Below are 57,220 nucleotides of genomic sequence, written 5' to 3' on the forward strand. Positions count from 1 at the left end.
CACCTCTCACCTCTCACCTCTCACCTCTCACCTCTCACCTCTCACCTCTCACCTCTCACCTCTCACCTCTCACCTCTCACCTCTCACCTCTCACCTCTCACCTCTCACCTCTCACCTCTCACCTCTCACCTCTCACCTCTCACCTCTCACCTCTCACCTCTCACCTCTCACCTCTCACCTCTCACCTCTCACCAACAAAAAAAGGACCTAGCCCGAAGGCTAGGTCCTCTCACTCCTAGTTGTGTCTCATATGCGGGAACAGCAGCACGTCACGAATCGACGGCTGATTGGTCAAAAGCATCACCAGACGGTCCACGCCGATCCCCAGTCCTCCGGTCGGCGGCATGCCGTATTCGAGCGCTTGAATGTAGTCTTCATCCATCTCATGCGCCTCGTCGTTTCCTTGCTCCTTCTCCACCAACTGCGCTTCAAAACGCTCGCGCTGGTCGATCGGATCGTTCAATTCGGTAAACGCGTTCGCATGTTCACGCCCCACAATAAACAGCTCGAAGCGATCCGTATAGCGCGGATCTTCCGGATTTTTCTTCGCCAAAGGAGAGATCTCCACCGGCTGCCCGGTAATAAATGTCGGCTGGATCAGCTTCGCCTCCACAAACTCCTCAAAGAATGCGTTCAGGATATGTCCGACTTTCCACGCCTTCTCCACGGGGACCTTGTGCTGCTTCGCCAACGCATGCGCCTCTTCGTCCGAATGCACTTGCGAGAAGTCAACTCCGCTTTCTTCTTTGACCGCATCGACCATCGAAATACGCTTCCACTGCGGCGTCAAATCCACTTCCACGCCTTGGTACTCGATCTTCGTCGTTCCGAGCACTTGCTCGGCACAATACGCCACGCAGTTCTCCGTCAGCGTCATAATATCGGTGTAATCCCCATACGCCATATACAGTTCCATCATCGTAAACTCTGGGTTGTGACGAGTGGACACCCCTTCGTTACGGAACACGCGGCCAATTTCATACACGCGCTCCAAACCGCCTACGATCAAACGCTTCAGATGGAGCTCCAAGGCGATCCGCATATAGAGTTCCATATCGAGTGCATTGTGGTGCGTAATGAACGGTCGCGCCGCCGCACCGCCCGCAATCGCATGCATCGTCGGCGTTTCTACTTCCAAGAAACCCTGTCCGTCAAAGAAATGGCGCATTGCCTGAATGATCTTCGAACGCATCACAAACGTTTCACGCACATCCGGATTGACGATCAGATCGACATAGCGCTGACGATAGCGCTGTTCGACATCTTTCAGACCGGCATGCTTGTCAGGCAACGGGCGCAGTGCTTTCGACATCAGTTCCAGCGCCGATACATTGACCGACACTTCCCCTTTGTTCGTTTTGAAAATCGTACCTTCCACCGCCACGAAATCGCCAATGTCCATTTTATCAAACAGATCGTAAGACTCTTCGCCAACCGTGTCTTTTTTCACGTAGATCTGCACACGACCTGCTGCGTCCTGAATATGCGAAAAAGCAGCCTTCCCTTGGCCGCGCTTGAGCATGATCCGCCCAGCGATCTTCACCGGTTGGCCGATTTCCGCCAATTCTTCCTTCGTCTTCTCTTCACCAAAGGCCAAGATCTCCGAAGAAGTATGGGTCGCATCAAAGCGCTTGCCCCACGGTTCGATCCCTTTGTCGTACAGGGCCTGCAATTTCTCGCGGCGCACCTGCATCTGCTCGCTCATTTCGAGCGTGGACGTGGACTGCTGTTGTTCTGCTGACATGTGCTCTCAACTCCGATAAATTCTATTTTTTGATTTCGAGTATCTCATATTCGATCATACCTGCGGGTACATTAACTTCAATCTTATCGCCAATCACCCGTCCAAGTAAAGCCCGACCGACCGGAGATTCATTTGAAATCTTGTTCTCTGTCGGATCTGCCTCCGCACTTCCGACGATCATGTAGTCCATCACATCGCCAAATTCGAGATCCTTGATCACCACGCGCGAGCCGACGCCGACCGCACCGACCACCACGTCCTCATCCCTGATGATCTGAGCATTGCGCAACATTTTCTCCAGCGTCATGATCCTGCCTTCAATAAAAGCCTGCTCGTTTTTCGCATCTTCATACTCCGAGTTTTCACTGATATCCCCATAACTGATCGCCACTTGAATGCGCTCTGCGACTACGCGCCGTTTCACCGACTTCAGATGGTCCAGCTCTTCTTCTAATTTCAAAAGCCCACCTTGGGTGAGCAGCGTTTGTTTCTCCAACATCAGATACCAGCTCCCTTTTTTCAAAAAATGACATAATTTTCGGTGAACAAAAGATTATAAGAAAAACACTGTCAACCGTCCTCGTCGACAGTGCTCTTTTTTATTTCATAAAACATATCTTTCAAAAGATTATAGTTGCTTCACACTCGACTTGTCAACGTTTCAATTCGCGGTACAAACCCAGTCTTGTCGAGCAGGGCCAGATACTGCACCGGAGCCAACTCCTGACGGCTTTCCTGAATCGCAATGAGCAGCGCCTCGATCACATTCGTACCGAAACTCCGTCCCTCCAAATCGGGCGTCGTCGTCACCAAATGCTTGACACCGCGCGCTCGCAACAGCTCGACATCGTCCTGCGTCACCGTGTTCGTCAACACGATCTTCCCATCGAGCCGCTTCGGCAGATGACGCCGAATAAAATGAAAATCCCCAGCGATCACGTCGGCCTCGCGATAGTGTTTGGCAAATTTCTCTTGAATCTCCTGTTGCTTGTCCCCCGTCGGATACAGAAAACGAATCGGCAAGCGGGTGATCAGCGGGGCGATCATCCGTGCCGCACGATCCAGACCCTTGAGCGAGCGGATCGAAAGCGGCAAACCAAGTCCGAACATCAAATCGCCAAACAGCACGACACAATCGATCGCCACCAAAGCCTCGGCCATGCCAAATCGGTCAACACCTGAGACGAGCAACACCTTTTTGCCGCGCAGCCGGATCAAAGGGTGATCAGCAAGCAGATGCACCACATGACGCTCCAGCGAATTTTTCAAACCGGAACCGTCCACGATCGGCGAGCGCTTGGCATAACTTGCAATCTCTTCCGCTTCTCGAAACGTGTATCTGCGATTGTTCACATATATGTAGCGGTCGATGCCGCCCATTCCGAACGCATCAACCTGTCCGTCCAAGCTTTGAATCGCCGCGATCACTTTCTGACGATCGCCATCGGTACCAAGCCGTTCGATGAGCACTTCTTGCCCGAACAAACGGATGATCACCTTATGATTGCGCGACGAAGAACCGAGGGAGACGCTGACCACGTGTTTCACGTTTCGAACCCCCTGCTGGAAAAGTCTCGAAAATCTTCCCTGGCAATGCGGAACTCGCTCCCTCCGTTGGCAAGCGCCTCCCAAGATCACCTCGAAATCCTCTCTTTCATCCTCTCCAGCAAGCGTTCGATTTAGACAGCCCCTCGGCATTTTATCCGTCTTACATGTAGATCAACAATTCTAGATCAACACTTCCTGCGCTTCGTGCCGCACCAGATACTCATAATAGTCGTTCAACGCCTCTTTTAACGATTGCGAAGTTTCGATCAGATTGATCTTATCGCGGAACTGGTTCGAATCGCGCAGACCTTTCGTGTACCACGCGATGTGTTTGCGCATTTCCCGCGTCCCTACATACTCGCCCTTTTCATCGACCAGCAAGTCGGTGTGACGCAACGCAACGCGGATGCGTTCTTCAGCGGTCGGCATCGGCAGTTCTTCTCCCGTCGCCATGTAGTGCGTGACCGCTCGGAAAATCCACGGGTTACCAAGCGAACCGCGGCCGATCATCACACCGTCGCAGCCCGTCTCTTTCAAAAGTTGAACCGCTTTCTGCGGCGAGGTCACATCCCCATTGCCGATCACCGGAATGCTGACCGCAGCTTTCACCGCCGAGATGATGCTCCAGTCCGCATGTCCTTGATACATCTGTTTCGCCGTGCGTCCGTGCACCGCTACAGCGCGCGCCCCGGCCTGCTCGACCGCTTTAGCCACTTCGACCGCATTGATGTTGTCATCATCCCACCCTTTGCGGAACTTGACCGTCACCGGCTTGTTCGGCACCGCCTTGACCACCGCTTCCACGATGCGCGCCGCATTTTCCGGGTCGCGGGCAAGAGCCGCCCCAGAGCCTGCCTTGTGCACTTTGTTCGCCGGGCAGCCCATGTTGATATCGACAATCGCCGCATCGGTCTCTGCGACAAGCTCAGCTGCGATGCGCATCGATTCTGCGTCACAGCCCATCAACTGCATCGACACCGGTTTTTCCTCAGGCAGAATCGTCAGCATGGAGCGGGTTTTCGCGTTGCCATGCTGCAAAGCTTTCGTTGCCACCATCTCCGCACAGACCATACCTGCACCCATCTCTTTAGCCAAAACGCGAAAAGACGGGTTACAGACCCCAGCCATCGGCGCCAAGATCACATTGTTCTCCAGCTCTACATTTCCGATCTTCAACATGAAACACCACTCCAATCTATAGACAGCGAAAAACACAGACCGACAGACGGTCTGTGCCTCGCACCGAATTCTTAATGCATTCATCTTACCATCTGTCAACTGCTTTTCTCAACCACCAATTGTTAGCGTCTCGCCTCGCAGCTCTTGTTCCGTCACACCCAACACAGCATGAATGGAGCGCAACAGCTCGTGCGAAGGCATGCGGGTGCCTCGCTCGACCGCCCCGACAATCGCGATGGAGACGTGTAATTTGTCAGCCAGTTCCTGCTGGGTGAGGTTCTTCAGCTTTCGGAAGGCTCGCAAACGCTTGCCAATCGTATCTGACATAGAAAGACCCCTTCCTTCCCATCCACCTGATTGGCCATGTCTGACACGGTTTGCTGCGTCACAGGGTGAACCTTGGCGCCTGCAATTTCAGCGAGCGGTAGTAGGACAAATGCGCGTTCCCCCATGCGGGGATGTGGTAAGATGAGCTCCGCCGTGTCCATGACCTGCTTGTCCATGAGCAGGATGTCTATATCTAATGTACGAGGTCCCCATTTCATATCCCTTTGACGACCCATGTCTAATTCTGTAGAACTGGTGATTTCCAGCAATTTTTTTGCATCGAGTGACGTTTTGATTTCCAAAGCCAAGTTCAGAAAATCGGGTTGGGCGATCATCCCGACCGGAGCGGTCTCATACACCGAAGATATTTGAGTCACTCGAATATCGGGATGTCGATCCAGACGCAAGATGGCTTCGCGCAGAGTCTGCTCGCGGTCACCCAGATTTGAACCGAGCGACAGGTAGGCGGTATGGAGCGGATTATCGTTCACGGATGACCTCCACCGCGACGCCCGACAGCAGTCCTGCGATCGGCGGCATCGGCTTGGTAACTTTTACCTGCACCTTTTGCACGCGCAAAAACGAGGTGAGCATCTGCTTGGCGATTCGCTCGGCCAGCGTTTCGATCAACTGCACCGGCTCCCCGTCCATGATCTGTCTGATCTCCTCATACGCTTCCGCATAATTGACCGTCTTGGTCAGATCGTCCGATTCCCCCGCTTCCTGTAGCGAGGTGTACAAAACCAAATCGGCATAAAAGCGCTGCCCCAGCCGATTTTCCTCTTCCAAAACGCCGTGGTAGCCGTAAAACTCCATGCCGGAAATATAGATCGCGTCCATTGTCGGTCTTCTCCTTCGCCTAGCGCACCATCGCGTCGGTCATGCGGGCGACGCGCGCCATTTCTTTTACATCATGCACACGGACGATGTCCACACCTTTGGCGATGCCAAGCGCCACCGTGGCCGCAGTGCCTTCTACGCGTTCTGTGACTGGCAGGTCGAGTGCATTCCCGATCATCGATTTGCGGGAAGTGCCGAGCAAAACGGGATAGCCCAGTCCCTTAAAATCGTCCATCCGCTTCATCAGATAGAGATTTTGCTCATGCGTCTTGCCAAATCCGATGCCCGGATCGAGGATGATGTTTTCCTCGCGCACCCCGGCCTCCCGGGCCAGCGCGATCGACTCACGGATGTCGCGGACGACGCCTGTGATCACATCATGCTCATAGGGTGTCTCGCGGTTGTGCATCAAGATCACCGGACAGTCCAGCTCTGCGCAGACTCGGGCCATCTCCGGGTCTTTTTTGAAACCCCAAACATCATTGACGATGTGCGCACCCGCTTCGATCGCAGCTTTGGCCACATCAGATTTATAAGTATCGATCGAAATCGGGATCGCAAGCTCTTTCGACAGACGCTCGATGATCGGAATCACCCTCTGCATCTCTTCCTCCGCTGCGACCGGAGCATGGCCCGGGCGGGTCGATTCGCCGCCGATGTCGAGGATGTCAGCACCTGCTGCGATCATCTCTTGCGCATGTTGGACCGCCCTGTCCAGATCGGTCCAGCTCCCACCATCGGAAAACGAATCGGGAGTGACATTTAGTATCCCCATGATCAACGTGCGGGTTCCGAATTCCCAGGTGAATCTATCATTGGCAAAGGTCAGCCGCTGTGGCCGTTTGGCTTCAAATCGGTTCAGAACCTCGGCCAGTTCAACGCTGAGCTGTTTGAGGCCGAAGGGCTGGATTCGCAATTTGTCGATCACTTCGAGAAACTGCCGCTTGGTGCCCATCAGCACGATGGAGGAGTCGCCAGCCGTCAGTCCGGCCACATCGCGATGCACAGCCGCATCGCCGCCGCGAGCCAGCATTTCTTGCTTCAACACGTTGGCCGCCTTCAGACTGACCTGATCGATGCGAATCACAAAACCTCGTCCTTTGTTCAGCATGATCCGATTCCCGGCCTCTGTGGAGCCGACCAAGCGAAACTCGGAGTACAGGTGCGCTTCGTTTTCAATATGTATCACATACGGATTGTATCTCACGTTTCCCATTCCCCCTTGCCAAACTTTATTTATTATAGCAAATGACACAAAAAAAGATTGCCCGCCGGCAATCTTTTCGGACTGCAAACAAAGCCCTTCTGTTGCCAAAGCAACAAAGGGCATTTGTCTGCTCTATAAAACGCTCTTCATGGCGCTTGTTGGAACGATCGATTACTCGAACTGGAACAGTGCGGTAGACAGGTAGCGCTCACCGGTAGACGGAGCTACGGTCAGGACTTTCTTGCCCTTGCCGAGCTTCTTCGCGATTTGCAGTGCAGCGTACACGTTGCCGCCCGTCGAGATGCCGACGAGAATGCCTTCGTCTTTCGCCAGACGACGCGCATACTCGAATGCGATCTCGTTGTCCACTTGGACGATCTCATCGACTTGCTCGGTGTTCATGATCGACGGAACGAAACCTGCACCGATCCCTTGGATCTTGTGCGGGCCCGGCGCACCACCGGAAAGCACCGGAGATGCGGACGGCTCGACCGCGACGATCTTGATGTTGGCATTCTTGCCTTTCAGCACTTCACCGACGCCTGTGATCGTACCGCCCGTGCCAACGCCTGCTACAAAAGCATCCAGCTCGCCATCGAACGCTTCGAGAATCTCAACTGCGGTCGTTTCGCGGTGGATCTTCGGGTTGTTCGGGTTATCAAACTGTTGCGGAATGAACCAAGAGGGATTTTCTTCTTTCAGCGCTTTAGCCTTGGCAATCGCACCTTTCATGCCTTCCGATCCTGGCGTGAGCACGAGTTCTGCACCATAAGCGCGCAACAGGTTACGACGCTCGATCGACATGGTGTCCGGCATGACCAGCACGGCACGGTAGCCTTTCGCTGCAGCAATCATCGCCAGACCGATCCCAGTGTTGCCCGAAGTCGGCTCGACGATTGTGTCGCCCGGCTTGATTTCGCCAGCCTTTTCCGCTTCCACGATCATCGAGTAGGCGATGCGGTCTTTTACAGAACCGCCTGGGTTGAACGATTCAAGCTTTACATAGATCTCCGCATCATCCGGGCCTGCGATGGTGTTCAGTTTCACGATCGGCGTCTGGCCGATCAGCTCTGCAATGTTGTTGGCAATACGCATGAAAAAAACCTCCCCTGTTTATATAAAACCAAGTATTGTAGTTGGAATTATACTGTATGTTGGTTCCAGTTTATCGCGGAACGGCTTTTTCTGTCAATCCCTCTTCGCATCTGTGACCAACCCGAGCAGTTCGGCCTCATTAAAATGGTAGACTTCGCCGCAGAAATGGCAGGACAGTTCGGCCTGCTTGTCCTCTTCGACAATCTTGACCAGTTCCGCTTCACCGAGCGAGATCAGACCGCGGGCAAAACGATCGCGTGAGCAGTCGCACTGGAAACGGATCTCGACTTTATCATTGAAATTGACCTCGCCTGGAATCAAGCGCTGCAAAATCTGCTCTGGCGTATGGCCTTTTTCGAGCAATGTCGTGACGTGTGGGAACTGCTTGATCTGATCTTCGATATAATCGATGTCTTCGTCAGAGACACCGGGCAGCAATTGCAACAGGAAGCCGCCCGCTTGCGTCACCGTTTGATCTTTGCCGACCAACACGCCCAGACCGAGCGCAGACGGCGTCTGTTCGGACTGCGCGAAGTAATAGAGAAAATCGTCGCCGATCTCTCCGGTCGCCAGCGGTACCGAGCCGATATACGGTTCTTTCAAGCCCAGGTCTTTGATGACAAAAAGGAACCCCTCACCAACTGCACTGCCGACGTCGAGCTTTTCCACATCGCCAAAGACGATGCCGTCGTTCGGAGGCAGTTCGACCTGCGGGTTCTCGACATAGCCGCGCACATGCCCTTCGCTGTCTGCCGTCGCTACGATCCGACCGAGCGGCCCATCCCCGCGAATCTGCAAGGTTACGGTCTCTTTGCCTTTTAACATCACACCCATGATCGCAGCCATCGTCGCCGTCCGGCCCAGTGCGGCACTGGCCAGCGCCAGCGCATTGTTGCGGTCCGAAAGCTCACGGACAAGTTCTGTCGTTATACATGCAAACGCGCGCAGTTTCCCATCGAGTGCAGTTGCGCGTACCAAATAATCGTTCATCTTGTTTATTCCTCCCCAAAACTAACCGGTTCAACAACCTGTTGTGTGGTTGGAAAATCTTGCCCACCCCAACCGCTTTCTCTATGTTAGCATGTTCCTTCTGCTGTTGTAAGTATACGATGTCGCTTGAAAATGGTGAGTCACTGTGCCGCTTTCTTTCATAAGATAGGTGAGCAACCCCGCACAGGAGGGTGAGCCGATTGAACCAACCTCTGCTCGGCCTGATGACGACCGACCTCCCGAAATTCCATGCCAAAAGCAAGCTGTCACCGACCTGGCAACTGCTCGCAGCGGCAGGACGCGCGGCCGATTGGCAGGTGCTTTTTTTCCATCCGCACGCCATCTCCCCTCATAAGCGCACGATGCGCGGCTTCTGGCTGCGTACAGATGGGACGTGGCACATCGGGACGGCTCCGCTGCCCACGGTGGTCGTCGATCAAGTGTATGTTCATCTCGCCCGCACCGACCCTCGCTATGTGCTGGCCAAACGAGCCTTAAAGCAACATCATATCCCAGTGGTCAACCCACGACTGCCCGACAAGCGCGGCGTTTGGCGCGCTCTCACAGCGTTTGCACCGCTTCAGCCTTACCTGCCGGAGACGGCGGTGCTGGGCCGATCGGACGATGTGGAAAACTGGCTCGCCCGTCATTCCACCGTGTTCATCAAACCTGCCCGCGGCTCTAAAGGGCGCGGCGTGACGCGCATCGGTCGCACAGCGGACGGACGTTATGACGTGACAGAACAGCACAGGCAGACCCTTGGCGCTCCAGCGCTCCGCAAACTGATCGCCAAACGGTTGCAGCAGGAACGGCACCTGATCCAGCAAGGACTCGACCTTGTCGAAGCGGAGGGGAGCAAAATCGACCTGCGCGTCGTGCTCTTTCGCGATGGCGAGAAAGTCTGGCGCCCGGTGGCGACCGTGCCACGCGTAGGCAAATCGGGTCAGGCGGTGACCAACTTGGCTCAAGGTGGCCGCACCGAGACGCTTCGGTGGTTGGCGGCGGAGATGCGCCAACAACACATCGCGATGCCCAGCCGCGAGCAGATCGAAGCGGTCGCCGTCCGGACCGCCCAAGCGCTCACCCCGCTGCGCCCGACGCTGGCCTTTCTCGGCATCGACATCGGGCTGACCGAAGCGGGCCGCCTCTATCCGCTCGACATCAACCCGCGACCGGGAAGGCAAGTGCTGTCGCTGGATGATCGCCACACGGCCTACACCTATCTGGCCGAGTTCTGTAAGACGCTGCTCTGATCACTGTCCCGCCTGTGTCGATCGATCGTCTGGCCATGACTTGGCATGTCGAGTCTCGCGCTGTAAACATTTGGAGGAAAACCGTTTCCGACTAGAGTCGGAGCGGTTTTTTTGTTATGCTGGAAGAAAGGAAACACTTGTTCGGATCAAATCGGATCAATAAGGAAAAGAGGGGGCATGGCGCATGGAACGAACGATTCTACACCTAGACATGGACGCATTTTTCGCATCGGTCGAGCAGCGCGATGCGCCCGAACTGCGCGGGCGTCCGGTGATCATCGGCGGGTCGGCCGAAGGGCGTGGCGTCGTTTCCACCTGCTCCTATGAAGCGCGAACGTTTGGCGTCCGCTCCGCCATGCCCACTGCACAGGCCAAGCGGCTCTGTCCGGACGGCATTTTCCTCTTTCCCAATATGAAAAAATACAGCCTCGTCTCGCGCCAGATGTTTGCGATCCTCGAACGCTACACCCCGCTGATCGAAAAGCTGTCGGTCGATGAAGCGTTTCTCGATGTGACCGGAAGCCGCAAGCTGTTTGGCGACGGGGTGATGATCGCCGAGCGCCTCAAGCGCGAAATCAGCGCAGAGTTGGGCCTGACTGCATCGGTCGGCGTCGCCCCCAACAAATTCCTCGCCAAGCTCGGCTCCGATCTCGACAAGCCGAATGGGCTGGTCGTGCTCACCCCGGACGATCTGGTCGCCCGCATCCACCATCTGCCGGTCAACCGCCTGTGGGGCGTCGGGGCCAAAAGTGCGGAACAACTGCTTCGGCTCGGTTTGAAAACGATCGGCGATGTCGCACAGATGGATCTCAAGCGGATGCGCATGCACCTCGGCGATTTTGCCGATCACCTTTATCTGCTCGCCAACGGCATCGACGATCGCCCCGTCGAAACACAGCGCGAAGCCAAATCGATCGGACACGAAACGACATTTGCCGAAGATGTGCGCGATCTGTCTTTTCTCGAAACCACCCTGCTCGGCCAAGCGGAAAAGGTCGCCCGCAGGTTGCGACAAGCCGGTTTGGAAGGGCGAACCATCACCTTAAAACTGCGCTACGCCCCCTTTCGCACGATCACGCGCAGCCACACGCTGGAGATTCCTACCTGTTTGGAACTGATCCTCTATGAACCGGTCAAAACGCTGCTCGCCAAATGCGCCCTCACCCCAAGCGATGCGATCCGACTGATCGGGGTCTCGATCGGCGGACTGGTCCCGGCGGGCGAAACACACACGAAACAGCTCAGCCTGTTCGATGATGCGCCGATCTCCACCCCTGATCCGCGCCAACAGGAACTGTCCAAAACGGTCGATAAACTGAAGGACAAATTTGGCGAAAATATTCTCACTCGTGCCAGATTGATCAAGCGCAATGACTCGTAATCCTGTATAATATAATAGATATAAAATTCTGATAATACAGGAGGATCGACATGGCAACCCATACCTTTTCGACGATGATCCAATTCATGCTGATCGCAGCCATCTTGCTTAACCTTTACACCGTCTTGGTGCGCTCCAAACAGAAAAAGTTTGCCCAAGCGGACAAGTACCTGTACCTGATCGGGCTTGGCGCTCTGTTACTCGCACTGCTCTGCAAATGGGTTGGCTTCGGTCCTGCGTTTTTGTTCGGCACCATCGGTGTCCTCTCCTCACTGCTCGTCCTGATCCGCAACTCGCAGAAGATTGAAGAGGTGCGCAACTCCCTGCCGCCCAAAGAGCGGGCGCAACTGCTTCGGCTGTATCTAGGCGCCATCTGCATCGCGGGCATCCTCGGCGGACTGTTCGGATATAACACGTTTGGCGCGTAAACACTTGGCATGACGCACTTTTTTTGCGTCATGTCCTTTTTTGTGTCACAAAAACCGTTCCGGCGGTTTCATACAGATAGAAGCAAGCGATGAAAGGAGGCGCAGAATGGAGGGTTATGCACGCATGGCAGAACACCCAAGTCCACAGACGGCCCCGCCGTTTCAGGACGTGTTTACCAACTACTACGCGCAGGTCGTCCGCCAGATCACTCGCATCACCCGCGATCAGGCGACTGCAGAAGACCTCGCCCAGGACGTGTTCCTCAAGTTGTATGACCAAGATCTCCGCGAGATCGAAAACCTCGGCGGCTGGCTGACCCAAGCGGGCATCTACGCCGCGTACAACCATTTGCGCAGTGAACGCAGGCGCGCCTCGCGCGACGGACAACAAGAACTGCCTGGCGGAACGCTCGAGCCATCGACCGAAGAACGCTGGCTGAAACAGGAGGAGATCGAAGCGGTACGCGAGGCTCTGACAGCGCTTGGCGAACGCGACCGCGTCTTGCTCCTGATGAAATACTCCGGCTACAACTACCAAGAGTTGGCGCAGGCCACCTCAATCGACTCCGGTTCGGTCGGCACGCTGCTCGCCCGCGCCCGCCGGAAATTCCGAGATCTCTATCAACGTAAAAGGGAGGGAGACAGATGATCCAATGTCCACAAGAAGCGCGCATTCAGAGCTATCTCGACGGCGAGCTGACGCGTGATGAACGCAAAGAACTCGCCCGTCACCTCGATCACTGCACCCTCTGCACGCAGGTTCTTCACGAATTGAAGCGCCTCACCGCTTGGAGCGATGAAGCGTTGTCCGAAAGCTTTTCTCCGCTTCCCGATGAAGCAAAGATCGACGTCGCACAAGCTTGGGACACCTTTCAAGCCCGTCTGCACCAGCGTAATCAGACGGTGGAACCGCCTGTCGAGACTTCCGAAATGATTCAACCCACATCCTCAACCAAAATGAAACGGAGCTGGTTTACTATGGCGAAAACGTATCAAAAATGGATCGCGGGCACCGCTGCAGCAGCTGTCGTGATCTCTGTGCTGACCATCCCGCAAGTACAGGCCGCAGCAGGTGATCTGCTCTCGATCTTCCGCGTGAACAAAATCGAGTCGGTCAAAATCACCCAAGAAGAGCTGCGAAGCATCGAGCAACTCTTCAACGGCAACGAGATCGGCGAAAAAACGATCGCAGGCCTCGGGACGTTTTCTGTCGATCATCCCAGCGAATACCAGTCTTTCGATTCTGAAGCCAGCCTGAAAGAAGCTGGCCATCCGTTGGTGCCGATGCCAAGCGGTTACAAGTTCTCGTCGGCCAGTACCAATCCCGAGTATACGGTGCACATTCAACTCGACACGGTGAAAGCGAACAAAATGCTCACTCAGCTGGGCGCTGGCGTGCAATTTGACGAAAAGCTGAACAACAAGCGATTCTCCCTGACCGTGCCGAAAACCACCCACTACTATTTCTCGGACGATGCCAATCCGAATACGAACCTGTCCTATCAGCTGATCGGAGCACCGAAACTCGACGTGCCAGCCGATGTGGATGTTGAAGAACTGCGCCGCACCATTCTCGCTTCCCCGCTGATTCCAAGCGGCGTCAGCAAACAGTTGGCTTCGATCAAAGACTGGCAAAGCACGCTGCCCATTCCGTTCGTCGAAGGCAACGACCAAGTAGAGGAAGTAAAAGTGAACGGTCACAAAGGCTTGTTTATCAAGAACCGCCATGGATACGGCGGTTCCCTGATGTGGGAACAAGACGGACTGATCCGCCAGTTGGAGTACAACAACTACGCTGACCCATCGACGCAAGACGCGAAGTCGATTTTGCTCGACACGGCGAAACTGTACAACTAACTTTCCACATTGACAAGAGCAACCGCATCGCGGATGCTCTTGTCGTATTCTTTGTATCGAAAGGAGCCTTGCCATGAACGAGATGGTGATCGAAACCTGGAACCTCACCAAACAATATGACGGCAAAGCGGGCTGCAAAGACATCTCCTTGCAGGTGCCACGCGGAGTGGTCTACGGCTTTCTCGGCCCGAACGGAGCCGGAAAAAGCACATTTGTCCGCACGATGCTGGGCCTGATTCATCCGACGGGCGGGCGCGCGGAAATGCTAGGTCGCCCGATTGGCGATATTGAAGCACGCCAATCTGTCGGCTATCTGCCCGAACTGTTTCGCTATCAGGAGTGGTTGACGGGTCGCCAACTGCTGGATACGCACGCAGAGCTGGCCAAGGTGCCTCGCCCAGAGCGGAAAAAGCGCGTCGATGACCTGATCGAGCGCGTGGGGCTGAACGGACGGGAAAATGAAAAGATTCGCGGCTATTCCAAAGGCATGCAACAGCGCATCGGACTGGCCGCCGCTTTGATCAGCAACCCAGATCTGATTTTTCTCGACGAGCCAACTTCGGCCCTCGACCCAATCGGACGTCGCGAAGTGCGCGATCTGATGGCCGAGCTGCGGCGAGAAGGCAAGACTGTCTTCTTGAACTCACATCTGCTGTCCGAAGTGGAGACTGTCTGTGACCATGTGGCGATCATCCACAAAAGCGAACTGATCGTGCAGGGCGAATGGCGGAAACTGACAGACGTGCAAGCGAAAGTGTCGATCCGGGCAGGTGGGATGACGCCCGCCGTCTGGGGAAGCTTGGAGGGGCTGGTCACAAGCTGGGAGCCGCTCGAGCATCATGCCCTTGACGGGACGGGGCGCTTTTTGCTGCATCTGACCGCTGAGGAGCAGATTCCCGAACTGGTCAATCGCTTGAGCCAGCGCGGTGTGATGCTGTATGAGCTGTTGCCGACGCAACCGCACTTGGAAGATGTCTTCCTGTACTGGGTCAACCGAAAGGAGCAAGAGCATGTTCTCAATCGCCAAGCTATCGTTTAAAGAAACGCTCTACAAGCGCATCTTTCTGATCGCCGTGCTGATGACCCTCGCCTTCTTAGCTTTCTTTGGCATCGCCAATCATTATGCGTCCAAAGATATGACGGAGAACTTTGACTTTGCGGGGATGGAGATCGGGCAAGCGCTGTTGCAAAATACGTTTTTTGCTGTGCAAGTGCTGTCGATCGGACTGTTTTTTGCGAACTTTATCACTATATTACTGACGATTTTGTCCACTGTCGGCACCGTGTCCGGCGAAATTGAAAGTCATCAGATCGATACGCTGCTGGCCCGCCCTTTGAAACGGCGTGATCTGATCTTGGGGAAATTTATCGGGCTCGGGGGCTTGATGATGCTCTACTCGGTGTTTATCTTCGGCGGTGTGATCTTGATGAACCAACTGTTTGGCGGCGTGTTAGCGATCCATTTGAGCGCCGGGCAGATTGTGAAAGCTGGCTTGATGTTCGCCTTGCTGCCACTGCTCGTCACGGCCATCGGGCTCTGGCTCTCCACACGGCTGACCACGATCAATGGCGGCATCATCATGATCGTGATGTACGGCATCGGTTTCATCGGCGGCTTTATGGAACAGTTTGGTGTGCTGATGAATAATCGGTCGTTGGAAAACATCGGCATTCTCTCCTCAATCGTCTTCCCGCTCGATTCGCTGTTTCGTCGGATGAGCGTCTATCTGTTCGATGTGGCCGACAACCCGCTGTCGTTTGCCTCGCAAGGTATATTTGCCAGTGCCTCGACCCCTAGCAATCTGATGCTGGTCTATTCGGCGCTGTACGGTGTGCTGATTCTGTTTTTTGCGATTCGCAAATTTACGAAGCGCGACGTGTAGTGATCTTGATTTCCATGCGAATGAAAAAGGCACTTTCCGCTCTGGGAAAGTGCCTTTTGTGATGCGTCTTATGCTTCGGTCGGTGCCAAGTGCGACTGGGACAGACGCTTCTCGTTGATTTCGGCGAGAATGTCGGTGATGAACTGATCGACCGACTTGCTGCCGAGGTCGCCCGCTTCGCGGCTGCGAACCGAAACCGAATTCGTTTCCGCTTCGCGGTCGCCGACGACGAGCATGTACGGAACTTTTTGCAGCTGGCCGTTGCGGATCTTATAACCGATCTTCTCGTGGTCGGAGTCAACGGTCGCACGAATCTCCAAGTCGAGCAACTTTTCTTTGAGCTGTTCGGCATACTCAACGTGACGGTCAGCGATGGCGAGGATGCGGACTTGCTCCGGTGCGAGCCAAGTCGGGAACGCACCTGCAAAGTGCTCGATCAGGATGCCGATGAAACGCTCGATCGAGCCGAAGATCGCGCGGTGGATGATGATCGGCGTCTTGTGGCCGCCATCGCGATCCACGTAGCTCAGGTTGAAGCGGATCGGCAGTTGGAAGTCGAGCTGAAGCGTTGCGCACTGCCAGGTGCGGCCGAGCGAGTCGGTCACATCAAAGTCGAGCTTCGGACCGTAGAACGCGCCATCGCCCGGGTTGAGCACCCAGTCTGCGTTGATGTCGTTCAGCGTTTTTTCCAACGTCGCTTCCGCTTGGTTCCACAGGTTGATATCACCCATGAACTCTTCCGGACGGGTGGACAACTTGACCTTGTAGGACAGGCCGAGCGTGGTGTACGTCTTGTCGAGCAGTTTCAGCACGCCCATGATTTCCGATTCGATCTGATCTTCGGTACAGAACAGATGGGCATCGTCTTGGCACAGTCCGCGCACGCGCATCAGACCGTGTACCGCACCCGACATCTCCCAGCGGTGCAGACGCTCATACTCGGAGTAGCGGATCGGCAAATCGCGGTAGGAATGGACCCCTTCGGAGAAGACCAAGCAGTGCGCCGGGCAGTTCATCGGCTTGAGGCCGTACTCGGTGCCGTCTTGGTTCATGAAGTACATGTTCTCTTTATAGAAGTCATAGTGGCCGGACTGATGGAACAGATCGACCTTGAGCACCTGCGGAGTGTTGATCTCCTGATAGCCCAAGCGCAATTGCGTCTTGTACGACCAGTCGCGCAAGGTGTTCCAGAGCACGCGGCCCTTCGGCAGCCAGAACGGGATCGCCGGGGACTCGTCGCGCAAAGAGAACAGGCCGAGCTCTTTGCCGAGACGGCGGTGGTCACGCTTCTTCGCTTCTTCGATGCGGAAAATGTATTGGTCGAGCTCTTTTTGCGACGGGTAGGATACGCCGTACAGCCGTTGGAGCTGTTTGTTGTTTTGGTCGCCGCGCCAGTAAGCACCTGCGATGTTGGTGATCTTATGCGCTTTGATCTTGCCGGTTGATGGCAAGTGCGGGCCGTAGCAGAGGTCGGTGAACTCGCCTTGTGTGTAAGCGGAGATCACTTCGTCCTCCGGCAGATCTTTGATGATCTCTACTTTATATAGCTCGCCGATGCTGGTGAAATATGCGATCGCGTCCTCACGGGACAGCTCTTTGCGAACGATCGGGAAATCCGCTTCGATGATCTTCTTCATCTCCGCTTCAATCTTCTCCACATCTTCCGGCGTCAGCGTGCGCGGAGTGTCAATATCATAGAAATAGCCTTCGTCGAGCGTCGGCCCCACTGTCAGCTGTGCATCCGGGAACAGGCGTTTCACCGCTTGTGCCATGATGTGTGTCGAGGTGTGCCAAAACACCTCATGACCTTCAGTGGAATCCCACGTCACGATCGCGATCTCTGCATCTTGTTTGATCGGATGCGAAAGATCCACGAGGCGACCGTCAACTTTAGCGGCAAGAGCTGCCTTGGCGAGCCCTTTGCCGATGCTTGCAGCCACCTCTGCCGGTGTGACTTGTTCGCCCTCGTAAGAACGCACGCTTCCATCCGGCAAAGAAATGTTAATGGACACTGCTAACCCCTCCTAATCAGCACACTGGTACCCTTAGTACATTCTTTTTATTATAGGGACGGGTAGACAGCAATGTCAAGAAAAGACAAGCATTGCGGGGGTTTCTGGATAATATTTGCTTTCGTAAATTCGAGTTTACAAAAAACATTCGACAAACGTCACAATTATGCATCCTAATCTAGTATAATGATGACAGATTACTATCTTCTTAGCTAGATTAGGGGGACACATTTCACGATGAAAAAGTCTACTGTTAAGTTTGGCGTGTTGGCAGTTGTCGCATCTCTTACGACCGCTCTGTACAGCCCGCAAGCACTGGCGACCGGCGTTGAGGCAACCTCCGCACCGGTAGTTCAAAAGACTGATCTTCAACTCGCTCAAATGAAAGGTGCAATCGTGGGTTACCCGGGCACCACCGATTTGAAAGCAGAAAAATACGTCACCCGTGCAGAACTTGTCGCGATGATCAACAAAGCGCTGAGCCTGCCAGATGTAAAAGTGAAAAAATCTTCCTTCCATGACCTGGCGCAATGGCAGAGCCAAATCGTCGAAAATGCAGTCGCAGCAGGTCTGGTTTCGGGCGTTGGCAACGGTGCGTTCGAACCGAACCGCGAAGTGACCCGCCAAGAGATGGCTGTGATCATCGGCGCATCGATGAACGGCGGCAAAGTGCCGACCGTCAACCAAAACGTACTCAACTATTTCAAAGATAGCGACGCGATCGCTTCTTGGGCGAAACCGTTCGTCGCCTACAGCACGATCGCTGGTATTTTCGAACCGAACGCAGACGGCAACTTCGACGCGAACAAAAAGATGACCCGCGGCGAAGCGGCAAAAGCGCTGAAATATGTGCTGTTCGACGTGCTGGACATCCTGACCACCAACGACATTCACGGCAATATCGAAGTGCAATTTGACAAGAACAAGAACCAAAACCAAGGCGGCATGGAAACGATCGGCGGGATCGTCAACGACTTCCGCGCGGTCAACCCGAAAGGCACCATCGTCGTCGATGGCGGCGACGCTTGGCAAGGTACTCTGATCTCCAACCTGTTCAACGGCGAATCGGTCATCGAGTCGATGGAAGAGATCAAGTACGATGCGATGGCAATCGGCAACCATGAGTTCGACTTTGGCCGCGACGTGTTGATCAACAACATCAAGAAGTCGTCGGTGCCGATCATCTCCGCCAACGTGATCGAAGACTCGACTGGCAAACTGGTTGACTGGACCAAGCCGTACGTGATCCTCGACAAAGGCGGCGTCAAAGTAGGCGTGATCGGCTTCTCCACACCGCAAACGTCAACGACCACCAAATCGACCAACATCGAAGGCCTGTCCTTCCCTGATCCGGCACCGATCGCAAAAAAACTGTCGGAAGAGCTGAAAGCACAAGGCGTCGATGTCGTCATCGTCACCTCCCACTTGCCGGGCGAGCAAGAAAAAGCTACGAAAGAAATCATGGGCGAACTGGTTGACCTCGCGAACGGCACCGGCAAAGGCTACCTCGACGCGATCGTCGGTGGCCACTCCCACCAACGCGTGGCAGGTCATGTCAACGGCATCCCGGTGGTAGAAGCTTCGCAATGGACCTGGGCGCTGGGCCACATCCAACTGTTCGTAGACAAAGACAACAAAGGCATCGTGTCCTCCAACGCAGGTCTGCTGGAAACGTACACCAACCTGACGACTGGCGATGCAGCCGTGAAACAGATCGTCAAAGGCTACAAAGACCAAGTGGCAGTGAAAGAAGCAGAAGTGCAAGGCATCGCTGCAACCGCACTGTCCCGCAAATCGTACCGCATGGCGAAAAACGGCAACCAAGACCGTGACGGCGTGACCGCGCTTGGCATGAGCATCACCGACTCGATGCGTAAATCGTCCAACTCCGACATCGCCTTCACCAACGCAGGCGGCGTCCGCGCCGATGTGGACGCAGGCGAAATGACCTACGGCGAAATGTTCGCAGTTCTGCCGTTTGGCAACGTGAACATGACCGGTACGATGACCTCCGAGCAAGTAAAACGCGCGGTTGACGTCATCGACAAGTATTCCAAACTGATCGCACTGCAATGGTCGGGCATCAATGTCGAGTGGGACGGCACCCGTCCGGCTGGCGACATGGTCACCAAGATCACCTTGACTGACGGCACCCCGATCTACGTGGACGGCAAATACAACACCGACCGCACCTTCAAAGTGACCACCAACGACTTCATGGCAACCGGTACCGGCGACGGCTACCTCGTGTTTGGCGAAGTGAAGGACTGGCAGTTGGGCGATGTAATGCTCGACGGCTGGGTGAACATGGTCAAAGAATTGCACACGCAAGGCAAACAAGTCTCCGTAACTCCGGACGGCCGCGATATCCGCACCGACCTGGACAAGTAAGTCAATTCGCACATCAGAAAGCCGGGAGCTCATGCTCCCGGCTTTTTTGCCGTTGCATAGACAAGATAGCGGTAGTCGGTCGCCCGCAGCGCATCGAGCGGATAGCAGCTTTCCAGCACTAAGCCCGTTTCGTTCAGCGCGAAGACCCCATCGCGCACGTGTACCACGCGCGCGGCGGTCACTTCATAGCTGAACGTGCCTTCCGCTGTGGAGACGCGAACCGTGTCGCCGCGCTGTAAGCGATCCAGATGGCGAAACCAAGTGGCGTTATGCGCGGCGAGCAGTGCTGTACCCGCAGTGCCCAGCTTGGCACTGCCCGTCAAATGGCCGACCGCAACGCTGATCTGCTCCTCCTCCGTTCCTTCGACGATCGGCGCTGTCAATTCCAGCGCGGGGATGTGCAAGACACCTAACGGCGAAGTGGTCGAATCAGCGCCCGAGCCGACTTCTTGGCCGACCGTTGTGGAAGCTGGCGGTGTTTGAGCTACTTCTCGCGGAACGCCTGAGACGGTATCGAGCGCTTCTGCTAAAAGCTCACCCCCGACCGCATCGGAGCGCAGAAAAAAGAATGGAATCTGCGAAAGCCATACCAATCCTGCGAGCATCACGAGTAGTCCTGTGACGGTGAGCACCTTTTTGGATCGCACTTAGTGATGTCCCCTGCGTCTGGCAAGCAGGATCAACAGACCACCAAACAGGAGCAGTCCGGCACCTTGCCAGACGGTCTCGATCACAGCAACGCCAGTACGGGGTTGAGTACCGCCTGGGATTTCACCAGCCAGAGGCGGCTTGGTCGGAGGTGCTGGTTTGGGATCTGGATCATTTGGCTTAGGCTCGGTCGGTGGCTCAGTTGGCGGGCAAGTACCAGACTCTTCACAGGCCGGTGGGCAGGTCCCAGACTCTTCACAGGTTGGCGGACATGTTCCAGACTCTTCACAGGCCGGTGGGCAGGTTCCAGACTCTTCACAGGCCGGCGGACATGTTCCAGACTCTTCACAGGCCGGCGGACATGTTCCAGACTCTTCACAGGCCGGTGGGCAGGTTCCAGACTCTTCACAGGCCGGTGGACATGTTCCAGACTCTTCACAGGTTGGCGGGCAGGTCCCAGACTCTTCACAGGTTGGTGGGCAGGTCCCAGACTCTTCACAGGTTGGCGGACAGGTGCCCTTCTCTTCGCACGTCGGCGGCGGCACCGAAACCTCGTGGGCGATCACATGCACATCCAGTTGCCCCTCTTGCCCCTGATAGTCGTTGCCCGCTTCGAGCGGCATGGCATACGTATAGCTGATGATCGCTTGCTCGTTACGACCCAATTCAAAGCTTGGCGAGTTCTGATTGGATGAGAACACCGGAACCTCGATCTTCGTGCCCACAGGCAGTTGAAAACGGTTGTAAATCTGAATCGCATAGGAGATTTGTAGCGGATGATCAGAATTCGGAAACTGTTTGAAGATCGCTCCGTCAAGCACGTGCTTCAAGTAGACGCGCACCCTGCTGTTTCCCTTGTTCTTGACAGTCAGCGACCCGGTTTCCTGATCGCCTGGCGCAATGTTGCCGATATGTTGTGCACCTGCGAAAATTGGGTCCGGTGACGCCGTGATGTTGATCGTCCCCATCCCCTGCATCGATGCCTCTTCCTGTAGAGACAAACTTGCTAGGGCAAACGTCGTGCCTCCTGCCACCAGCATGATGACCAACAGGACGATCGTAAGCAGACGCAACTTGCGTAAGTATCCGCTCCCCAACGTCTCCTTCACCTCCTCCAGATGAGTTCCGCTCCACACACGACTTGTGACTGCGACAATTGTCTGCCGCAGTCCAAATCTTTATTTGAAGGGGGAGGGAACTCGTGTTCAATCATCAGTCGTGGGCCGTGTTGATCACCGTGCCTGCCTATATATTGTTGTGATTTGCGTCAGAGCTTGTGAACAGCTGCGCGTAGAGAAAAGGCAGGGTGGTGCGTACATCACCTTGCCAGTTCATTAGTTCCAAGCGATCGGGCCGTTATTTTGGTGGTTCGTGTTATTACGTGCTTGCACCGCTTGCACAACCACGTTGAACGAACCCGTAGTGCCCTGGTAGGAGTTATCTGCTGCCAACGGGAAGTTATAGGTCACATCAAACGTTGTCGTGCCGCCTGCTGGCACTTTCACAACCCCATTATCAAAGCCCAGTTGGAGTGGCGTTGTGCCGCCGAACAGATTGCCCGCACGAGATGCGTTGGAGGCCGTTTGGTTGATTTTTACCCATGCATCGAGTGAGCCGTTGTTCTTAACTTTCATTTTCACCTTGCCATTGTCGCCAGGTGCCAAGTTGTTGAAGTAGAGCGCTTGCGATGCGATCGGGCCGCCGGACAGATCTTCGAGATTCAAAGTGCCGGCTGTGAAGGTATTGCCCTTGTTGCTCACCTCTGCTGTGAAGAGCGCGAAGGAACCTGCGCCGATCAGTGTTGCACCCAATGCTGTTGTCACCATGGCCAATGCAATTTTCTTTTTCATAAAACTACGTCCTCCTTTTCATATGAAGAGCTATATGGATTGTTTCTCGCTCTGTGACGACAGCGTGTTTCATCTTCCCCGCCATGCAGAACGAGAAAACATTTCAGACAGGCTGATTGTGATCTTCTGACGTTGCCGCCGTCGTGGCGGGCGCCTGTTCCTCTTGCTTTGGCTTCATCACTTCTCGAAACAGGGAGATGATCGGGCCTGCGATCAGCACGATCCCCGGAATGATCAGCATGATCGCAAGACCTGGTCCGGTCGTCACCCAGTTAAAGAAGAGCCCGAGCTTGGGAATGTGAAAGTTCGCATACGAACCGATGACTTGCGCCTGACGCACCGGCTCAGTATCGCTCACTTCATTGGCATCCCCTTGGGTCAGATAGACGGGAAAGCTGTCTTCCACCTTTACTTCGATGATGCGGTGGGTGATGATGATCGAGGCGTCTTCAGCCGATCGGAAGGTGATGACGTCGCCCACTTGATAGGCGGTGGTGAGATCGCCCGGTTTGACAGCGATCAGATCACCCGTTTCAAACACCGGACTCATCGAGCCGGAGAGTACCTTCATCAGCAGGTGTCCGAACACTTTCGGTTCACCGCCGGTGATCTTCGAACTGACCACGAAATACAGATTGAAACAGAGCAAGACGATCAGGAAGCCGGTGATGATTTTCCCTGTGATGTTCATTGCTTTTTTCATAACAGTCCTCCTTGCGTGTAGTTAAGCCAGCGGAGGAGGCGTTTGAGAGTGGTTCTGCTGCAAATCGGCAGGTTGCGGCGACGAGCGGTAGTGATCAACAGATGATTCCGGTTCGGGTGCCGTCACCTCTTGATTCTCTTCCGGTGCCGCCTCCTTGTCTTCTTCCGGCAGGGCAGGTTGCTCTTCCGTTGTTGCCGGGGCGTCGTCTTGATTTTTGTGCGGCTTACAATGTCCATAGCCGTTACCTGGCGGATGCGGTTTGTGCTTGTCGCCGTTGCGATGGGTGTCTTCGTCACAAAAGTTAGCTGCTGCTTTGACCGTCGAAGCGTTGACTACACTCGCTGTAAACAGCGCATTGGTCGACCCTGTGTTCTCAACCCCCAGCAAGATGGTCGTCGAGAAAGCTGTCATCGCGGTGACCATCATCATCCCCCACCGTTTGCGTCGCTCTTTGCGCAGGCGTCGGTTGTGTTCCAGATGCGATTCCTGTCCCTGCGGTTCGTGGGAATCGAACGACTCGATGCCGTCCACCTCCTTCCTTGCTCAGCCTCGCTGTCGTCTTACATCATCACTTTATGACCTATATAACGAACAAAGAACTACAAATTTCGACCATGTTTTCTTTTTATCGAACATATTTTAGTGATCGACAGCATTCGCTTGGCGGCCATCGTATTCCAAAAATTTCGCGAGCTATATGAATGACGATTTAACGAATTAACCTTCACCCGGGACTATCTGTATAGCAAGTGTCATAAGATACTACTAGTCATCCTTATTTACCAGTCGGGAAATCGTTTGTTACAATAGAAGTGCGTAACGAAAAGAAGGAGGGATACCTTTGCTCGGGACGAAGATACGTCAACTTCGTAAAGAAAGAGGGCTGAGTCTTGGTGAGTTGGCTTTGCGAGCCGACTGTGCGAAGAGTTACCTGAGTGACATCGAGCGCGGTGTCCGTGACAATCCATCGATCCAATTCATTGAGAAGATCGCGTTGGTGTTGGAAGTGCCGACCGAGTTCTTTTTCGATAAGAGTTACACCACAGCCGAAATGCTGGCGAACGAGTTAGCGCCTGAGATGATCGAATTGGTTAAACAGCTCGACCTCGGCTGGTTGCAGTTGACCCAGCAGGCGGCATCCAGCGGCTTGACCAAAGAGCAGTTTCAAGAGTTTATCGAATATGCGCGCTGGAAATCATCCCAATCTTCCGGCGACTAGCAAAAAACCGTTTCATTTTGCCCTGGTGCCGTGGCATAAATGGAGCGGTTTTTTGCATGGTAGGTCTAGAAACAAGACGATCTCCATAATCTTTGTAACGGAGTACCGCCGAGTGTCAAAGGTAAACCATGTGAAAGCATGGGACACAAAGCCTCGGGCCTAAGGTGAGGAGGATGTGGGGGTCATCTTCGCGATGGCAGCCGGGCTGCCGACAGAGCTTTTGCATAGCAGAGGATTTTCACGTTTCTATCAGGGGTAGGGGGAACGAAACGCAATGCAAATGCCCGCTTTTCTCACACGCTTCACCATGAAGCAACAACTGATCGAACTGGAAGCGACGGACAGTGTTACCCATCCGCTTCCGATGCCTCAGACGATGCGGCTCGGTCCGAAACCAATTCCGAATCCGCGCCGCACCGTTCCGAAGCAAATGAAAGAGCCGATCTCCTAATCAGGAGATCGGCTCTTTTGTTTGGCAGATCGCGTCCGTTCGTTTTATCGGTTATTGCGTACTTCCAATGCCGCTTTTACAAAATCGCGGAACAGCGGCTGCGGGCGGTTCGGGCGTGACGTGAATTCGGGATGGAACTGTGACGCCACAAACCACGGATGATCGGCAAGTTCGATGATCTCCACCAGACGACCGTCCGGTGAAGTGCCGGAGAAATGGAAACCATGTTTCTTCATCTCTTCACGGTATTCATTGTTGAACTCGTAGCGGTGGCGATGGCGCTCATAGATCAGCGAGTCGCCATACGCCTCATACGCTTTCGTGCCGTTTTCGATCTTGCACGGATAGAGGCCGAGGCGCAGTGTGCCACCGAGGTCTTCGATGTCCTTTTGCTCCGGGAGCAGGTCGATCACCGGTGCGCTGGTCAGTTCGTTGATCTCACTGGAATTCGCATCGGCATAACCGAGCACGTTGCGCGCGTATTCGATGCAGGCAACCTGCATACCCAGACAGATGCCGAGGAACGGGATCTTCTTCTCGCGGGCATAACGGGTCGCGATGATCTTGCCTTCCACCCCGCGATCACCAAATCCGCCCGGTACGAGAATACCGTCTGCGCTGGCCAACAGCTCGTCCACATTGCCCTCGGTGACTTCCTCTGCCGGAATCCAATCGATCTCGATGTTCGAATCGGCTGCAAACCCGGCATGGTACAGCGCTTCTGCCACCGAAATGTACGCATCGCGCAAGGCGACATATTTGCCGACGAGGGCGATCTTCGTCGTGTGTTGCAAGTTCTTGACTTTGTTGACCAGTTCGATCCACTCGGTCATGTCCGCTTCTGGCACATCAAATCCGAAATGGCGCACGACGAGCGAATCGAGCCCCTCTTCTTGGAACATCAGCGGCAGGTCATACAGCGTATCCGCATCGCGCGATTCGATGACCGCATCTTGATCGGTGTCGCAGAACAGGGCGATCTTGCGCTTCACATCGAGCGACAGCGGCATCGTGGTCCGGCAGACGATGATGTTTGGCGTGATCCCGATCGAGCGCAGTTCCTTGACGGAGTGCTGTGTCGGCTTCGTCTTCATTTCGCCCGCTTTTCCAAGATACGGCATCAAAGTGACATGGATATACATCACATTCTCACGACCGACATCCGACTTGATCTGTCGGATCGCTTCCAGAAACGGCAAGGATTCGATGTCGCCAACCGTGCCGCCGATCTCGGTGATCACCACGTCGGCCGACGTGTCTTTCGCCGCGCGGAAAACGCGTTCCTTGATCTCGTTGGTGATGTGGGGAATCACCTGTACCGTTCCGCCGAGATAGTCGCCGCGGCGCTCCTTCGAGATGACCGACCAGTAGACTTTCCCCGTCGTGATGTTGTTGTTTTTCGACAGATTGATGTCGATAAAGCGCTCGTAATGGCCGAGGTCGAGGTCCGTTTCCGCCCCGTCATCTGTGACAAATACTTCCCCATGCTGATACGGGCTCATCGTGCCCGGGTCAATGTTGATGTACGGGTCAAATTTTTGGATGGTGACTTTCAAACCGCGGTTCTTCAACAGCCGTCCGAGGGACGCTGCGGTGATCCCTTTCCCGAGCGAAGATACAACGCCGCCTGTGACAAAAATATACTTAGCCATGCCTTGCTGTGCCCCCTATGTATTGCGTGGTTGAATGTAGTGTCTCAATCCGTACACAAAAAAAAACGAATCCGTTCGTTTTTTCCAAAATACCTTTTGTATCTTAGCGTTCCGTTTCCGTGTTGTCAATAGAAGACCAGCAAAAAGAGCCGCGCCCTTTTCAGGTTCGCGGCTTTGTTCGTTATATCGAATGGCAATGTGGTGCTTGGTACTGCTACTTAGAACTCGTCTTCCTCTTCATCATAGGAATCGAGATCTTCCTCTTCGTCAGACTCCTCGATTTCATCCTCTTCGAAATCCTCGTCGGCTGCCGCTTCATCGTCGCCGTCTTCCGCATCTGCGTCGAGATCATCCTCTTCGTCAGCGCTATAGTCACCGAAGGAATCATCTTCGTCCGCTTCTTCCTCGAACGAGTCATCTTCTTCATCGTAGAAGTCGTCATCATCGTCCATATCTTTGCGGACGAATTTCTTGCCGGTGGCAGCCTTTTCAGGAGCAGCTTTATCGGTCGGATACCAACGCTTGAGGCCCCACACGTTGCTACCGATGCAGACAAATCGGCCGTCGATGTTGATCTCGGTGTACAAACGCGCGATCACTTCGTTGACTTGCTCCTCGGTCAGCCCTTTCAGACGCGCCAGCTCGGCCATCAGATCGCGAAAATGGTACGGCTTGTTGGTGGTGCGAAGAACTTGATACGCAAGGTCCACGAGGGACAGCTCCGCGATTTGCTGCGGGTTCAAATGCAATGCGTGTTCGGACAAGGCCGGCACTTCCTTTCCGTTTCAACTTATGTATGTACAAATTCGACACATCCTGCGGTGAGTGAGTCCAATACTCTAGTCTAGCCACCCACAGGAAGAATATTCATTTGCAAACAGACAGCAAGACCGATTATATCACAAAAATGCAGGAGGTAAAAGGGTTCCCACAAAAACTTGGGGGCATACTACCAGCAAAGACGATCTAAGGAGGCGGACATCATCAGTCACTATGTTTGGTCATATATCGGGATCACGCTCGCGGTGGTAGTGTTAAGCGGGGTATCCATCTGGTGGGTGTACTCGAAGTACCGTCGGAAAGCCAAATAGCCTGCTCAGGGCGCCTGCAAAGACCAAAGCCACCCAGCTGAATGGGTGGCTTTGGTTTTGCCGAGCTTATTTGGTTTTATCGAACTTTTTGACATATGCAAGCCAATAGCCAAAGCGCGACCAGTACTGCTCAATTTCCTTAATCCGCAACTCGTGACATTTTTCCAGATTGTACTCTTGGATGTCGTTCAGGTTAAAACCCACAATGATTCCCTCCAACGTCTTGCCTTTTTTATCGTGATGTTTCCGGCTGACGATATACCTTATGTAGGAGGAACTCGTTTGTGAACGGCTTTTATTAAAATGGAACTATTCCGAAAATTAATTAGATTTGGACTCCTTGTCGGAAAATAAAAAAACCCTCCCGCGGGTGGAGAAGGTTTTTTCGGGTTCCCGCGCCTCTCATTCCATTAGGAAGGCGAAACTTGGGACGAAATGACCGCAGACGCAACCATGACCACAACAGAGATGAACATGAAGCCTGCCAAACCCAACTTGCGTTGCTTGATCATGGATACCATCGTGAATACGCTGAGCACCGCGAAGATCAGGAACACAAACGCGATGGAATACGGATGGAGCGTCATTCCTTCGAACAACATCATAAGACTGTCACCTCTTAACTTCATATGATGAAAACTAACATTCCATAGAATAGACCGTTCCACAGACTATTTTATTATAATGAACAACTACATGTTGTGTCAAAACGGGAAACTTTATGTAGATCCCGTGAACAAAATATTGGAAACGGACGAAGGTATGGAAGGTGCGACAGAACAAAAGGCACCTCCAAGAAAACTGTCTGGAGATGCCGTTGTTGACTATCTTGAAAGGATTAGCCTCTTCGGCCGCCACGCCCGCCGCGTTTCGATTCATGACGCTTGAGGGCAGAAAGACGGTCTTCGCTTTCCTTCATGAAGCGAGCCACTTTATCTTCAAAATTAACTCGGCCGCCACCACCTTGCGGACGTCCACCACCACGGTTACCGCCACCACCGCGCGGTCTGTCATCACGGCCGCCTTGCGGACGATCGGGACGAGGAGGACGGTCACCGCCGCGTGCAAAGTCACGCTTCGGACCAGGAGCTGCCTGACCGGGCTGCGGTTCTTTCGCTTGGCGGATCGAAAGGCCAATCTTACCGTCTTTGTCAACATTGATGACTTTGACGGTCACTTCGTCGTTGACTTTCAGATGATCATTAATGTCTTTTACGTAGGTGTCTGCAATTTCAGAGATATGCACGAGACCTGTGACGTTGCCGGGCAGTAACACGAATGCACCAAAGTTGGTGATGCCGGTTACTTTCCCTTCCAGTTTACTGCCCAATTCAATGGCCATGTTCGAGAAAGCTCCTCCTTAAGGGTGAACACAAGTTTCCAACTAAAATTATAACGAGAGAACCCCAATAATTCAAGAAGGGAGACGTTTACTGTTTTGGTTGCACGAACAGCGTTTCTCCGTCTTTTACCATCAGGTACTTTTTACGAGCTAGTTCTGCGATATAATTCGGGTCGTTGAGTTGATCAATTTTCGTCAGGAGTTCCTGATTGGTCTCCTTGATCTGCAGAATCTCCGTACTGAGTTGCTGTTGATCCTGCTTGAGTCGATCGAAGTCGGGTGACTGCACGAAGAAGAACACATAACCAGCCCAGGTGAGGAAGCCCAGAAGCAACAGATTGCGCACCTTCCATCTCTTCCTCGTTTTCTTTGGCGCCATGTTGCGGGTCGGAGAATTCTTCTTCTCCGGTTCTTGCGGCAGCGGCAATACATTCGAACGAGCCGGTTTGTTCAACGTGTTCTCCTCCTGTTCGTCAGCGCTTCGGCGGAATGTTATTGTCGTCCTGATCTTTATCGACTAACCATTTCGCCACGGAGCGCAGAAATCCTTTCCACTTCCTGCGCACCTTCCCGCTAAATTTTCGAAGAGGAGCCAGCCATGTTTCGATCATTTTTGCCAACGGTTTGAACATCGGCTCAATCAACGGGCGAATGGTCCACCTGTATAGTGTGCGCCCAAGACACGAGACCATGCGCAAGAGCGGCTGGAACGGCCAGAGGATCAGGCGCTCGATCATGGCAGCCATTCGGTCGATCATGCGCCAAAGGGCGAGCAGAGCCGTCCCAATCCAGACCAGCGGCGTGACAACGAACAACAGAAACAGGCGATAGAGCAGTTTCATAAAATACGTGATCGCAAGCACCATTCCGACCGTACTGCCAACCACCAGTTTACGCAACAGCAGGCGATAAAGTACGAGGCCGATCCCTAAGAGGATGAACACATAAAACCGAACGTCAGCATGGTTCGCTTCGTGTAACGACCAGAGCACCAGGATGAGGGCGAACACCCAAAATGTGAAGTCGAGTATCGGCCCAGTCCAGCGCAAATATTTCCACTCCTGCAAGATCGTGCGATAGACATCATAAACGGCACCGAGCACGGCGCCGCTTAGACTCATCGCCAGGATGGTGAGGTATTGCGTGTACAGGCTCATACCAGTCTCCCCTTTCCGGTCTCCCTAGCGGAAGAGTTTGCTGAACAAGCCTTTCGCTTTCTCACCTGCCGTCATCCCTTCGTCAAAGTACCCCATGTCATAGATCAAACCTTCAATCGCCACAATCCCGTTTTCCAGGTTCAGCGTCTTGATGTGCAAATTTTCTCCGCGAATGGCCAGAAAGCCGTACTGCGTCTTCAGGACGAACTCCTGAGCATCAAAACTCTCGACGTTGAGCACGCCGTTGACCTCAAGGTTTTGCCTGTTGCGGAGGATGACTTCGTGCTGCGGGTAATTTTTGGTGCGCAAACGATCATCAGACATCAGATTGTTCCTCCTCCTCATTCCTTTGGTACAATCTATGCGATGGGTCGTCCGCCTACTACAAAAAAAACAGAGCATCAGACCAGTTCCTGGTCTGATGCTCTATGTACGTATTACGCTTCATCCTCTTCGTCGTCATCGTCCAGGTCGGGCTCGCCCGAACGTCTCGTCTCCGAGAGGATCGTATACATTTGGGCGGCGAGGTCCTTTTTCGCAGATTCCTGCAGAACCTCGATGCGTGCTTCCACGATCTTCTGGCCAAACGTCACCGTCAGCACATCACCGACCGAAACGGCGGTGCTGGCTTTAGCCGGGCGTCCATTGATCGAGATACGGCCCTGATCGCAAACTTCTTTGGCCAGGGTGCGCCGCTTGATCAGGCGGGACACTTTGAGGAATTTATCGAGGCGCATCGGCTTACTTCGTCGCTTCCTTCAGTTTGTTGCCCGGTTTGAATGCCGGTACAACCGATTCCGGAATCGTGATCTCAGCACCAGTAGCCGGGTTGCGACCGGAGCGTGCTGCGCGTTTACGGGTTTCGAACGTGCCAAAACCGATCAGTTGCACTTTGTCGCCTGCTGCGAGCGCTTCTTCGATCGTTTCCAAAAAGCTGTTAACCGCAAGCTCAGCGTCTTTTTTCTTCAGACCGGATTTCTCTGCCACTGCGGTGATCAGTTCTACTTTGTTCATGGTAAAAAAATGCCCCTTTCCAAAAGCCCATGGTGTTTGTGGGATAAAAAATACCAAGAGGTATTTCGTGCTTTCGTTGTGAGATTCCTGCAACCTTCCATAAATTTGCGGACAGGTTGGGCAACTACCGTTGTTTCGCCTCGTTCCACAGGCGATCCATTTCTTCTAGACTGCTTGACTCAGGGCTCTTGCCCTGTTCGCGCAGTCGCTCCTCGATGTACTGGAAGCGGTCGCGGAATTTCAGGTTGGTGCGGGCGAGCGATTCTTCCGGATCGACCGTTAAGAAACGAGCCAAATTGATCATCGCAAAGAGCAGATCGCCAAATTCGTCCGCGTGATCGGTCGTCTCCTGCAACTCTTGCAGCTCTTCTTTTACTTTCCCATATACATCGGCGATGTCATCCCAATCGAATCCAACTTTCGCCGCTTTGTTCTGCAGTTTGATGGCTGCGGTCACAGACGGCAATCCGCGCGGGATCTCGTCGAGCATCGACTGTGCCGTCTCGCCCTTCTCCGCTTTTTCCTGCGCTTTGATCTCCGCCCAGTTTGCGACGACCGCTTCAGGCGTATCAGCTTCCATCCCGCCGCCAAAGACGTGCGGGTGGCGACGGATCATCTTGTCTGTCACCAAGCGGATCACCTCATAGATGTCAAACGTGCCCTCCTCGGCGCCGATCTGCGCATGGAGCACGATCTGCAACAGCACATCGCCCAACTCATCGGCGAGCGCAAATGGATCATCCTGATCGATCGCATCGGCCGCTTCATACGCCTCTTCCAGCAGATACTTGCGCAGCGATTGGTGGGTCTGTTTCAAATCCCACGGACAGCCCGTGTCCGGATCGCGCAACGCTTTGATGACCTCGACAAACTTCCACATTTGACGGTTGACGACTTCTGCCGCGTCAGTCTTCGGGACAAAAAGCGAGGTGAGGTGGTCGATAAAATCCAGTCGGTCTAGCTCGTACAGCGGCACCGTAACCACTTTTTCCTCCCCTGCTACACCAAGCGCACGCACCACCGTCACTTCGTACTCATCCGAATACTGCTCCATCAAGGTCAGCTTGATGTCCGATGCCACATCCTGCGAATAGACCTGCATGATCACCGTGTTCAGGCCGGGGTTGAGCTGGCGAGGCAACAGGCTTGTCCCATCGAGCAGCAACATCCCGTCGGCCGGATCACTGCCGACATGGACGAGCAGATCGTCGAGAAAGGAATGGCCCGGGCCGATCTCAATCTCTACGCCAGCCGCTTTCCCTTGGCGGCGCAAGTTCTGCACCGTCGTCTCGGCCACGCCTGGATGACCGGGCACCGCGTAAACGATCTGGCCTTTGGTTTGCGCTTCTGTGATCAGATGATCGGTGATGTTTTGATACACGTCTGTGAAATGTTCGGCTTGCTCATAAAAGTGATCAAGCGCAACGAAGACGATCCCCTTGTCGCGGAGATCGTCTACTACAGGATGGCGTTCGGTGCGAAAATAGATCGCACCGCCTGCGCCCTGCTGCTGTTCTAATATTGTATAGGTACCGAGGGGCAGCCCGCTCCACGAGCCAGGCCCAAGCCCGACGACTGTCACTTTCGCCAGAGAAGAACTCATTGCAGAAATCACTCCTTACCGCCGTTAGCGGATCAATCCAAGTTTTGAGAACAGATCGGCCAGTTTCGGCCCCACCTTCGGAATGGCCATCATGTCGGAGCGCGTCACCGTCCCGGTCACCAGCAGCGCCACCGTGTAGACGAGCGAGGCAGCCCCGATCGCCCCAAGTGAAACGAGCGCTGCGGCCATCCGCTCTGAGTCGCTGTGCTGGGCCAGATAAGGCCAAAGTTCGCGCACGCAGCTGTATGCGGCCACCGCCATCAAGAAGGTGGCCAAGAGCGGGCGAAACAACATCGCGCGCAAGTCGAACACCACACCGGTATGGCGGTACATGCTGTATAGGTTCATGATCGAAGCGATCAGATACGAGATCACCGTCGCCAATGCCGCGCCGTTGATCCCCCAGATCGGTACGAACAGGAAGTTGAGGCCGAGCTTGGCGAGCGCGCCGATAAACAGATTGCGCACCGGGATGTAGATCACGCCGATGCCTTGCAGAATCGAACTGGTCGTCAATTGAATGGACGAGAACAGCGTGGCCGCCGCGATCGCGATGATCGCCTGCGTGCCTTCCGTATTTTTAAAGAGCATGATATCGACCGGGGCAGCCAACAGCGCCAAGCCCACAGCGGACGGCAGGGCCACCAGAATGGTCATGCGCATCGCCATCTCCATGCGGCGTGCGACCAAGCGGCTGTTTTTCACCGCGATCGCCGCCGCGATCGCAGGCAGGAGCGCCGTGCCGATCGCCGACGCAAAGGTCGTCGGAAGCAACATCAATTTAAACGCCCGTCCCGTCAGAAGTCCAAACATCTCCGTCGCTTCCTGCTGCGAGTAGCCGCACGCTTTGAGCAGGTTGACGACGGTGACCACGTCGATATTATTCATCAGCGGCACGACCAGCGCGCCAAGGGAGATCGGCAGGGCGTACCAGCAAAGCTTTTTGATGTGTCCCCAAGTCCGCTGGGGCGGAATTTTGTTTTTAAAACGGACGTCATGACGAAACAGCTCGCGTTTGCGCCAAGCGTAGATGAGCAAGATCAACAAACCGAACACCGCGCCCGTAAAAGCCCCAAACGCAGCACCCGCTGCCGCATGCGCCTCCGAATAGCCCCATTGCAAAAGAATGATCGCCGCCGCCAAAATAGTGCCGACGCGGATCAACTGTTCGGTCACCTGTGAGATCGCCGTCGGCTCCATCCGTTGCCAGCCTTGAAAATAGCCGCGAATCGCACTCATAATCGGCACGACGAGCAGAGCCGGAGCGATCGCTTTGATCGCCAGCGCTGCGTCTGTGTCACCAAACCAAACAGCAAATTGCTCCGCCCCGAAGAACAGGGCGAGAAAGCAGACGATGCCAGACAGGGTCAGCAACACGGAAGAGACGCGAAACACTTTTTTCGCACCTGCGTAATCTCCGAGCGCGATATGTTCGGCGACAAATTTGGAAACGGCGACCGGAAATCCTGCCGTAGACAGGATCAGCAGTGTCGAATAGATCGGATAGGCCATCTGGTACAGGCCGATCCCGCGGTCTCCGATGATGTTTTGCAAAAAGATTGTATAGACAGATCCCAACACTTTGGACAGCAGGCCAGCAAGTCCTAGCACCAATGCCCCGCGCAGGAACAGGTTGCGTTCGGTCATCCACGGCTCCCCCCTCCAGTATAGCATACCTGGCAGAACATCCCTGCAAGGCTTGTTCTCTCTATGCTATGTGGAGGCGGGACGAGTTAGGACAAAATGGGGGCAAGAAAAAGACAGGTCGCCGCCAACAACCTGTCCACGTCTTCATAAACTATAGGATTATTGCTCCATTTGCTTGGCGAGGAAGCCGGCTGCAGTTTCAGCAAGTTTGATTTCGAGTTCGCCCATCTTGACGTTCTCTTCGCGGGAGAGGAGGATGACCGATCCGATCGGGTCACCGCCGGCGATGATCGGGGCGGTGACATGTGCGGCAAACGTTTCTGCCCTGTCGCGGGTGATGCCATACTCGCCCGGTGTGAAGCCGGTCATCGTCTTGCGCTCATCCATCGCTTTTTCCACATCGGGTCCGATCGGTTTTTCCATAAAATCTTTCTTGGAAGAGCCCGAGACGGCGATGATCACATCGCGGTCGGTGATCAGGCAGATGTGTCCTAGCGTTTCGGCCAACGACTCCGCATACTCTTTTGCAAAATCGCCAAGTTCGCCGATCGGCGAGTATTTCTTGAGAATGACTTCACCATCACGGTCTACGAAAATTTCAAGCGGGTCACCTTCACGAATGCGGAGCGTTCTTCTGATTTCCTTCGGAATAACGACACGGCCCAAATCGTCGATTCTGCGTACAATACCTGTTGCCTTCATTTCTTCGATTCGACCTCTCTTTCCTCGGAAGAATGTGAATAAGGGTATGGATAGGTATCTGTGGTCGATCTGTATGTGTTTCGATAGATAGCTATCATCTGTTGGAATTATCTTGTCCATCAACCTAGATATTTACCATTGGAACATTGTGGGTGTGCAACCCCTCCTTGCTTTTGGTTGGGAAAGTGAGGTTAGTATGGAGCCTGCTTGGAATCTTTATGCACCTGGAGACAGGTCTTGCATAGGCAAAAAACAACAGGCTGCTGTGTGCCGCCTGTTGCTTATTCGGTCTTGATGATGCCGAACCAGATAGTTTCCACCTTTTCTTCATACAGCCAAAATTCAACATAGGTGCCGCGTTCTCGATCGGCATACGCGATGATCGGCAACCCTTGCTTGTCCAGTTTCGCATAGTGCTGACCATAGGCGTTGATGATGTCTTGTTTCGAGCTCCCGACTCGAATCCCCTTTTGCGTTGCCAGCGCTGAATTGGGACGCACGATCAGTTCGGTGATGTTCCCCCGCCTTTTTCGGTGGCGAATTCAAAACCATCGGGAAGCACGTAGTAGTCATAGAACTCGTGATCTATTGCCGAAAGTTTTACTTTGTCTCCGTACTGCTTGACGAACGACTCCTCTTGCACATTTTGCCCGATCTTCACTCCGCCAATCGCATCTTCTGAAAGGTCGGTTGAGGCTTCGGGCAGGGCATTGTTTGCACATCCTACGAGAAATAGACAATAGGCGAAAAAGACGCTCAGGATCATCGTCCAGCGTTTCATGGTTGACTTCCTCCTTTATTAGAGAAAACTTCTTCTTGCATCGGTTGATCCAACGGGTCGTAGATGATGGCAAACGGGAAATGCTTGGATCGAATGGAGAGGCTGACATTTTGCCCGTTTTCATTCTGATAAGTAACCATATACTCCCCAAAATGTGGATCAAACTCCATCCCTTTGTATTCCAACTGCTTATCGTGATGCTTGACTACCATGTAGACGGTTGCAGTCAATCGCACTTCCGCTTGTTGCATGATCGGGGTAAACTGCAACAAAACTAGTAGTACAGCCAGTAGCAGATATTTTCTTTTCGCCATACTCCTCCCCATCAACCCCTTTCTTGCCTAGAATTGACTTGTAAAAACGAGGATTGCCTGATCAGTCTGAAATTTTACCATATGTAGAAGAAAATAACAAAGCAACAGGCAGACTCGCCTGTTGCTTTTGGTTTGTTAGAGCGCCATGTTATCAACCGTGTCCTGCTCCCTCTTGGGCACGATGTTGTAACAAGTCATGAACTTCTCCAGCGTTTGCAGGATCTCCGCTTCTTTAAGTCCTTTGACCTTGAGCGTGATCACGATCTGCTGTTGTGCGGTCAGTTTCATGCGGTTCGGGAACTCGCGGGTGAGCGAGAACAGTTTTTCGCCGTCGATCTTTTTGTTCTGGTCTTCGTTCAGGCGGATGATCACATCGCCCTGCGGCGTCTGCTTGATCTCGGTCATGCCGTAGCGAATCGCGTTCGCTTTGAGACGCGAGACGGCGAGCAGGTTGCGGACTTCGAGCGGGATATCGCCGAAGCGATCTTCCACTTCTTCCTCCAGATCGCGCACTTCTTCCAGCGTCCTGGCCGCGACAAATTTCTTGTAGATTTCGATCTTCTGCATCGCATCGGTGATATACGTGCCCGGAATGTACGCATCGACCGACAGCTCCACCGTCGGGTCGGGCAGTTTTTCGACCTTCTCGACATCCTCTTTTAACTCCTCGATCGCTTCGGAGAGCATCTGGGAATAGAGGTCGAATCCGACCGAGGCGATAAAGCCGTGCTGCTGAGCGCCGAGCAGGTTGCCCGCCCCGCGGATCGACAGGTCGCGCATCGCGATTTTGAAACCGGAACCGAGCTCGGTAAACTCTTTGATCGCCTGCAGGCGCTTCTCGGCCACTTCGGTCAGCACTTTATTGCGCTGGTAGGTGAAATAGGCGTAGGCGATTCTGTTGGAGCGCCCGACGCGCCCGCGCAGCTGGTAGAGTTGCGAGAGGCCGAGATGGTCAGCATCGTGCACGATCAGCGTGTTCACGTTCGGCACGTCAAGGCCCGTCTCGATGATCGTCGTCGATACGAGTACATCGGCATCCCCTTGTAGGAAATCGAGCATCGTCCGCTCCAGCTCCTCCTCCGGCATCTGGCCGTGTCCGATCAGCACTTTTGCATCGGGGACGAGCTGTTTCAGATGATTGGCCATCTCCTGAATCCCGTTTACTTTATTGTACAGATAGTAGACCTGCCCGCCGCGTCCCAATTCCCGTTCGATCGCTTCTCGCACGATGCCGTCCTGCTGCTCGACGACAAAAGTCTGCACCGGAAAGCGGTTCTCCGGCGGCGTCTCGATCACGGAGAGGTCGCGCACCCCGATCATCGACATGTGCAACGTGCGCGGGATCGGAGTCGCCGTCAGCGTCAATGCATCGACGTTGGTGCGCAGTTGTTTCAGCTTTTCTTTGTGTGACACGCCAAAGCGCTGCTCCTCGTCGATGATCAACAGCCCGAGGTCTTTAAACTCCATCGTTTTGGACAAGATGCGGTGCGTCCCGATCACAATATCGACCGAGCCGTTCTTGATCCCCTTGGTTACCTCGCTGACCTGCCCTTTGGTGCGGAAACGGGAGATCAGTTCCACGTTGACCGGAAAGCCTGCACAGCGCTCTTTGAAGGTCTGGTAATGCTGTTGTGCCAAAATGGTCGTCGGGACGAGCACCGCCACCTGTTTGCCGTCCATCACCGCTTTGAAGGCCGCGCGGATCGCCACTTCCGTTTTCCCATAGCCCACGTCTCCGCAGAGCAGACGGTCCATCGGACGGCCCATCTCCATGTCCTTCTTGATCTCTTTGATACAGCGGAGTTGATCGTCCGTCTCGTTGTAAGGGAACATCGCTTCAAACTCGCGCTGCCACGTCGTATCACCGACAAACGGATGACCTGGCGTCGCTTGGCGTTCGGCATACAGTTTGATCAAATCTTGGGCGATGTCCTGCACCGCCGACTGCACCTTACTTCTGACGCGCTGCCATTCGGAGCCTCCGAGCGAGTATATCTTGGGCTCCTTTTCTTCCTGCCCGATGTATTTTTGGACGAGATCGATCTGCTCGACGGGGACGAACAGCTCGTCTTTGCCTTTGTATTTGATCTGCAGATAGTCTTTGTGAATGCCGAGGATCTCCTTGGTGGAAATCCCCATATATTTGCCGATCCCGTGGTTGACGTGCACCACATAGTCCCCCACTTTGAGGTCTTGGTAGGACTTGATCTTCTGCGCATCTGAAAGCGTCTTCATCTTGCGCGTCTTCTTTTTATTCGTAAAGACTTCCGTTTCGGTGATCACAGCAAGGCGCAGCAAACTCAGTTCAAAACCGGTAGCCAAGTTGCCGATCAAAATCAACGGACCTTGTCTCGTGCCGTCCCATTCATGCAGGATATCGGCCTGCATCTTGTAATCTTCGAGCACGCGCTGTAGCCGTTCAGCCCGCTCCTCGGTCGCCGCCAAAAAGACGACTTGGTACGACAGTTTCGCCCACCGTTCCAATTCGGACTTCAGCACGTTCATCTGCCCGTGGAAATTTTGCATCGAGCGCGTGTTGGTATTGATGATCGCCTGCGGAGTCAAACCGGGGATGGCGCGGGTGAACAGCGAGAACAGCAGCTTGGTGTGCGACTTTTCGGTAAACATGTCGTTGCGCTTTTTGTCCGCGACGAGCCCAGGCAACATTTCGCCATACTCCAGCGCGGTAGTCAGGTTCTCCAAGTCCTCTTTTTCTAACGCTTTGATCGTCTCTTTCAAGCGCCCCGGTTCGTCGTAGATGAACACAGTATCCTGCCGCACATAGCGAAGCAGGTTGAACGGCTGTGGATCGATCAGCTCAAAGTAACGGATCAAGTTGGGAAACCAGATTCCCTGTTCCATCCGATCGAGGTCGGCGCCTATGTTTTCGCGGAGCTTTTCGGCCACCTCGGCGTTTTGCAGTTTGGCTAAATGCGCCTCCAAACGCTTGGACAGTTCAACTCCTGCCGCTTGAATGCGCTCAGGCGGCGCGATCACTTCTCGGATCGGCCAGACCGACACTTCGTCCAGCTTCTCCAACGAGCGCTGGTCGGTCGGGTTGAAACTGCGGATCGAGTCCACCTCGACGTCAAACAGTTCGATGCGCACCGCATCTTCGCGAGTCAGCGGAAACAGATCGACAATGCCGCCACGGACAGAAAATTCCCCTTTGGCCTCCACCATCTCCACGCGTTCATAGCCAAGATAGGAAAGGTGGCGGGAAAGCTCGTCAATTTCGATCTCATCGCCAACTTTTAGCGTCCGAGCAGCTTTTAAAAATTCGTGCGGAGAGGTCAAAGTCTCATGCAGCGCGGCGATCGGGGCGATGATGATCGAGTCCTCTCCGCGCACCAACGACTCCAGCACCGAGAGGCGCGAAGACGCCAGCTCCGGGCTGTAGGCGAGCACATCTGCATACCCCATCTCCCGGTTGGGAAAAAGACGAATCTCCTCTTGCGGCAACAGTTCCAGCAAGTCTTCAATCACCTGCTGAGCCCGCCCCATGCTGTGGGTGACGATCAGAAGCGGACGCGCCAAAGAGCCCCGAATCCCTGCAAGCCAGAGATGCTGAGCTGATCCGGTAAGGCCGGTGATCAGTTGGTCGCGGATGCCGTCCTGACGATTCTGCAAAGCGCGCAGAAAATCGCCATCCGAACTTAAAATTCGAACTAATGATTGCACTCTATCCCCTCCGTAAGAACAAAACCAATACGAGCAAAAAAAAGCCTTAGCCGCGCGCCAAGGCATTGTTCATCCCGAAGCTTGGGGTTACTATTGCAACGGATTGGACAATAAGTTCAATTCCGGGTGTGCCTCAAGAGCTTCCTGACAGTACTCGCATACCGTTTTAACATAAGTTGAGTTCTCAATTGAATTATAAGTAATTATATCGGCGGCTTCATCCGGAGTCAAGGAACTTAGGCCCAGCCGGGCTTCCGTCGCATGGCTTCCGTCCACTTCGCCGATGCGGTTCTGACAGTGACGGCAGTAGTAAATGATCTTCAAAGTATGTTCGACCCCCTGTGCGCATACCCGACTCGTTCATCTGAGGCAAGTATGGTCAACTTGCCTCGTTTGAATCGAATGGCCGGACGAGTGATTACGTTTCCAGTATGCTCACAGGAATCGGCGCCCATACCCCGATGTTTCCCTTACTTGGTGTTGAAGCGGTTCATCGCCTTTTGAAACCCATCCTCTAGAATACAATCTATGACGCTCTTCATGTTTAAGACCACTTTTTCCACATCTTCCATCTCTTCTTTGCGGAAGTTGGTCAGCACGTGCTTGATCACATCGGTGCCAGGGTGCGGGCGACCTACGCCTAAGCGAATGCGGTTGAACTCTTCCGTGCCAAGATGTTGGATGATCGACTTGATGCCGTTGTGGCCACCTGCGCTGCCTTTGGTGCGCAGGCGCATGCGACCGAGCGGCGTATCCATGTCATCATAAATGATGAAGATGTCCTCGATGCTCGGCTTGTACCAAGCGATCGCCTGGGACAGCGCATCGCCCGAGAGGTTCATATAGGTCATCGGCTTGAGCAGCACGATTTTTTCGCCTTTGTAGGTGCCTTCGCCATACAGCGCTTTAAATTTGCTTTTGTTCACCTGAATCGACAGTTCATCTTCCAGAAGGTCGATCGCCAAAAATCCGATATTGTGGCGGGTCAGTTCATAGTTAGGCCCTGGATTGCCCAGACCGACAAAAAGTTTCACGGGGGATTCCCTCCCATAGTCTCTGTTTCAAGGCATTCATCTATTAGCGTACTTGTTCTCATGTTGGGATGCAAGCAAAAAGCCGCCCATTTCGGGGCGGCTTCTCTAAATCGTACATTAGCGGGCCACTTTGTCGGCAGCATTTTTGCCCTTGCCTTCCGTATCGTGCACCAGTTCGGGCTCTTTCGGCTCGATCTCCGTGTCGGCGGGCGCATTCTTCGCCGCGATGACCGAGCAGACCACCTCATCTGTCGGCGAGAGCATCGTCACGCCAGAAGGCATGGTCAGATCGCCACAGGTGACGCTCCCGCCGATGCTGAGCGCAGCGATGTTGTGCAAAATAAACTGCGGCACATCGGTCGGCAAGCATTTGACCAACACCTCGCGCGTCTGTTGCTGGATGATCCCGTTCGTTTTCTTCTCGACCGCTTCCAGCCCGTCGAGGAAGATCGGGATCTCCACATGGATCGGCTCGGCCAGGTTGACCGCATGCAGGTCGATGTGCAACGGCTTCTTGTTCATGATGTCGCGCGTGACTTCATGCACCATCGCAGAGATGCGGTCGCCATCGAGGGTCAACTCGACCAGCGTCCGCCCGTTGCCGCGCAACTGTTTGAACGATTCTTCGGTTATGTAAATTGCTTGTGGTTCTCGCGTTTTGCCATACACCACGCCCGGCACATCACCACGCCGGCGGATGCTGTTGCGTTCGCCTTTGGTCATGTTCAATCTCGGATGTGCTTCCAAGTTGATCCGGTTCATCGCCATCGATATCGTACCTCCCCTGATTCACCTGTACTGGACTAGGATGTCCAAGATGGTGAGGAGATAGACCTAAAGGGAAGGGAATCGGACGGTTAGTCTTGGATATCGTGGCATTCTCGTAGTTTGTTCAATCAACATAGAGGTATCACGAGATTGGGAGAAACATAAAAAACCCTCCAAAGGAGGGTTTTCGAACTCAGATTAAAACAAGCTAGAGACAGACTCTTCTTCATGAATTTTCATGATCGCGTGACCGATGAGGGCTGCGACCGACAATTGCGTGATCTTATTAGTGCCCGCGCGCTTTTCTTCATCGAGGGCGATCGTGTTGCAGACGACCACTTCTTTGATCACCGAGTTTTCGAGGCGGGTGATCGCCGGACCAGAAAGCACCGGATGGACACAGCACGCGTAGACTTCACGGCAGCCGCGCTCCATCAGCGCCGCCGCGCCGTGGGTGATCGTGCCAGCCGTGTCGATCATGTCGTCGATCATGATCGCCGTCTTGCCTTCAATGTTTCCAATGATGTTCATCACTTCCGAAACGTTCGGCTCCGGACGACGCTTGTCGATGATCGCGATCCCTGCTCCCAGACGCTCCGCCATTCCGCGAGCACGGGTGACTCCGCCCATGTCGGGCGAGACGATGACGACATCTTCCAGCCCTTTTTGCGCAAAATAATCGGCCAGCAATTTTTCGGCCAGCAAATGATCAACTGGAATGTCGAAAAACCCTTGGATCTGTCCGGCATGCAGGTCCATCGTAATCATGCGATTGGCCCCTGCCGTCTGGATCAGATTAGCGGTCAATTTAGCCGTGATCGGTTCACGAGCCCGCGATTTGCGGTCCTGACGCGCATAGCCGAAGTACGGCACGACAACGTTGATGCTCTTCGCCGATGCACGCTTCAACGCATCGACCATGATCAAGAGCTCCATGATGTGCTCATTGGCCGGAGCGGACGTCGGCTGAACGACAAATACGTCACAGCCGCGCACACTCTCATCGATCTTGGTGCGAATCTCGCCGTCGCTAAAGCGAATGACAGTCGAGGAACCGAGCGGCAGGCCGACTTGATTGGCAATTTCCATCGCCAGCTCTGGATTGGCATTCCCTGCAAAGATCTTCAGCTTCTTGTCTTTATATGGCGTCATGATGAAAGCCCCCTACCTTTTATGCTCTTTCAGGCGCGCTTCTAACTTGTCTGTATATCCTGCTTTGTTCACCTGACGCTCTCTTGCGATCGCCAGCGCCCCGTCCGGCACGTCGTCGGTGATCGTCGAACCTGCCGCCACGTATACTTTTTTGCCCAGCGTCACCGGAGCGACCAAGTTGGAATTGCATCCGATAAACGAGTCATCCCCGACGATCGTCTTGTGCTTGTTCACACCGTCATAGTTGACGGTGATCGTGCCACAACCAACATTGACACCACTGCCAATCTCCGCATCGCCGATGTAGGAAAGGTGCGACACTTTGCTACCTGCCCCGATCACTGCGTTTTTGATCTCGACAAAATCGCCGATCTTCGCCCCTGCGCCGATGTGTGCTTTCGGGCGCAAGTAAGCATATGGCCCTACGGTCGCGCTGTTTTCCACCACCGCATCGGTCAACACCGAATGCTGGATGCGCACACCGTCTTGCACGGTGACGTTAACCAGGTGTGCATTCGGGCCGATCTTGCAGTCTTCGCCGATCACCGTGGTGCCTTCGAGCACCGTGCCCGGCAGGAGCACCGAATCAGCGCCGATCACCACGCCAGCATCGATATAGGTGGCTTTCGGATCGACGATGGTCACACCGTTTTTCATATGGGTAAGCGCGATGCGCTCGCGAATGATCTCATTTGCGATCGCCAATTGCGCTCGGTCGTTAATCCCTTGAATTTCGCGCGGGTCATCGGTCACGTAAGCGTTTACTTTGTGTCCCTCGCGGCGCAATACTTCCAAGCAGTCCGGAAGGTAATATTCCCCTTGCGCATTGTTGTTATCAATTTGCCCCAACGCATGGAACAGCAGTTGGTTGTCATACAGGAAGACGGAAGAGTTGATCTCTTGGATCTTGCGCTCTTCGTCCGACGCGTCCTTCTCCTCGACGATGCGCAACACATTGCCCGCTTCATCGCGGATGATACGCCCAAGCCCAAACGGATTGTCAACCACCGCGGTCAATACGGTCACCGCAGCGCCGCTCGCTTCATGTGCACGAAGCATCGCTTGCAACGTCTCTTGTCGGATGATCGGCGTGTCTCCTGCGCAGACCAGCGTCAAGCCCTCTTCTTGGCCCAACTTGTCCTGCGCCATCATCACCGCATGAGCGGTTCCGAGTTGCTCCGCTTGCACCGCATATTCCTGCTCGCCAATCCGATCCATCACTTGCTCTTTGAGGGCACCAACGATGATCACTTTGCGGTCAAAACCGGTCGCCGTCAGCGTGTCCAGCATGTGCTGGATCATCGGCTTGCCGCAGATCTCGTGCAAAACTTTGTGCTTCTTGGATTTCATGCGGGTGCCCATGCCCGCTGCCAAGACTACCGCGAATGTACCTGCCACTGTGCCATCCTCCCCAATCGGGTTTACCATCTATCAATTGTAAACTTAGGTTTACAGGGTTTGTCCAACACAAACTATATCTTATAAGATTCCCCATTTCAACCGACTTCACAAGATCGAAATAAAAAACAGACCTCGTAAGCGGGGGCTTTACGAGGTCTGTTATGTAACGAGTAACGATCTTATGCTAGGCGATCGTCGCTTCTTCTTCTTCACTTTCTTCTTCAACCCGATAGTATTCATGCAAAATTGCATCTTGAATCTTTTGACGAGTCTCAGAAGAAATCGGATGTGCGATGTCGCGGAATTCTCCGTCCGGAGTACGCTTGCTCGGCATCGCGACAAACATTCCGTTGTTTCCGTCAATAATACGAATGTCATGAATAACAAACTCGTTGTCAATCGTAATCGATGCAATGGCCTTCATACGGCCCTCTGTGTTCATTTTGCGAAGTCGAACATCAGTGATCTGCACACCTGTCACCTCTTTAAACGTTTGTGATAGTACGTGTTGCCTAACTTAATCTAATAATACGACTCTTCATCGCTTAATTCCTTCTTACAGATCAAAATTCCTTAAAACTAAATCGAAAAAAGTTAGTCTGACTCTTATGATTATACATTGATATTGATGTTAACTTTTCACACAAAATAAAAAAGCGCCCCGCTGAGGAGCGCTTTCTGTGGGTAGCTTATTTTACGAATGCGATCAGTTCAATTTCCACGCCGACATCTTTCGGCAGGCGCGCCACTTGCACGGTGGAACGTGCCGGGCGATGGTCACCGAAATACTCAGCATACACTTCGTTGATCTCGACGAATTGGTCCATGTCGGCGATGAAAACGGTTGCTTTCACAACGTCGGTGAAGGAAGCGCCCGCAGCTTCGAGCACGCCTTTCAGGTTTTTGAACACTTGGTGCGTCTGGTCTTTAATCGCGCCGGTGACGAGATCGCCCGTCGGCGTGAGCGGGATTTGACCGGAAGTGAAGAGCATGTTGCCCACTTTCACCGCTTGGGAGTACGGGCCAATCGCGGCCGGTGCATGTTCGGTAGAGATGATCGTCTTTTCCATTCCTAATTCCCCCTAATTAAAATACGTGCCGAGAACGATTTCCACCTGGCTCGCCTGCTCGTCAAATTCGCGTAGGGTAGCCAGCGACACATAATCTGTAAGCATTTTTTCCTGTGGCTCTTCGGTTGACATGAAAATGCCAGTGCCGACCACTTCGACCTGAAACTCTTTCATCAGATCGACCAATGCCTTGACGGTGCCACCCGCCTTCATGAAGTCGTCGATGATCAACACCTTGGACTTCTCCGGCAGGGAACGGCGAGACAATGACATCGTCTGAATCCGCCGCGAGCCCGACACATAGTTGATCGACACTGACGAGCCTTCGGTCACTTTATGATCGCGCCGCACCACCACCATCGGCACGCCGAGATAGCGCGCGGTGGCGACGGCGAGCGGAATGCCTTTCGTCTCCACGGTGACCACATAGTCGCATCCCGCATCTTTAAAACGAGCTGCAAACATCTTGCCTGCGGTGTCGAGCAGCATCGGGTCGCCCAGCACATCTGACATGTACAAAAAGCCGCCCGGCAAGATGCGCTCGCCACTGCCCAGCAGCTCGCCGATCTTTTGGACATACCCCGTTCCCAAATCTTCGCGGAACCCCGGCACATAGCGCACACCGCCTGACGCTCCAGCCTGCGTCTCCAACGTCCCGAGCCCTTCGGCTTCCATCACTTCGCGGATGATCGCCAAGTCTTCGCTCAGCGACGATTTCGCAGAGGAGAGCTTGTCGGCCATCTCCGTAAGCGACAGCACGCGGTGCGGCTGTTCCAATAGAATCTGCGTCAGTCGCACGATACGCTCACTGCGTCGCATTTTACTCACCCACCTGTCCCCTTCCGAAACACGAACAATGATATTTGGATCATATCACTTCTTTCGTGTTTGTGACAAGCTGTTCGACCAGAGCCAGGTCGGTAAGCTTGTCGATGTCCGTGCCGATCTCCGCATGTTCGCTGATCACCGCTTTGGCCTTGATCCCACAGAGCCGCTCGACCTGCCGTTCCACTTTGGCGATCGACAGCGTCCCGAGCAGCGCCGATGCGGCAAAAGACAGCGTCGTTCCCCACCCGAACTCGCGCGCCAGCAACAGCGGACGCTTCCGATTTTGAAACATGCGGTGGAGGCGCGCACTGAGCGGCGGCAGAACAGCAGCTCTGACCAAAAAGAGATTGCCGCCTGTGAACGTCCCGTCCTTGAGTTTGACATAGGTGCGCCGCACGCCCGGAAAACGCGTTTCACATACCGCTTGGCTTACGACCGGATAGTAAAAATCATAGCCGGGCGGACAGGCATCCAAAAAGCTCGTCACCGCCTCCGGGGTCAGAAAAGGAATGTCGCAGGAAGCGATCAGAAGGTAGTCGCTACTCTCCGCCTGCCAGCGCTCGATCGCTGTAAGCAGGTTGGTGACGAGCGAATCGCTCTCCCCATGCTCGATGCGAATCTGGTCCAGCGCCGGAACCTGCTCCAACGCGGCGACAACATGATCGACCATGCGTTTGCCATCGATCAACAGGTTCGCTTTTTGCAAAACGGGCAGGTCATCGCTGTGACCGCCCGCAAGCACCAACACATCCATGTTGTTCTGCCTCCAACTGTGCCCCTAGTAGAAGCGGCAGAGATAAACTTCACGGGAAAAGCCGCGCAGTGCGTTGTAGATGCGGGTCGCCCGATGCTCTTTGTCGGCGAGCGCAAACACGGTCGGACCGCTGCCCGACATCAAGGCGCCGACCGCCCCGAACTTCAAAAGCTGGCTCTTCAGTCGTTCCACTTCCGGGTACATCGAAAAAGTTACGTTCTCCAGCACGTTGCCGAGATGTGCGGCGATCTGGCGCACATCGCCTGTGGCCAACGCTTCGACCATCGCCTCGGTGTGTGGATGCTTGTCGATCTCCGCCACATTCAGCCGTCCGTACACATCGCCCGTCGAGACGGCGATCGGTGGCTTGACCAGCACTACCCACGTCGGAGCGACTTTGGGCAGATGGCTAATCATTTCCCCGCGCCCGCGGGCGATGGCAGTACCGCCGTAGATGCAAAACGGCACGTCCGATCCGATCTTCGCCCCGAGCTCCGCGAGTTGATCCAAACTTTGTCCGAGTCCCCACACCCGATTCAGACCGCGCAGTGTCGCCGCCGCATCGCTGGAACCGCCAGCGAGTCCTGCTGCAACCGGAATCCGCTTGTCGATATGTATGCGGATACCCTCTTTGATCCCAAACGTTTCTTTGACCAACTGGGCAGCCTGATAGACGAGGTTGCGGTTGTCGAGCGGGATGTAGGGCACTGTGCAAGACAAAACAATCTCACCCTGCTCCGACGGGGTAAACGTCAGATGGTCAGACAGATCGACCGTCTGCATCACCATCTCCACTTCGTGGTAGCCGTCCGGGCGCTTGTGGAGCACGTCGAGGGTCAGGTTGATTTTGGCTTGCGCTTTTTCTGTCCACATGAGAGATGACCTACCTTCATACGAATCGTGGGTTGCTTTTGGCTTAGTGTTTCCATGTGATAGGTCATTTTCCTGCCAAACGTGGAGAAAAAAGCGTAGATTTCACGCTTTTTTCCTGATACTTACACTTTTACAGGTCGGTTGGGCAACGCCATATGCGAGACGCTGACCGCCTCATGGCGCCGCAACACCTCAAGGATCGGAGAGAGCTTTTCGTAGAAGACGACGATCAGCTCTCCTTCCACCAGCTCCTGCAAAGCCGCTTCCAGCGCATCGCACTCGTTGTGGATGACCCGGCACTCTTTTTCCGGCGTCACCTGTTCGATCGCCAACTTGAGCAGCCCGGCGATCTCCCCTTGCGCACGTCCGCGCAGGTCGAGGTCCTCTTTGACGAACAGGCGATGGAAGCCGTTTGCCGCCACTTTGCCCGATTGCCAGACGATGTCGTTGTTGCGGTCGCCCGGCACGCCGACCACTCCGGTCACGCGCCGATTGGGCAAGCGACCTGCCATCTCGCAGATCGCTTGGAAGGAGTGAGGGTTGTGCCCATAATCGACCAGCACGTAGCCGCGCCCGACCTGATAAAGATTGACGCGCCCCGGATTGTGCACATCGCTGCGAAAACCTTTGAGGGCACTCGCGATCTTTTCACAGGACAGCCCGTACGCTCGGCATGCGGCGATCGCAGCCATCGCGTTGGCGACGTGAAAATGGGCAGCCCCAAGCATCGTCACCGGAATCGCTTCTGCGCGCATCACGCGGCGCGCTCGCTCCCCCGTCGCTTCGTAAATCCAGCCGTCGCGGTAAAAATAGCCGGTGCCACCTTCGGACAGATGGCGGCGCAGCACGCGAGAAGCACCGTCGAGCGTGAAGAACACAAAGTTGCGCCCTTTGCTGTGTCGCTCCTTCATCGTCTTGGGCAACGTGCATAGGTGCGGGTCATCGGCGTTGAGGATCACCGTACCGCCCGGGCGGACGCGCTCGGCGATCAACGTCTTCACGCTGATCAGGTCTGCCACCGTGTCGATCCCGTCCTGTCCGAGATGATCCGGTTCGATGTTGGTGATGATGCCGATATCCGCGTAGTCAAAACCAAGTCCGGCCCGCACGATGCCGCCTCGCGCCGTCTCCAGCACAGCGACTTCGACGCCCGGATCACAGAGGATCGCCCGCGCCGAACGAGGGCCCGTCGTGTCGCCTTTGGCCACGCATTTGCCATCGATGTAGATGCCGTCTGTGGAAGTCATGCCGACCGTCTTCCCCGTCGTCTGCATCGCATGGCCGATCATCCGCGTCGTCGTCGTCTTGCCGTTGGTGCCCGTGATCGCAATCACCGGAATCCGTACCTCCGCCCCCGGCGGATAGAGCATGTCGAGGATCGCTTCCCCGACGTTACGCGGCTCGCCACCGCTTGGCGACTGGTGCATCCGAATGCCTGGTGCCGCGTTGACTTCGATCACCGCGCTCTTCTGCTCGTCAAAGCACGCAGCGATGTCCGGGCAGACAAAATCGATCCCGCAGACATCAAGGCCGACGATCCTGGCGGTGCGCACCGCCATATCGGCGATGGTCGGGTGCAAGCGCGCCGTCACATCGCAGGCCGTGCCGCCCGTGGAGAGATTGGCACTATCGCGCAGCAGCACCATCTCGCCTGCGTGTGGCACATCGTCCACCGTGCGGCCATCGCGCGCCAACTGCGCCTGGACCACCTCATCGACGCGAATTTTGGTTAGCGACCTGACATGTCCATCACCGCGACACGGGTCTTGATTCACCTTGGACACCAACTGTAAAATCGTGCTCGTCCCATCTCCGATCACATGAGCGGGCACGCGCTCCGAAGCGGCCGCCACCTGCCCGCCGACGACGAGGATGCGATAGTGGCGTCCTTCCACATAGTCCTCGATCACCACGCCGGACGAATATTCCTGCGCGATCCGAAAGGCGCTTCGCACTTCCGCTTCGCCGACCAGATTGATCGACACGCCTTTGCCTTGGTTGCCATCGCGCGGCTTGACGACGAGCGCGCGGCCCAGATAACGCCATAGCTCGACCGCTTCCTCTTCCGTGTACGCCACACCGCCGTGCGGCACGGGAATCGCCGCCATGTCGAGCAGTTGCTTGGTCATCTCCTTATCGGAAGCGATATCGACGCCTGTGCAAGACGTATTCTCGGTGATCGTCGCTTGAATCCGTTTCAAAAAGCGTCCGGTGCCTAACTGCACCAGACTTCGGTCGTTCAATCTATAAGACGGGATGCCGCGCGACTCGGCCGCTTCGACGATCGAGCGCGTGCTCGGCCCGAGCGCCGTGCGATCGACCAGATCTTTTGCCGTTGCCAGTCGCTCGCCAAGCGGAAAGGGTTTGTCGTCGATCAGCGCCTGCACCAAATCGAACGCGGTACGGAGCAAACTTTCCATGCCCGCTTCGTTCGCACACTCGACGATCACATCATAAACGCCTTCTGCGACGTATAACGTCTTTCCGCGATTCACCCCGATGCCAATTTGCTGCGATAGTTCAATCGCCACATGTTCGATCACATGGCCGATATATGTACCCTCGTGCAGACGTTCGACGAAACCGCCCGGCTCGCCTTTTGCACAGTGATGGTCATGGATGCCTGGCAGAAGGGTCAACAAACGATCGACCAGCCCCGGAACTTGATTCGATTCCTGTCCGGTGTACTCTTCCAGATGTAAGCGCATCACCATCACGGGACGATGCAAATAGAGATTCGGTCCAAGGATGAACCGAATGTCCTCGATTTTCATTCGTTGTCCACTCCTCATGTTGGTTCGGACGTGTTTGCTGTGTCCTGTTGTAGTAGCGGTGCGCGGTCTCGCAGATGAAAGCGGTGACCTTTCGGCAAAATGTGCATCGTCACGCCGCAAAGAGCCAAGTCATCCCCGTTTCGCACCTGTTCCAAATTCGTATACGAGAGACTTCCGGCGTCGATCACGCTGACGGCGCCCGATCCGATCACTTCAAACTCCTGCCCATGCACCACAATCGCGGTGTTTTCATCGATGCCAAGCCCTAGATGGTGCGGGTACTGCGCCACAGCGGAGAACAGACGGCCATACCGCCCGCGCTGGGCGAAATGCTGGTCGATGACCACCCCTGGCATAAATTCCATGCCAGGCGCCATCTCCACGATCCCGATCTTCGGATTGGTTTCGCTCTGGCCCGAGACGATCATCGTGCTGGACATCATCGATGCTCCAGCACTCGTTCCGGCGAGCACCATTCCCTCTTCATACCGCTTATGCAAAGCAGCGTCCATCCGTGTCCCGCCGAGCAGTTTGGTCACACGCACCTGATCGCCTCCGGTAAAAAATACACAGGTGGCGTCTTCCACCGCTTTGATCGCCGAATTCACATTGGCAGCCGCGCGGGTGGACACATCAAACATGCGGACATCGGCGACGCCGATTTTGTCAAAGATCTCGATGTAGTCGGCGCCGACTTCGATCGGCAGTTCGGTGGCGACCGTCATCACGACGATGCGCGCATGTTCCCCGCCTGCGAGCCGCACGACTTCACGAAGGATGACCTTGTCGCCTTGTTTGTCCTCCGCTCCACCGATGATCACCAACTTGCCGGGTCCTTTGCTCACGAAGTTGCCTCCTTACGTCTGCTCAAACTTGGAAATACTGCTTCAGGTTGACAGTCTGCCCAGAGAGGCAGAGCGCTTATTCATGCCAGCGGCAAAACGTCCCGGTCGAACGAGGAGGCAAGACAGACCAGGGCGGGACGCCCTGGTCGCGGAACGCCGTCTCAAACGGGAGGATTAGCGATTGCCGCGCGCCATCGCTTCTTCGGCCAGCTCAATGGCGCGCTTGACCATGTTTCCGGCGTCTTTGGCTTTGATGCCGCCCCACCCTTCAGATTGAACGGTGTCGTAAAAGCCAAGCTCTTTGGCCAACTCATACTTCAGTGACTCACTCATCACGCCACGGCGTCTGCGTCCCATGTGCAATCCCTCCTTGGCTGGTTTGACGTTCCTTGGTAGTCTGCCCAAAAAGAAAAAAGCCTTTCACCAAAAGTGAAAGGCCGCGGCGGGGCAAACTCCCCATCTTCTATGCTTCTAAGATCCCTTGCGAATACGTCAGGCGTACATGACCGTCATCGTTGCAGACCATCAATTCGACCGTTTCGGTGAGGATGTCCGCATAGCTGTACGAGACTCGCTTAAAGGAGTTCTCCTGATCTAACTTGATGACAAAAACAGAAGGGTATGTCTCTTCGAGAACGCCGGTGCGCTCGATCGTTTTGCGGCGTCCGCCATTGGCGCGCAGCAAAATCTTCTCACCAACATGACGGTCAAGGCTGCGCTTAATCTCGTTTAGTGCGTTTTTCGCTGACAACACACACCACCTCTTTCCAAGATACAGTGTAGCATGTTTGACGAACTTTGTCAAAGAAAGTTAATAATTATATCAGCGCGCCAAAAAACCTGTCAATGGGCTTTACGTAGGAATTACAATCATTTATTTCCAAAAAGTTATCAGAAAGTTCGTTCTTCTCGTTGATGCTCTAAGTTTCACCTCATTTTGTTTTAATAGGGCGAGCGAGGCAGTCCAATCCTGTATTTTCCACGTGATTCCACGCCGCCAAGCCCGTCAGTTCCGGTGATCGTCGATTTGACCACATCGAAAATATTCACCGTCTGGTTGATCGGCGTGTAGGCAATTTTTTCGGCGATGAACACCGGGTCGAGCGCGTGGATCAAGATCCGGTGCGGCGAGGAGGCAAAATTTGCCCCGGCGTCGAGCAGCGACTCATAGTGCGATTGGCAGGCTCCAGCGAAGATGATCAGGTCATCAAAGGAGCGCTCATAACGCCTGGCCGCTTTGACCGCTTTGATGAAATTTTCGGTGTTGCGGTAGTTGAACACATTCGATAAATCCTGTCCTTTGCGCAACAGACCGTCATGTCCGGTCAGGATCAGGATGTCCGGATGGTATTGTTCCAAAAAGTGCGGTAGGACTTCAGACATACGAGATTCGGGCACATGATGACCGATCGCCGGGATGCGAAGCTCCTCATAAAACATCAAGCATTTATCCAGGTAGGAACCGTCTCCATCTAAGTGCAGAACCCGTCCCGGCTTTTCAAAAAAATCGTGGTTGTCGCGAAACTTGCGATCGGAGCGCATCATTTGTTTTTCGACCTCGACCACGCGGCGTGAACGGATCAGGCGCAGCACGTCATCCTCTTCACGGGTGTAGCCTGCGATGTAGTCCTTCAGTTCTTTGTCGCTCAGCTTTTCAAGGTCGCTGCAGGGGGCGTCTGCGAGCAGGCGGACTTCGATTCCCTTGAGCACGGCCGATTGGTTGCTCTTATCCAGCTCGACGATATGAAAACAAATGTCTTTTCCGTAAGACTTCCGCGCGACAAGGTCGCCAACTTTCCACATGGCAGCTCCTCCTTTCCCCGTATTTTATGAGCGGAGGCATGGTTTGGTCACTTGCCGGGGGTTTTTCTGCATATCATGATCGGAGACGGGAGGTGAGTGCTTGTGTATGCTGTGATACCGGCCCGCAATGTCAGCAAGCGCATCGGCGTCGCCATCCGCAATGTTCGCTTCGCCGGAGTGGAGCACATCATCGTCGTGCTCAACGGCTGCGAGGACGACACGCGGGAATGCGTGCTGGCGCTGCAAGACGAAAAGATGACGGTGATCACCTTTCAGGCCGAGCTGGGCTTTGACGTGCCCCGCGCGATCGGAGCTACCTACGCCTACCAGCAAGGGGCGGAACACGTCCTGTTTTACGACGGCGACCTGATCGGACACCACCGCCATGAATTAAAACAACTGACCGCAGACACGGTGCGCTTCGGCCTCGACCTCGGATTGACCGACACCTACGGCACCGCGCACCGTCTGGACATGTCCAGAAACCCGCTCCTGCGCCTGAGAAGCTCGCTGAACCGCAAACTAGGGTTGGAGCCGCGCATCGGCCTGAGCAGCCCGTCACACGGCCCTCACGTCGTCTCTCGCCGCCTGCTTCGCGACATCCCGACCGCCTTCCTCGCCGTGCCGCCGCTGGTGCTCGCCCACGCCAAGCTGCAAGGCATGCGCATCGACGCCTTGACCCACATTCCGCAAGCGCGGCTCGGCTCGGCGCACAAAGGGCCGGCCCATTTCGACCTGATCCGCGAAACGATCATCGGCGACCTCCTCGAAGCGCACTGTCTCCTCGCCGGCCGCACCCGCTCTCGCCATTTTCGCGGCCATCACTTCGACGGCTACCACTCCAAACGCCGCTTCGATCTGTTGGAGCGGTTTATCAAACGGCCGACCCCCAATTGAGCGAACATAGAAAAGAGACCCCCGCCAAATGAACATATCCCTGTCAAGTAGACAGCGGGTAAAAAGCCACCCTATGAATTAGGCACAGACCTGAGTTCGGTATTCTACTGGGCTCAGGTCATTTAATTTCCGTTGTATTCTTTGCTGGTTGTAAAATCGAATGTAGCTAGCCACAGCGTTCATCACCTCTGCCTTGGTGCGAAACTTGTTGAGATACATGAGTTCCGACTTCAGATGACCAAAGAAGTTCTCTACGCAGGCATTATCCAAGCAGTTTCCTTTTCTGGACATACTCTGCGCTATGTTGTATGTTTGAAGCAACTTGTTATATTGGTGAGATGTGTACTGGAACCCCTGATCACTGTGAAGAAGGGTGTCGGTCACATCTCTTTTTTTATTGGCGAGCTTGACGGTATCAAGAACCAGTTTAAGATCGTTCCGCTCTCCGATGCGGTAGGCGACAATTTCGTTGTTAAACATGTCGTAGATGACCGACAGAAATAGCCTCTGTCCATTGAAAAGCAGGTAGGTGATATCTGTCGCCCATTTTTCATTTGGCCGCGAGGCCTTAAAGTTTCGGTTCAATGAGTTTGGTGCTGTATAATTCTCTGATTTCTTGCCAAACCAGCGTTTCTTCTTCCTTGCAACGCACTGGATACCTAGTTCTTTCATAAGCCGGTACACACGTTTGTGATTGATCTTGAGATTGTGTTTTCGACGTAGCCAAGCACGAACACGATAGTAACCGTAGGTTCCTCGGACTGCTTTATGACATTGCAAAATAAGTTTTTTGAGCTGCCGCTCCTCCTTTTGTTTGGATGTAATCATTTGTCGACGTTGAACCCATTTGTAATACCCACTCCGTGATACTCCTGCGGTTTCACACAACAGTGACGTTGAATAGCTACCAGTAAGATCTTGGATGACTTGGTAGCACTGACGAATCTTCGCTTTACCTCTCACCTCCTTTGCAAAAGCAACAGCTTTTTTAAAAAGTCGTTCTCCGCTCTCAACTTTTGCACTTCTTGTTCGAGCGTAAGCTTTTTCGTTCTCGGACGACCAGTGAACGGTGTTCTCGTCTTTCCTCTGCGTTCCTCTAAGCCCTCCGCCCCAAGCGTTTTGTAGTTTTTGACCCACTTCCTTACCATGCTGTGGTCGGGGATCTGCAGCTCACTTGCGACCGATTTATAACCCATTCCTTTTTCCAAATACATCTTTACCGCAATGAACTTGAATTCTCGTGAATACGTTTTTCGTTTCCGCGCTGTCTTTTCCAAAAGAAAATCCCCCTTGTGTAGTAACAGTAAGGGGGCTTGCTTCCTACTGTCTACACAAAAGGGATTATCTCAAAATGCGAGGGTCTCTCTTTATCCTAGCAAGTCTTCAAAACGCTTCACGATGTTCTGCAAGAGCACGTGGAGATCGCCACCTTTCGCTCGGTACCCAGCAAACAGCGCGTAGCCCCAAGCGGTGCCTTGGTCCATGCCGGGCATGGTGCGAAACTGTTCGGCAGCGTCGAGGTGATGCATCTCGGCCAGCTCTTGGCGCAGGTACATGCGAATCTCCACCTCCTCGCCTTTTGCAAAGCCGACCACCGATACGTCGGCGCCCAAATCGAACAGAGCGCGGGCAGCAAAGGTCGGGATGTTCGTTTCGATGTCGCTGACCAGCACGTGATAGCCGCCAAACGTGTACTTTTTGGCAGCCAATGCCGCTTGGCAGATCGCGCCGCGGGCATGGCGTTCATCAACGATATACAGGCGCTGCACTTCTTCATAGGTCAGGGCACAGCGCGCTAAAATTTCACCAAACGCATGGAACGCTTCCGGGTCGCCTTTATGAAAATTGATCGTGTCGGTCATGATCCCCGCCGCCAGCGCGATCCCGATCTGGCGGTCGAACGGCGCGTCCAGCTCTTTGAGCAGGCGAAAGACAAGTTGACAGGTCGAAGATACCGGGTCGTACAGCCCGCCCAGCGCGTTCTCCTGTAGCGTGTTGATCGGGTGGTGGTCGATGAACCAGTAGCGCTCAGGCAGCGACTTGCCGAGCTGAACAGGGGAGGCTGCATCCACCACGACCACATGCTCATATCGGCTCGGGTCCGGGCCGATGAGAACGTTGATCTGCAACTCCTCCAGCAATTTGTGTGTATGCGTCGCCACCGCTTGCGGCACGCCGATATCAGCACCGATAAAGCGCGACAAGGCATAGGCCGCCCCGATGGCATCACTGTCAGCCTGGTCATGGCAAAGCACGAGGTTTTGCCCGCCTTTCATTTTGGCGATCGTCTCCGAAAACATCATGAAACAGTTGCACCATCCTATATCCGTAACCCTTGTTGGGTTCGCATGTTCTTCTTTGTAAACCGTCGATCTTCACGCTCGTCCTCAGATGTTATCCTTATTATATAGGATATGAGCCAGCGAAGGAAACGGTTCATCGCTTATCTTATCCAACTCCCCCCTCCATTTACACATTTTCGCGCACAGACGCGACTTTTTGTTGTGACGGCGAGCGGGTGGTGATTAGCACGCCGGAGACGGTCAACATCACGCCCACCGCATGTGCCCACGTCACCTGTTCCCCGTACAACAGCACGGCGATCGTCGTCGCACAGATCGGCACGAGGTTGACGTACGCGCTCGTTCTCGACGCTCCGATGCGCTGAATCCCGAGATTCCAGACCACAAAGGCGATCACCGATGCGAACACTGCCATGTAGACCAACTCGACCATCGCTTGCATCGACAAGTCGGGCACCTTGGCCCAGCCACCTTCAAACAGCGAGGCGACAAACAGCGCGATCGCGCCTGCAACGGTCGTCACTGTGGTGACAAACAGCGAGGACATACCTTTTAACAGCACTTTGCCAGTCGCCGAATAGATCGACCAACTCGCCACTGAGCCAAGCAGCATGATGTCACCTGTGTTAAACGACATCGTGCGGATCGTCTCCCAGGAGCCGCCGGTGATGACGACGAGCAACCCGCATAACGACAGCGCCATTCCCAACCCAAGTCGTCTGCTCCAC

62 protein-coding genes, 1 pseudogene and 1 riboswitch (1 of these 64 running past the window's edge) are annotated in these 57,220 nt (G+C 54.4%); of the genes and pseudogenes, 11 read left to right on the top strand and 52 right to left on the bottom strand.

Features of this window, described 5'->3' with window-relative positions:
• Positions 1–235: 235 nt before the first annotated feature.
• From lysS to hslO, 10 genes are all read right to left on the bottom strand, one after another.
• Positions 236–1,744: a lysine--tRNA ligase gene (gene lysS / locus CIG75_RS20070; RefSeq protein WP_094238191.1), complete on the bottom strand. Its 1,509-nt coding sequence runs from the start codon at positions 1,742–1,744 to the stop codon at positions 236–238.
• A gap of 22 nt (positions 1,745–1,766) precedes the next feature.
• Positions 1,767–2,243 carry a transcription elongation factor GreA gene (gene greA, locus CIG75_RS20075; RefSeq protein ID WP_094238192.1) on the bottom strand — a complete coding sequence of 159 codons (477 nt, stop codon included), beginning with the start codon at positions 2,241–2,243 and terminating at the stop codon, positions 1,767–1,769.
• Between the two features lie 140 nt (positions 2,244–2,383).
• Positions 2,384–3,292, bottom strand: coding sequence for a quinate 5-dehydrogenase (locus CIG75_RS20080; RefSeq protein ID WP_094238193.1), 909 nt, complete (start codon positions 3,290–3,292; stop codon positions 2,384–2,386).
• A 180-nt stretch (positions 3,293–3,472) separates the two neighbouring features.
• Positions 3,473–4,471: a tRNA dihydrouridine synthase DusB gene (dusB, locus tag CIG75_RS20085; protein ID WP_094238194.1), complete on the bottom strand. Its 999-nt coding sequence runs from the start codon at positions 4,469–4,471 to the stop codon at positions 3,473–3,475.
• Positions 4,472–4,579: 108 nt separating this feature from the next.
• Entirely contained in the window at positions 4,580–4,798 is a 219-nt protein-coding gene (locus tag CIG75_RS20090; RefSeq protein ID WP_094238195.1) for a helix-turn-helix domain-containing protein, read from the bottom strand.
• Positions 4,753–5,289 carry a 2-amino-4-hydroxy-6-hydroxymethyldihydropteridine diphosphokinase gene (gene folK, locus CIG75_RS20095; RefSeq protein WP_094238196.1) on the bottom strand — a complete coding sequence of 179 codons (537 nt, stop codon included), beginning with the start codon at positions 5,287–5,289 and terminating at the stop codon, positions 4,753–4,755. The genes CIG75_RS20090 and folK overlap by 46 nt, the downstream gene beginning before the upstream one ends.
• Complete coding sequence (folB, locus tag CIG75_RS20100) at positions 5,279–5,638, bottom strand: dihydroneopterin aldolase (protein ID WP_094238197.1); 360 nt, start codon at positions 5,636–5,638, stop codon at positions 5,279–5,281. Before folB ends, folK begins: the two co-directional genes overlap by 11 nt.
• Positions 5,639–5,657: 19 nt before the next feature.
• A complete protein-coding gene (folP, locus tag CIG75_RS20105) occupies positions 5,658–6,854 on the bottom strand; it encodes a dihydropteroate synthase (RefSeq protein WP_227874296.1) in 1,197 nt (398 codons plus the stop codon).
• A gap of 162 nt (positions 6,855–7,016) precedes the next feature.
• Positions 7,017–7,940, bottom strand: coding sequence for a cysteine synthase A (cysK, locus tag CIG75_RS20110; RefSeq protein ID WP_094238199.1), 924 nt, complete (start codon positions 7,938–7,940; stop codon positions 7,017–7,019).
• Positions 7,941–8,033: 93 nt separating this feature from the next.
• On the bottom strand, positions 8,034–8,930 hold the full coding sequence (gene hslO / locus CIG75_RS20115) for an Hsp33 family molecular chaperone HslO (RefSeq protein ID WP_094238200.1): 897 nt from the start codon (positions 8,928–8,930) through the stop codon (positions 8,034–8,036).
• A gap of 200 nt (positions 8,931–9,130) precedes the next feature.
• Between hslO and CIG75_RS20120 the strand changes: the two genes are divergently transcribed.
• The 7 genes from CIG75_RS20120 to CIG75_RS20150 all read left to right on the top strand — a co-directional run bounded on the left by CIG75_RS20120 (position 9,131) and on the right by CIG75_RS20150 (position 15,732).
• The gene (locus tag CIG75_RS20120; protein WP_094238201.1) at positions 9,131–10,183 is read left to right on the top strand and encodes a YheC/YheD family endospore coat-associated protein; all 1,053 of its coding nucleotides are present in this window, start codon (positions 9,131–9,133) and stop codon (positions 10,181–10,183) included.
• Between the two features lie 184 nt (positions 10,184–10,367).
• Positions 10,368–11,564, top strand: a complete 1,197-nt coding sequence (gene dinB, locus CIG75_RS20125) for a DNA polymerase IV (protein WP_094238202.1) — start codon at positions 10,368–10,370, stop codon at positions 11,562–11,564.
• A 50-nt stretch (positions 11,565–11,614) separates the two neighbouring features.
• A complete protein-coding gene (locus tag CIG75_RS20130) occupies positions 11,615–11,992 on the top strand; it encodes a hypothetical protein (RefSeq protein WP_094238203.1) in 378 nt (125 codons plus the stop codon).
• 106 nt (positions 11,993–12,098) lie between these two features.
• Complete coding sequence (locus tag CIG75_RS20135; protein WP_094238204.1) at positions 12,099–12,641, top strand: RNA polymerase sigma factor SigX; 543 nt, start codon at positions 12,099–12,101, stop codon at positions 12,639–12,641.
• A complete protein-coding gene (locus CIG75_RS20140; RefSeq protein WP_094238205.1) occupies positions 12,638–13,849 on the top strand; it encodes an anti-sigma factor family protein in 1,212 nt (403 codons plus the stop codon). The genes CIG75_RS20135 and CIG75_RS20140 overlap by 4 nt, the downstream gene beginning before the upstream one ends.
• 73 nt (positions 13,850–13,922) lie before the next feature.
• Positions 13,923–14,888 (top strand): ABC transporter ATP-binding protein, encoded by a 966-nt coding sequence (locus tag CIG75_RS20145; RefSeq protein ID WP_094238206.1) that lies wholly within the window; start codon positions 13,923–13,925, stop codon positions 14,886–14,888.
• Positions 14,860–15,732 (top strand): ABC transporter permease, encoded by an 873-nt coding sequence (locus CIG75_RS20150; protein WP_094238207.1) that lies wholly within the window; start codon positions 14,860–14,862, stop codon positions 15,730–15,732. The genes CIG75_RS20145 and CIG75_RS20150 overlap by 29 nt, the downstream gene beginning before the upstream one ends.
• A 68-nt stretch (positions 15,733–15,800) precedes the next feature.
• On the opposite strand, the gene thrS is transcribed toward CIG75_RS20150, so the two are convergent.
• The gene (thrS, locus tag CIG75_RS20155; protein ID WP_227874297.1) at positions 15,801–17,744 is read right to left on the bottom strand and encodes a threonine--tRNA ligase; all 1,944 of its coding nucleotides are present in this window, start codon (positions 17,742–17,744) and stop codon (positions 15,801–15,803) included.
• 237 nt (positions 17,745–17,981) lie between these two features.
• Here thrS and CIG75_RS20160 point away from each other — a divergent pair, with 237 nt between their 5' ends.
• Entirely contained in the window at positions 17,982–20,135 is a 2,154-nt protein-coding gene (locus CIG75_RS20160; protein WP_094238208.1) for a 5'-nucleotidase C-terminal domain-containing protein, read from the top strand.
• Positions 20,136–20,164: 29 nt separating this feature from the next.
• On the opposite strand, the gene CIG75_RS20165 is transcribed toward CIG75_RS20160, so the two are convergent.
• The 5 genes from CIG75_RS20165 to CIG75_RS20185 all read right to left on the bottom strand — a co-directional run bounded on the left by CIG75_RS20165 (position 20,165) and on the right by CIG75_RS20185 (position 23,867).
• Entirely contained in the window at positions 20,165–20,782 is a 618-nt protein-coding gene (locus tag CIG75_RS20165; protein WP_094238209.1) for a class D sortase, read from the bottom strand.
• On the bottom strand, positions 20,783–21,892 hold the full coding sequence (locus tag CIG75_RS20170; RefSeq protein WP_157729665.1) for a hypothetical protein: 1,110 nt from the start codon (positions 21,890–21,892) through the stop codon (positions 20,783–20,785). It abuts the gene before it with no gap.
• Between the two features lie 225 nt (positions 21,893–22,117).
• Positions 22,118–22,633: a TasA family protein gene (locus tag CIG75_RS20175; protein ID WP_094238211.1), complete on the bottom strand. Its 516-nt coding sequence runs from the start codon at positions 22,631–22,633 to the stop codon at positions 22,118–22,120.
• Between the two features lie 103 nt (positions 22,634–22,736).
• Positions 22,737–23,336 (bottom strand): signal peptidase I, encoded by a 600-nt coding sequence (locus CIG75_RS20180; protein WP_094238212.1) that lies wholly within the window; start codon positions 23,334–23,336, stop codon positions 22,737–22,739.
• 21 nt (positions 23,337–23,357) lie between these two features.
• Entirely contained in the window at positions 23,358–23,867 is a 510-nt protein-coding gene (locus CIG75_RS20185; protein WP_094238213.1) for a hypothetical protein, read from the bottom strand.
• Between the two features lie 310 nt (positions 23,868–24,177).
• Between CIG75_RS20185 and CIG75_RS20190 the strand changes: the two genes are divergently transcribed.
• Together CIG75_RS20190 and CIG75_RS20900 are read left to right on the top strand one after the other, a co-directional pair.
• A complete protein-coding gene (locus CIG75_RS20190; RefSeq protein ID WP_094238214.1) occupies positions 24,178–24,555 on the top strand; it encodes a helix-turn-helix domain-containing protein in 378 nt (125 codons plus the stop codon).
• A 110-nt stretch (positions 24,556–24,665) separates the two neighbouring features.
• Positions 24,666–24,768: riboswitch (cyclic di-GMP riboswitch) on the top strand.
• A 61-nt stretch (positions 24,769–24,829) separates the two neighbouring features.
• Positions 24,830–25,006, top strand: coding sequence for a hypothetical protein (locus CIG75_RS20900; RefSeq protein WP_157729666.1), 177 nt, complete (start codon positions 24,830–24,832; stop codon positions 25,004–25,006).
• 44 nt (positions 25,007–25,050) lie between these two features.
• On the opposite strand, the gene CIG75_RS20195 is transcribed toward CIG75_RS20900, so the two are convergent.
• The 32 genes from CIG75_RS20195 to yabG form a co-directional block, all read right to left on the bottom strand.
• Complete coding sequence (locus CIG75_RS20195; RefSeq protein WP_094238215.1) at positions 25,051–26,658, bottom strand: CTP synthase; 1,608 nt, start codon at positions 26,656–26,658, stop codon at positions 25,051–25,053.
• A 218-nt stretch (positions 26,659–26,876) separates the two neighbouring features.
• Positions 26,877–27,422 carry a DNA-directed RNA polymerase subunit delta gene (rpoE, locus tag CIG75_RS20200; RefSeq protein WP_094238216.1) on the bottom strand — a complete coding sequence of 182 codons (546 nt, stop codon included), beginning with the start codon at positions 27,420–27,422 and terminating at the stop codon, positions 26,877–26,879.
• A gap of 393 nt (positions 27,423–27,815) precedes the next feature.
• The gene (locus CIG75_RS20905; RefSeq protein ID WP_157729667.1) at positions 27,816–27,953 is read right to left on the bottom strand and encodes a hypothetical protein; all 138 of its coding nucleotides are present in this window, start codon (positions 27,951–27,953) and stop codon (positions 27,816–27,818) included.
• 206 nt (positions 27,954–28,159) lie between these two features.
• Complete coding sequence (locus tag CIG75_RS20205; protein WP_094238217.1) at positions 28,160–28,354, bottom strand: hypothetical protein; 195 nt, start codon at positions 28,352–28,354, stop codon at positions 28,160–28,162.
• Positions 28,355–28,587: 233 nt separating this feature from the next.
• Complete coding sequence (locus CIG75_RS20210) at positions 28,588–29,091, bottom strand: S1 domain-containing RNA-binding protein (protein ID WP_094238218.1); 504 nt, start codon at positions 29,089–29,091, stop codon at positions 28,588–28,590.
• A gap of 88 nt (positions 29,092–29,179) precedes the next feature.
• On the bottom strand, positions 29,180–29,545 hold the full coding sequence (locus CIG75_RS20215) for an FtsB family cell division protein (RefSeq protein ID WP_094238219.1): 366 nt from the start codon (positions 29,543–29,545) through the stop codon (positions 29,180–29,182).
• Between the two features lie 19 nt (positions 29,546–29,564).
• Entirely contained in the window at positions 29,565–30,248 is a 684-nt protein-coding gene (gene yabQ / locus CIG75_RS20220) for a spore cortex biosynthesis protein YabQ (protein ID WP_094238220.1), read from the bottom strand.
• 24 nt (positions 30,249–30,272) lie between these two features.
• Positions 30,273–30,572 carry a sporulation protein YabP gene (yabP, locus tag CIG75_RS20225; protein WP_094238221.1) on the bottom strand — a complete coding sequence of 100 codons (300 nt, stop codon included), beginning with the start codon at positions 30,570–30,572 and terminating at the stop codon, positions 30,273–30,275.
• A 113-nt stretch (positions 30,573–30,685) separates the two neighbouring features.
• A complete protein-coding gene (locus tag CIG75_RS20230) occupies positions 30,686–30,985 on the bottom strand; it encodes an RNA-binding S4 domain-containing protein (RefSeq protein WP_094238222.1) in 300 nt (99 codons plus the stop codon).
• A 4-nt stretch (positions 30,986–30,989) separates the two neighbouring features.
• Positions 30,990–31,262, bottom strand: a complete 273-nt coding sequence (locus CIG75_RS20235) for an HU family DNA-binding protein (RefSeq protein ID WP_094238223.1) — start codon at positions 31,260–31,262, stop codon at positions 30,990–30,992.
• A gap of 124 nt (positions 31,263–31,386) precedes the next feature.
• On the bottom strand, positions 31,387–32,865 hold the full coding sequence (yabN, locus tag CIG75_RS20240; RefSeq protein ID WP_094238224.1) for a bifunctional methyltransferase/pyrophosphohydrolase YabN: 1,479 nt from the start codon (positions 32,863–32,865) through the stop codon (positions 31,387–31,389).
• Between the two features lie 24 nt (positions 32,866–32,889).
• Positions 32,890–34,512, bottom strand: a complete 1,623-nt coding sequence (locus tag CIG75_RS20245) for a putative polysaccharide biosynthesis protein (RefSeq protein WP_157729668.1) — start codon at positions 34,510–34,512, stop codon at positions 32,890–32,892.
• Positions 34,513–34,671: 159 nt separating this feature from the next.
• Positions 34,672–35,214 carry a stage V sporulation protein T gene (gene spoVT, locus CIG75_RS20250; RefSeq protein ID WP_094238226.1) on the bottom strand — a complete coding sequence of 181 codons (543 nt, stop codon included), beginning with the start codon at positions 35,212–35,214 and terminating at the stop codon, positions 34,672–34,674.
• A gap of 281 nt (positions 35,215–35,495) precedes the next feature.
• A complete protein-coding gene (locus tag CIG75_RS20255) occupies positions 35,496–35,714 on the bottom strand; it encodes a hypothetical protein (protein WP_094238227.1) in 219 nt (72 codons plus the stop codon).
• A 2-nt stretch (positions 35,715–35,716) separates the two neighbouring features.
• Positions 35,717–35,995 (bottom strand): hypothetical protein, encoded by a 279-nt coding sequence (locus tag CIG75_RS20260; RefSeq protein WP_094238228.1) that lies wholly within the window; start codon positions 35,993–35,995, stop codon positions 35,717–35,719.
• Positions 35,992–36,309, bottom strand: coding sequence for a hypothetical protein (locus tag CIG75_RS20265; RefSeq protein ID WP_094238229.1), 318 nt, complete (start codon positions 36,307–36,309; stop codon positions 35,992–35,994). Before CIG75_RS20265 ends, CIG75_RS20260 begins: the two co-directional genes overlap by 4 nt.
• Before the next feature lie 135 nt (positions 36,310–36,444).
• Positions 36,445–39,990: a transcription-repair coupling factor gene (gene mfd / locus CIG75_RS20270; protein ID WP_094238230.1), complete on the bottom strand. Its 3,546-nt coding sequence runs from the start codon at positions 39,988–39,990 to the stop codon at positions 36,445–36,447.
• 90 nt (positions 39,991–40,080) lie between these two features.
• Complete coding sequence (locus CIG75_RS20275; RefSeq protein ID WP_094238231.1) at positions 40,081–40,314, bottom strand: anti-sigma-F factor Fin; 234 nt, start codon at positions 40,312–40,314, stop codon at positions 40,081–40,083.
• Positions 40,315–40,460: 146 nt separating this feature from the next.
• Positions 40,461–41,024, bottom strand: coding sequence for an aminoacyl-tRNA hydrolase (pth, locus tag CIG75_RS20280; protein ID WP_094238232.1), 564 nt, complete (start codon positions 41,022–41,024; stop codon positions 40,461–40,463).
• Positions 41,025–41,141: 117 nt separating this feature from the next.
• Entirely contained in the window at positions 41,142–41,792 is a 651-nt protein-coding gene (locus CIG75_RS20285; RefSeq protein ID WP_227874298.1) for a 50S ribosomal protein L25, read from the bottom strand.
• Between the two features lie 198 nt (positions 41,793–41,990).
• Positions 41,991–42,944, bottom strand: coding sequence for a ribose-phosphate diphosphokinase (locus tag CIG75_RS20290; RefSeq protein WP_094238233.1), 954 nt, complete (start codon positions 42,942–42,944; stop codon positions 41,991–41,993).
• A gap of 12 nt (positions 42,945–42,956) precedes the next feature.
• A complete protein-coding gene (glmU, locus tag CIG75_RS20295) occupies positions 42,957–44,372 on the bottom strand; it encodes a bifunctional UDP-N-acetylglucosamine diphosphorylase/glucosamine-1-phosphate N-acetyltransferase GlmU (protein ID WP_407701268.1) in 1,416 nt (471 codons plus the stop codon).
• A 157-nt stretch (positions 44,373–44,529) separates the two neighbouring features.
• Entirely contained in the window at positions 44,530–44,817 is a 288-nt protein-coding gene (gene spoVG / locus CIG75_RS20300; protein ID WP_094238235.1) for a septation regulator SpoVG, read from the bottom strand.
• 217 nt (positions 44,818–45,034) lie between these two features.
• The gene (locus CIG75_RS20305) at positions 45,035–45,415 is read right to left on the bottom strand and encodes a RidA family protein (RefSeq protein ID WP_094238236.1); all 381 of its coding nucleotides are present in this window, start codon (positions 45,413–45,415) and stop codon (positions 45,035–45,037) included.
• 12 nt (positions 45,416–45,427) lie between these two features.
• The gene (gene purR / locus CIG75_RS20310; protein WP_094238237.1) at positions 45,428–46,243 is read right to left on the bottom strand and encodes a pur operon repressor; all 816 of its coding nucleotides are present in this window, start codon (positions 46,241–46,243) and stop codon (positions 45,428–45,430) included.
• A gap of 40 nt (positions 46,244–46,283) precedes the next feature.
• The gene (gene mobA / locus CIG75_RS20315; protein ID WP_094238238.1) at positions 46,284–46,997 is read right to left on the bottom strand and encodes a molybdenum cofactor guanylyltransferase; all 714 of its coding nucleotides are present in this window, start codon (positions 46,995–46,997) and stop codon (positions 46,284–46,286) included.
• A gap of 24 nt (positions 46,998–47,021) precedes the next feature.
• Entirely contained in the window at positions 47,022–47,870 is an 849-nt protein-coding gene (gene ispE, locus CIG75_RS20320) for a 4-(cytidine 5'-diphospho)-2-C-methyl-D-erythritol kinase (protein ID WP_094238239.1), read from the bottom strand.
• Between the two features lie 122 nt (positions 47,871–47,992).
• On the bottom strand, positions 47,993–50,644 hold the full coding sequence (gene cphA / locus CIG75_RS20325; protein WP_094238240.1) for a cyanophycin synthetase: 2,652 nt from the start codon (positions 50,642–50,644) through the stop codon (positions 47,993–47,995).
• A 14-nt stretch (positions 50,645–50,658) separates the two neighbouring features.
• Entirely contained in the window at positions 50,659–51,489 is an 831-nt protein-coding gene (locus CIG75_RS20330; RefSeq protein WP_094238241.1) for a cyanophycinase, read from the bottom strand.
• A gap of 174 nt (positions 51,490–51,663) precedes the next feature.
• Positions 51,664–51,846 (bottom strand): small, acid-soluble spore protein, alpha/beta type, encoded by a 183-nt coding sequence (locus CIG75_RS20335; RefSeq protein ID WP_094238242.1) that lies wholly within the window; start codon positions 51,844–51,846, stop codon positions 51,664–51,666.
• Positions 51,847–51,952: 106 nt separating this feature from the next.
• Positions 51,953–52,240: a biofilm formation stimulator Veg gene (gene veg / locus CIG75_RS20340; RefSeq protein ID WP_087456358.1), complete on the bottom strand. Its 288-nt coding sequence runs from the start codon at positions 52,238–52,240 to the stop codon at positions 51,953–51,955.
• A 191-nt stretch (positions 52,241–52,431) separates the two neighbouring features.
• Entirely contained in the window at positions 52,432–53,292 is an 861-nt protein-coding gene (gene yabG, locus CIG75_RS20345) for a sporulation peptidase YabG (RefSeq protein ID WP_094238243.1), read from the bottom strand.
• A 102-nt stretch (positions 53,293–53,394) separates the two neighbouring features.
• Between yabG and CIG75_RS20350 the strand changes: the two genes are divergently transcribed.
• The gene (locus CIG75_RS20350) at positions 53,395–54,189 is read left to right on the top strand and encodes a glycosyltransferase family A protein (protein ID WP_094238244.1); all 795 of its coding nucleotides are present in this window, start codon (positions 53,395–53,397) and stop codon (positions 54,187–54,189) included.
• Positions 54,190–54,267: 78 nt separating this feature from the next.
• On the opposite strand, the pseudogene CIG75_RS20355 reads toward CIG75_RS20350, so the two are convergent.
• From CIG75_RS20355 to CIG75_RS20370, 4 genes and pseudogenes are all read right to left on the bottom strand, one after another.
• A pseudogene (locus CIG75_RS20355) lies at positions 54,268–55,194 on the bottom strand (IS3 family transposase); the annotation flags it as partial.
• Positions 55,149–55,403 carry a helix-turn-helix domain-containing protein gene (locus CIG75_RS21345; protein ID WP_265415075.1) on the bottom strand — a complete coding sequence of 85 codons (255 nt, stop codon included), beginning with the start codon at positions 55,401–55,403 and terminating at the stop codon, positions 55,149–55,151. The gene CIG75_RS21345 and the pseudogene CIG75_RS20355, both read right to left, overlap by 46 nt.
• Positions 55,404–55,556: 153 nt before the next feature.
• Positions 55,557–56,492 (bottom strand): DHH family phosphoesterase, encoded by a 936-nt coding sequence (locus tag CIG75_RS20365; RefSeq protein WP_094238245.1) that lies wholly within the window; start codon positions 56,490–56,492, stop codon positions 55,557–55,559.
• Between the two features lie 166 nt (positions 56,493–56,658).
• On the bottom strand, positions 56,659–57,220 hold the 3' portion of the coding sequence (locus tag CIG75_RS20370) for a DMT family transporter (protein WP_094238246.1). The gene runs 377 nt beyond the window's last position; only the last 562 of its 939 coding nucleotides appear in the window; the start codon falls outside the window, past its right edge — the gene reads right to left on this strand; the stop codon is at positions 56,659–56,661.

Origin of the sequence: Tumebacillus algifaecis (genome assembly GCF_002243515.1) — a bacterium.
Classification (GTDB): Bacteria; Bacillota; Bacilli; order Tumebacillales; family Tumebacillaceae; genus Tumebacillus_A; species Tumebacillus_A algifaecis.

Bases quoted from the DNA above. Each gene is read 5' to 3' on its own strand.
- glmU (WP_407701268.1), bottom strand. From the start codon at position 44,372: ATGGTAAACCCGATTGGGGAGGATGGCACAGTGGCAGGTACATTCGCG.
- mobA (WP_094238238.1), bottom strand. From the start codon at position 46,997: ATGGATGTGTTGGTGCTTGCGGGCGGTCACAGCGATGACCTGCCCGTT.
- cysK (WP_094238199.1), bottom strand. From the start codon at position 7,940: ATGCGTATTGCCAACAACATTGCAGAGCTGATCGGCCAGACGCCGATC.
- lysS (WP_094238191.1), bottom strand. From the start codon at position 1,744: ATGTCAGCAGAACAACAGCAGTCCACGTCCACGCTCGAAATGAGCGAG.
- CIG75_RS20260 (WP_094238228.1), bottom strand. From the start codon at position 35,995: ATGAAACGCTGGACGATGATCCTGAGCGTCTTTTTCGCCTATTGTCTA.
- dusB (WP_094238194.1), bottom strand. From the start codon at position 4,471: ATGTTGAAGATCGGAAATGTAGAGCTGGAGAACAATGTGATCTTGGCG.
- folB (WP_094238197.1), bottom strand. From the start codon at position 5,638: ATGGACGCGATCTATATTTCCGGCATGGAGTTTTACGGCTACCACGGC.
- yabQ (WP_094238220.1), bottom strand. From the start codon at position 30,248: ATGAGCCTGTACACGCAATACCTCACCATCCTGGCGATGAGTCTAAGC.
- CIG75_RS20160 (WP_094238208.1), top strand. From the start codon at position 17,982: ATGAAAAAGTCTACTGTTAAGTTTGGCGTGTTGGCAGTTGTCGCATCT.
- yabG (WP_094238243.1), bottom strand. From the start codon at position 53,292: ATGTGGAAAGTTGGCGACCTTGTCGCGCGGAAGTCTTACGGAAAAGAC.
- CIG75_RS20210 (WP_094238218.1), bottom strand. From the start codon at position 29,091: ATGGCCATTGAATTGGGCAGTAAACTGGAAGGGAAAGTAACCGGCATC.
- dinB (WP_094238202.1), top strand. From the start codon at position 10,368: ATGGAACGAACGATTCTACACCTAGACATGGACGCATTTTTCGCATCG.
- CIG75_RS20175 (WP_094238211.1), bottom strand. From the start codon at position 22,633: ATGAAAAAGAAAATTGCATTGGCCATGGTGACAACAGCATTGGGTGCA.
- CIG75_RS20130 (WP_094238203.1), top strand. From the start codon at position 11,615: ATGGCAACCCATACCTTTTCGACGATGATCCAATTCATGCTGATCGCA.
- CIG75_RS20090 (WP_094238195.1), bottom strand. From the start codon at position 4,798: ATGTCAGATACGATTGGCAAGCGTTTGCGAGCCTTCCGAAAGCTGAAG.
- CIG75_RS20305 (WP_094238236.1), bottom strand. From the start codon at position 45,415: ATGGAAAAGACGATCATCTCTACCGAACATGCACCGGCCGCGATTGGC.
- CIG75_RS20180 (WP_094238212.1), bottom strand. From the start codon at position 23,336: ATGAAAAAAGCAATGAACATCACAGGGAAAATCATCACCGGCTTCCTG.
- folP (WP_227874296.1), bottom strand. From the start codon at position 6,854: ATGGGAAACGTGAGATACAATCCGTATGTGATACATATTGAAAACGAA.
- greA (WP_094238192.1), bottom strand. From the start codon at position 2,243: ATGTTGGAGAAACAAACGCTGCTCACCCAAGGTGGGCTTTTGAAATTA.
- cphA (WP_094238240.1), bottom strand. From the start codon at position 50,644: ATGAAAATCGAGGACATTCGGTTCATCCTTGGACCGAATCTCTATTTG.
- CIG75_RS20195 (WP_094238215.1), bottom strand. From the start codon at position 26,658: ATGGCTAAGTATATTTTTGTCACAGGCGGCGTTGTATCTTCGCTCGGG.
- CIG75_RS20135 (WP_094238204.1), top strand. From the start codon at position 12,099: ATGGAGGGTTATGCACGCATGGCAGAACACCCAAGTCCACAGACGGCC.
- yabN (WP_094238224.1), bottom strand. From the start codon at position 32,865: ATGAGTTCTTCTCTGGCGAAAGTGACAGTCGTCGGGCTTGGGCCTGGC.
- CIG75_RS20245 (WP_157729668.1), bottom strand. From the start codon at position 34,512: ATGACCGAACGCAACCTGTTCCTGCGCGGGGCATTGGTGCTAGGACTT.
- CIG75_RS20145 (WP_094238206.1), top strand. From the start codon at position 13,923: ATGAACGAGATGGTGATCGAAACCTGGAACCTCACCAAACAATATGAC.
- CIG75_RS20335 (WP_094238242.1), bottom strand. From the start codon at position 51,846: ATGGGACGCAGACGCCGTGGCGTGATGAGTGAGTCACTGAAGTATGAG.
- ispE (WP_094238239.1), bottom strand. From the start codon at position 47,870: ATGTGGACAGAAAAAGCGCAAGCCAAAATCAACCTGACCCTCGACGTG.
- CIG75_RS21345 (WP_265415075.1), bottom strand. From the start codon at position 55,403: ATGTATTTGGAAAAAGGAATGGGTTATAAATCGGTCGCAAGTGAGCTG.
- spoVT (WP_094238226.1), bottom strand. From the start codon at position 35,214: ATGAAGGCAACAGGTATTGTACGCAGAATCGACGATTTGGGCCGTGTC.
- CIG75_RS20205 (WP_094238217.1), bottom strand. From the start codon at position 28,354: ATGATGTTGTTCGAAGGAATGACGCTCCATCCGTATTCCATCGCGTTT.
- yabP (WP_094238221.1), bottom strand. From the start codon at position 30,572: ATGTCTGATGATCGTTTGCGCACCAAAAATTACCCGCAGCACGAAGTC.
- CIG75_RS20150 (WP_094238207.1), top strand. From the start codon at position 14,860: ATGTTCTCAATCGCCAAGCTATCGTTTAAAGAAACGCTCTACAAGCGC.
- CIG75_RS20140 (WP_094238205.1), top strand. From the start codon at position 12,638: ATGATCCAATGTCCACAAGAAGCGCGCATTCAGAGCTATCTCGACGGC.
- CIG75_RS20290 (WP_094238233.1), bottom strand. From the start codon at position 42,944: ATGACGCCATATAAAGACAAGAAGCTGAAGATCTTTGCAGGGAATGCC.
- CIG75_RS20230 (WP_094238222.1), bottom strand. From the start codon at position 30,985: ATGCGCCTCGATAAATTCCTCAAAGTGTCCCGCCTGATCAAGCGGCGC.
- CIG75_RS20900 (WP_157729666.1), top strand. From the start codon at position 24,830: ATGCAAATGCCCGCTTTTCTCACACGCTTCACCATGAAGCAACAACTG.
- CIG75_RS20285 (WP_227874298.1), bottom strand. From the start codon at position 41,792: ATGGCGATGAACCGGATCAACTTGGAAGCACATCCGAGATTGAACATG.
- CIG75_RS20235 (WP_094238223.1), bottom strand. From the start codon at position 31,262: ATGAACAAAGTAGAACTGATCACCGCAGTGGCAGAGAAATCCGGTCTG.
- CIG75_RS20265 (WP_094238229.1), bottom strand. From the start codon at position 36,309: ATGGCGAAAAGAAAATATCTGCTACTGGCTGTACTACTAGTTTTGTTG.
- CIG75_RS20365 (WP_094238245.1), bottom strand. From the start codon at position 56,492: ATGATGTTTTCGGAGACGATCGCCAAAATGAAAGGCGGGCAAAACCTC.
- hslO (WP_094238200.1), bottom strand. From the start codon at position 8,930: ATGAACGATTATTTGGTACGCGCAACTGCACTCGATGGGAAACTGCGC.